General features: G+C 71.5%; 50 protein-coding genes (1 of these 50 cut by a window edge). 29 read left to right on the plus strand and 21 right to left on the minus strand.

Annotated features, from left to right (window positions below; genetic code table 11):
* Positions 1-554 (plus strand): helix-turn-helix transcriptional regulator (locus B9O00_RS03615; RefSeq protein WP_085121090.1); only part of this gene is annotated, 554 nt, incomplete at its 5' end.
* A gap of 81 nt (positions 555-635) precedes the next feature.
* Here B9O00_RS03615 and B9O00_RS03620 read toward each other — a convergent pair.
* Positions 636-1,439 (minus strand): enoyl-CoA hydratase, encoded by an 804-nt coding sequence (locus tag B9O00_RS03620; RefSeq protein WP_085121091.1) that lies wholly within the window; start codon positions 1,437-1,439, stop codon positions 636-638.
* Positions 1,440-1,450: 11 nt separating this feature from the next.
* Complete coding sequence (locus tag B9O00_RS03625; RefSeq protein WP_085121092.1) at positions 1,451-1,720, minus strand: hypothetical protein; 270 nt, start codon at positions 1,718-1,720, stop codon at positions 1,451-1,453.
* A gap of 347 nt (positions 1,721-2,067) precedes the next feature.
* Between B9O00_RS03625 and B9O00_RS03630 the strand changes: the two genes are divergently transcribed.
* Positions 2,068-3,372 (plus strand): Nramp family divalent metal transporter, encoded by a 1,305-nt coding sequence (locus B9O00_RS03630; protein WP_085121093.1) that lies wholly within the window; start codon positions 2,068-2,070, stop codon positions 3,370-3,372.
* A 15-nt stretch (positions 3,373-3,387) separates the two neighbouring features.
* Here the strand turns inward: B9O00_RS03630 and B9O00_RS03635 are convergent, their stop codons facing one another.
* From B9O00_RS03635 to B9O00_RS03645, 3 genes are read right to left on the minus strand one after another with little or no spacing between them, the layout of a single operon-like run.
* Positions 3,388-3,825: a universal stress protein gene (locus B9O00_RS03635; RefSeq protein WP_085121094.1), complete on the minus strand. Its 438-nt coding sequence runs from the start codon at positions 3,823-3,825 to the stop codon at positions 3,388-3,390.
* Between the two features lie 27 nt (positions 3,826-3,852).
* Positions 3,853-6,345, minus strand: a complete 2,493-nt coding sequence (locus B9O00_RS03640; protein ID WP_179243935.1) for a plasma-membrane proton-efflux P-type ATPase — start codon at positions 6,343-6,345, stop codon at positions 3,853-3,855.
* A gap of 13 nt (positions 6,346-6,358) precedes the next feature.
* On the minus strand, positions 6,359-6,643 hold the full coding sequence (locus tag B9O00_RS03645) for a hypothetical protein (protein ID WP_085121095.1): 285 nt from the start codon (positions 6,641-6,643) through the stop codon (positions 6,359-6,361).
* A gap of 181 nt (positions 6,644-6,824) precedes the next feature.
* Here B9O00_RS03645 and ppc point away from each other — a divergent pair, with 181 nt between their 5' ends.
* The 7 genes from ppc (at position 6,825) to efeO (B9O00_RS03685) (ending at position 17,841) form a co-directional block, all read left to right on the plus strand.
* Entirely contained in the window at positions 6,825-9,605 is a 2,781-nt protein-coding gene (gene ppc, locus B9O00_RS03650; protein ID WP_085121096.1) for a phosphoenolpyruvate carboxylase, read from the plus strand.
* A 186-nt stretch (positions 9,606-9,791) separates the two neighbouring features.
* Positions 9,792-11,726 (plus strand): hypothetical protein, encoded by a 1,935-nt coding sequence (locus B9O00_RS03660; protein ID WP_089229667.1) that lies wholly within the window; start codon positions 9,792-9,794, stop codon positions 11,724-11,726.
* The gene (locus B9O00_RS03665) at positions 11,723-13,339 is read left to right on the plus strand and encodes a PEP/pyruvate-binding domain-containing protein (RefSeq protein ID WP_085121099.1); all 1,617 of its coding nucleotides are present in this window, start codon (positions 11,723-11,725) and stop codon (positions 13,337-13,339) included. Before B9O00_RS03660 ends, B9O00_RS03665 begins: the two co-directional genes overlap by 4 nt.
* A gap of 226 nt (positions 13,340-13,565) precedes the next feature.
* Positions 13,566-14,420: an iron uptake transporter permease EfeU gene (efeU, locus tag B9O00_RS03670; RefSeq protein ID WP_085121100.1), complete on the plus strand. Its 855-nt coding sequence runs from the start codon at positions 13,566-13,568 to the stop codon at positions 14,418-14,420.
* A gap of 16 nt (positions 14,421-14,436) precedes the next feature.
* Positions 14,437-15,633, plus strand: a complete 1,197-nt coding sequence (efeO, locus tag B9O00_RS03675) for an iron uptake system protein EfeO (RefSeq protein WP_085121101.1) — start codon at positions 14,437-14,439, stop codon at positions 15,631-15,633.
* Positions 15,634-15,636: 3 nt separating this feature from the next.
* On the plus strand, positions 15,637-16,974 hold the full coding sequence (gene efeB / locus B9O00_RS03680) for an iron uptake transporter deferrochelatase/peroxidase subunit (protein WP_085121102.1): 1,338 nt from the start codon (positions 15,637-15,639) through the stop codon (positions 16,972-16,974).
* A 39-nt stretch (positions 16,975-17,013) separates the two neighbouring features.
* Positions 17,014-17,841, plus strand: coding sequence for an iron uptake system protein EfeO (gene efeO / locus B9O00_RS03685; protein ID WP_085121103.1), 828 nt, complete (start codon positions 17,014-17,016; stop codon positions 17,839-17,841).
* Here efeO (B9O00_RS03685) and B9O00_RS32960 read toward each other — a convergent pair.
* Positions 17,834-17,986 carry a hypothetical protein gene (locus B9O00_RS32960; RefSeq protein WP_159460082.1) on the minus strand — a complete coding sequence of 51 codons (153 nt, stop codon included), beginning with the start codon at positions 17,984-17,986 and terminating at the stop codon, positions 17,834-17,836. The two genes, efeO (B9O00_RS03685) and B9O00_RS32960, sit on opposite strands and share 8 nt — an antisense overlap.
* Here B9O00_RS32960 and B9O00_RS03690 point away from each other — a divergent pair.
* A complete protein-coding gene (locus B9O00_RS03690; RefSeq protein ID WP_085121104.1) occupies positions 17,985-18,506 on the plus strand; it encodes an isoprenylcysteine carboxylmethyltransferase family protein in 522 nt (173 codons plus the stop codon). The genes B9O00_RS32960 and B9O00_RS03690 overlap by 2 nt on opposite strands.
* Positions 18,507-18,519: 13 nt before the next feature.
* Here the strand turns inward: B9O00_RS03690 and B9O00_RS03695 are convergent, their stop codons facing one another.
* The 5 genes from B9O00_RS03695 to B9O00_RS03715 form a co-directional block, all read right to left on the minus strand.
* Complete coding sequence (locus B9O00_RS03695) at positions 18,520-19,629, minus strand: ABC transporter permease (RefSeq protein ID WP_085121105.1); 1,110 nt, start codon at positions 19,627-19,629, stop codon at positions 18,520-18,522.
* An 11-nt stretch (positions 19,630-19,640) separates the two neighbouring features.
* Positions 19,641-20,777, minus strand: a complete 1,137-nt coding sequence (locus B9O00_RS03700; RefSeq protein WP_089229668.1) for an ABC transporter permease — start codon at positions 20,775-20,777, stop codon at positions 19,641-19,643.
* Positions 20,774-22,597 (minus strand): ATP-binding cassette domain-containing protein, encoded by a 1,824-nt coding sequence (locus tag B9O00_RS03705; protein ID WP_235017037.1) that lies wholly within the window; start codon positions 22,595-22,597, stop codon positions 20,774-20,776. Before B9O00_RS03705 ends, B9O00_RS03700 begins: the two co-directional genes overlap by 4 nt.
* Positions 22,594-23,631 carry an HlyD family secretion protein gene (locus tag B9O00_RS03710; RefSeq protein WP_085121434.1) on the minus strand — a complete coding sequence of 346 codons (1,038 nt, stop codon included), beginning with the start codon at positions 23,629-23,631 and terminating at the stop codon, positions 22,594-22,596. Before B9O00_RS03710 ends, B9O00_RS03705 begins: the two co-directional genes overlap by 4 nt.
* A gap of 149 nt (positions 23,632-23,780) precedes the next feature.
* On the minus strand, positions 23,781-24,419 hold the full coding sequence (locus B9O00_RS03715; RefSeq protein WP_085121106.1) for a class I SAM-dependent methyltransferase: 639 nt from the start codon (positions 24,417-24,419) through the stop codon (positions 23,781-23,783).
* Positions 24,420-24,627: 208 nt separating this feature from the next.
* Between B9O00_RS03715 and B9O00_RS03720 the strand changes: the two genes are divergently transcribed.
* On the plus strand, positions 24,628-25,110 hold the full coding sequence (locus B9O00_RS03720) for a PAS domain-containing protein (protein ID WP_085121107.1): 483 nt from the start codon (positions 24,628-24,630) through the stop codon (positions 25,108-25,110).
* A gap of 17 nt (positions 25,111-25,127) precedes the next feature.
* On the opposite strand, the gene B9O00_RS03725 is transcribed toward B9O00_RS03720, so the two are convergent.
* Together B9O00_RS03725 and B9O00_RS03730 are read right to left on the minus strand one after the other, a co-directional pair.
* A complete protein-coding gene (locus B9O00_RS03725; protein ID WP_085121108.1) occupies positions 25,128-25,811 on the minus strand; it encodes an XRE family transcriptional regulator in 684 nt (227 codons plus the stop codon).
* Between the two features lie 76 nt (positions 25,812-25,887).
* Positions 25,888-26,574 (minus strand): hypothetical protein, encoded by a 687-nt coding sequence (locus B9O00_RS03730; protein ID WP_143596135.1) that lies wholly within the window; start codon positions 26,572-26,574, stop codon positions 25,888-25,890.
* Between the two features lie 246 nt (positions 26,575-26,820).
* On the opposite strand from B9O00_RS03730, the gene B9O00_RS03735 reads away from it, so the two are divergent.
* The 11 genes from B9O00_RS03735 (at position 26,821) to B9O00_RS03780 (ending at position 37,410) form a co-directional block, all read left to right on the plus strand.
* Positions 26,821-27,645 (plus strand): flagellin, encoded by an 825-nt coding sequence (locus B9O00_RS03735; protein WP_159460083.1) that lies wholly within the window; start codon positions 26,821-26,823, stop codon positions 27,643-27,645.
* Between the two features lie 61 nt (positions 27,646-27,706).
* Positions 27,707-29,377 (plus strand): flagellar filament capping protein FliD, encoded by a 1,671-nt coding sequence (gene fliD, locus B9O00_RS03740; protein ID WP_085121111.1) that lies wholly within the window; start codon positions 27,707-27,709, stop codon positions 29,375-29,377.
* A complete protein-coding gene (locus tag B9O00_RS32965) occupies positions 29,374-29,868 on the plus strand; it encodes a hypothetical protein (protein ID WP_159460084.1) in 495 nt (164 codons plus the stop codon). The genes fliD and B9O00_RS32965 overlap by 4 nt, the downstream gene beginning before the upstream one ends.
* Positions 29,869-29,879: 11 nt before the next feature.
* The gene (locus B9O00_RS32970) at positions 29,880-30,521 is read left to right on the plus strand and encodes a sigma-70 family RNA polymerase sigma factor (protein WP_159460085.1); all 642 of its coding nucleotides are present in this window, start codon (positions 29,880-29,882) and stop codon (positions 30,519-30,521) included.
* Between the two features lie 195 nt (positions 30,522-30,716).
* A complete protein-coding gene (locus B9O00_RS03750) occupies positions 30,717-31,211 on the plus strand; it encodes a hypothetical protein (RefSeq protein ID WP_085121113.1) in 495 nt (164 codons plus the stop codon).
* Positions 31,212-31,292: 81 nt separating this feature from the next.
* Positions 31,293-31,826: a periplasmic heavy metal sensor gene (locus B9O00_RS03755; protein ID WP_085121114.1), complete on the plus strand. Its 534-nt coding sequence runs from the start codon at positions 31,293-31,295 to the stop codon at positions 31,824-31,826.
* Between the two features lie 146 nt (positions 31,827-31,972).
* On the plus strand, positions 31,973-32,686 hold the full coding sequence (locus tag B9O00_RS03760) for a flagellar hook assembly protein FlgD (protein WP_085121115.1): 714 nt from the start codon (positions 31,973-31,975) through the stop codon (positions 32,684-32,686).
* 53 nt (positions 32,687-32,739) lie between these two features.
* Positions 32,740-34,008 carry a flagellar hook protein FlgE gene (flgE, locus tag B9O00_RS03765; protein ID WP_085121116.1) on the plus strand — a complete coding sequence of 423 codons (1,269 nt, stop codon included), beginning with the start codon at positions 32,740-32,742 and terminating at the stop codon, positions 34,006-34,008.
* A gap of 34 nt (positions 34,009-34,042) precedes the next feature.
* A complete protein-coding gene (locus tag B9O00_RS03770; RefSeq protein WP_085121117.1) occupies positions 34,043-34,495 on the plus strand; it encodes a hypothetical protein in 453 nt (150 codons plus the stop codon).
* Between the two features lie 10 nt (positions 34,496-34,505).
* Positions 34,506-36,230: a flagellar hook-associated protein FlgK gene (gene flgK, locus B9O00_RS03775; RefSeq protein ID WP_085121118.1), complete on the plus strand. Its 1,725-nt coding sequence runs from the start codon at positions 34,506-34,508 to the stop codon at positions 36,228-36,230.
* A gap of 274 nt (positions 36,231-36,504) precedes the next feature.
* On the plus strand, positions 36,505-37,410 hold the full coding sequence (locus B9O00_RS03780; protein ID WP_159460086.1) for a flagellin family protein: 906 nt from the start codon (positions 36,505-36,507) through the stop codon (positions 37,408-37,410).
* 18 nt (positions 37,411-37,428) lie between these two features.
* Here B9O00_RS03780 and B9O00_RS03785 read toward each other — a convergent pair whose 3' ends face one another.
* Positions 37,429-38,988 carry an alkaline phosphatase family protein gene (locus B9O00_RS03785; protein ID WP_085121120.1) on the minus strand — a complete coding sequence of 520 codons (1,560 nt, stop codon included), beginning with the start codon at positions 38,986-38,988 and terminating at the stop codon, positions 37,429-37,431.
* Positions 38,989-39,189: 201 nt separating this feature from the next.
* Between B9O00_RS03785 and B9O00_RS03790 the strand changes: the two genes are divergently transcribed.
* From B9O00_RS03790 to B9O00_RS03810, 5 genes are all read left to right on the plus strand, one after another.
* Positions 39,190-40,329 (plus strand): extracellular solute-binding protein, encoded by a 1,140-nt coding sequence (locus tag B9O00_RS03790; protein ID WP_085121121.1) that lies wholly within the window; start codon positions 39,190-39,192, stop codon positions 40,327-40,329.
* A gap of 101 nt (positions 40,330-40,430) precedes the next feature.
* The gene (locus B9O00_RS03795; RefSeq protein ID WP_085121122.1) at positions 40,431-41,513 is read left to right on the plus strand and encodes an ABC transporter ATP-binding protein; all 1,083 of its coding nucleotides are present in this window, start codon (positions 40,431-40,433) and stop codon (positions 41,511-41,513) included.
* Between the two features lie 21 nt (positions 41,514-41,534).
* Entirely contained in the window at positions 41,535-42,572 is a 1,038-nt protein-coding gene (locus B9O00_RS03800) for an ABC transporter permease (protein WP_085121123.1), read from the plus strand.
* 18 nt (positions 42,573-42,590) lie between these two features.
* Positions 42,591-43,448 carry an ABC transporter permease gene (locus B9O00_RS03805; RefSeq protein ID WP_085121124.1) on the plus strand — a complete coding sequence of 286 codons (858 nt, stop codon included), beginning with the start codon at positions 42,591-42,593 and terminating at the stop codon, positions 43,446-43,448.
* 21 nt (positions 43,449-43,469) lie between these two features.
* Positions 43,470-44,207 carry a hypothetical protein gene (locus tag B9O00_RS03810; protein WP_085121125.1) on the plus strand — a complete coding sequence of 246 codons (738 nt, stop codon included), beginning with the start codon at positions 43,470-43,472 and terminating at the stop codon, positions 44,205-44,207.
* Here B9O00_RS03810 and B9O00_RS03815 read toward each other — a convergent pair.
* Positions 44,178-45,008 carry a tetratricopeptide repeat protein gene (locus B9O00_RS03815; RefSeq protein ID WP_159460087.1) on the minus strand — a complete coding sequence of 277 codons (831 nt, stop codon included), beginning with the start codon at positions 45,006-45,008 and terminating at the stop codon, positions 44,178-44,180. The genes B9O00_RS03810 and B9O00_RS03815 overlap by 30 nt on opposite strands.
* A gap of 349 nt (positions 45,009-45,357) precedes the next feature.
* Between B9O00_RS03815 and B9O00_RS03820 the strand changes: the two genes are divergently transcribed.
* Both B9O00_RS03820 and B9O00_RS03825 read left to right on the plus strand, forming a co-directional pair.
* Positions 45,358-46,998, plus strand: coding sequence for a hybrid sensor histidine kinase/response regulator (locus tag B9O00_RS03820; protein WP_159460088.1), 1,641 nt, complete (start codon positions 45,358-45,360; stop codon positions 46,996-46,998).
* A 136-nt stretch (positions 46,999-47,134) separates the two neighbouring features.
* On the plus strand, positions 47,135-47,635 hold the full coding sequence (locus tag B9O00_RS03825; protein WP_159460089.1) for an Hsp20/alpha crystallin family protein: 501 nt from the start codon (positions 47,135-47,137) through the stop codon (positions 47,633-47,635).
* A 97-nt stretch (positions 47,636-47,732) separates the two neighbouring features.
* On the opposite strand, the gene B9O00_RS32975 is transcribed toward B9O00_RS03825, so the two are convergent.
* From B9O00_RS32975 to B9O00_RS03850, 6 genes are all read right to left on the minus strand, one after another.
* Positions 47,733-48,380 (minus strand): hypothetical protein, encoded by a 648-nt coding sequence (locus B9O00_RS32975; protein ID WP_159460090.1) that lies wholly within the window; start codon positions 48,378-48,380, stop codon positions 47,733-47,735.
* Between the two features lie 263 nt (positions 48,381-48,643).
* Positions 48,644-51,076 (minus strand): glycogen/starch/alpha-glucan phosphorylase, encoded by a 2,433-nt coding sequence (locus B9O00_RS03835; protein ID WP_085121129.1) that lies wholly within the window; start codon positions 51,074-51,076, stop codon positions 48,644-48,646.
* 392 nt (positions 51,077-51,468) lie between these two features.
* Positions 51,469-53,265: an acyl-CoA dehydrogenase gene (locus B9O00_RS03840; RefSeq protein WP_085121130.1), complete on the minus strand. Its 1,797-nt coding sequence runs from the start codon at positions 53,263-53,265 to the stop codon at positions 51,469-51,471.
* A gap of 118 nt (positions 53,266-53,383) precedes the next feature.
* Positions 53,384-55,231, minus strand: coding sequence for an AIPR family protein (locus B9O00_RS03845; protein ID WP_085121131.1), 1,848 nt, complete (start codon positions 55,229-55,231; stop codon positions 53,384-53,386).
* Entirely contained in the window at positions 55,206-55,481 is a 276-nt protein-coding gene (locus B9O00_RS32320; protein ID WP_143596136.1) for a hypothetical protein, read from the minus strand. Before B9O00_RS32320 ends, B9O00_RS03845 begins: the two co-directional genes overlap by 26 nt.
* Positions 55,451-56,308 carry the 3' portion of a PD-(D/E)XK motif protein gene (locus B9O00_RS03850; RefSeq protein WP_085121132.1) on the minus strand. Its footprint extends 99 nt past the window's final position, so the window shows 858 of its 957 coding nt (coding positions 100-957); the start codon falls outside the window, past its right edge; its stop codon occupies positions 55,451-55,453. Before B9O00_RS03850 ends, B9O00_RS32320 begins: the two co-directional genes overlap by 31 nt.

Genomic DNA, 56,308 nt, shown 5'->3' on the forward strand with positions numbered 1-56,308 from the left:
CGAACTGGGCGGCGAGCAGCGGCGGCGGCTTCTTCGAGCGCTCCTGCGGCGAGATCTCGCCGCGCATCCGGGCGCTCGCCATGGACCTCTCGGCGGCAATGGTCCACGCGCCGCTCGCCAAGACCGAGCACGAGCGGCTGCTCGGCGAGCTGATGATCGCCGTCATCGAGCGCTTCTCGCCCTGGCGCAGCGTCAGCCTGCGCGAGGCGGCGCTGGCCGGCGGCGTCGACTGGCGGGTGCGCCGCGCCATCCGGCTGATGCAGAAGGACCCCTGCGCCGCCCCCGACGTCGGGCGCCTCGCCGCCGAGGCCGGCCTGTCGCGCGCCCATTTCTTCCGGCTGTTCGGCCAGTCGACCGGGGTCACGCCCCACGTCTTCCTTAACGTGCTGCGCCTGGAGCGCGCGGTCGCCTCGATCGTCGCGACCGACGAGCCGATCGGCGGGATGAGCGAACGCCTCGGCTTCTCAGTCCCGGCCCACTTCACCCGCTTCTTCCGCGACCACGCCGGCGTCAGCCCTGCCGCCTTCCGCTCGGTCGCAAGGCTCGGCTTCTAGGGGCCTGGAGGCCGGGGCGGGAGGAACGGGTCCGGCTCTGGGCTCCGCCTCCGTCACCACGGCGGCGACGACGCAAGGCCGTCACGACACCGACGTCTTCAGTGCCGCCCGCGCCGCGAGATGCCGCGCCATCGCCGCGCGCGGCTCGTCGGTCTCGAAGGCCTCGGCGAAGGCCTCGACGCCGGCCTCTATCGCGGCCGAGACCGGCAGGTCCTCCCAGTCGCGGATCAGCCGCTTCTGGATGCGGATCGCGCCCGGCGGCGAGGCCGTCAGGCTGTCCAGCAGGCGCTCGACCTCCGCGTCCAGCGCCGTGTCGGGGACGACTCGGTCGAGCAGGCCCCAGTCGGCTGCCCTGGCCGCGTCGAGGGTCTCGCCGAACAGCAGCAGTTCGCGGGTGCGGCCCCAGCCGATCAGCAGCGGTAGCAGGGCCGCCTCGATCACCGAGGGGATGCCGAGGCGGACCTCCGGCATGCCGAGCACGCAGGACTCGCCCGCGACCCTGAGGTCGCAGGCCGCGGCGATCTCCAGGCCTCCGCCGAAGGCGTAGCCGCGCAGCCGGGCAATCACCGGGACCGGCAGCTGGCGGATCGCACGGCAGCAGTCCTGCAGCGCGCCGATGAACGAGCGGGCGGCCTGCGGGTCGCAGATCGCCGCCATCTCACGGATGTCGGCGCCGGCGATGAAGGCCTTCTCGCCGGCCCCGGTCAGCACCACGGCCCTGAGCTCCGGGTCGGCGCCGAGCGCGTCGAAGGCCGCCGCGAAGCGGTGCATCGCGGCCGAGTCGAGGCTGTTCAGCCGGGCCGGGTTGTCGACGGTGACGGTTGCGACCCGGCCGCCCTCGCGCTCGCGCAGTGCCGTCACGATCCGGGTGGTGTCGCCCGCCATCGGCGCCGGCCTCACGGCGCCCGGGTGCGCGCCGCCAGCATGGCGTCGGCGTCCTCGTAGGCCTGCTCGGCGACCTTCTGGGAGCTCGCCGTGAAGCCCTGGGCCCGCAGCCCGGACAGCGCCTGGCCGGCGAACCAGTCGCGCAGGGTCATGTCCTGCACCATCGGGGCCGGCGCCTCGGCGCGCGTCGGCCTCGCCGGCTCCATCGCCAGGGCGACCGCCAGGAAGGCGGCGCCGGTGCCGAGCAGCAGCACGCTCGCGGCGGTCTTGATCTTTGCCATGTCGCTCGTTCCTCCGGATCTCGATCTGTCGCGCCCGCGCCGACCTGCGGCGCCAGACTCCTCCGATCATATAGGTGCGCCCGAGTCCCGGGCGCCGCGGCTCAGCGTCCCCCGGCGGAGGGTCCCGGCGGGTCCATAGAGGCAGGCGATCGATCGGATAGGAATAATCGCTTTCCCAGGGGTCCGCGGATCCTTCACAATTGCAAATTAGACGCAATATAAACTAGACGAGGCGCCGGACCCCGTCCCGCCGACGCGCTTCCGCCCCGACCGCCCCCGAGGCGACCGGGCTGGCGGCCGGGCCGGCGGCGGGGCAGGGGACGGCGCCGCAGACCGGGTGATCCGCCATGAGCAGCATCACGTCTCCGCCGAGCCTTTCCGACCGCACCGTCGTCTCGATCCGCGACGTCCTGGGCGGGCGCCGCCGCGGCCTGCGCTCGGCCCTGCTGTTCGCCGGCCCCGCGGTGATCGCCTCGATCGCCTACATGGACCCCGGCAACTTCGCGACCAACATCCAGGCCGGCGCCGGCTTCGGCTACGCCCTGCTCTGGGTCGTGCTGGCCGCCAACCTGGTCGCCATGCTGTTCCAGGCGCTTTCCGCCAAGCTCGGCATCGTCACCGGCCGCAACCTGGCGGAGCTCAGCCGCGAGCGGCTGCCGCGCGGCCTGGTCTGGCCGATGTGGGCGGCCAGCGAGCTGGCGGCCATGGCGACCGACCTCGCCGAGTTCCTGGGCGGCGCCCTGGCGCTGTCGCTGCTGCTCGACCTGCCGCTGCTCGCGGGCATGGTCGTGACCGGGATCGCGACCTACGGCCTGCTGCTGTTCGAGAAGCAGGGCTTCCGGCCGATGGAGCTGGTCATCGGCGGCCTGGTCGCGCTGATCGGCCTCTGCTACCTGGCCGAGCTGCTGATCGCGCCGGTCGACTGGGCCGGTGTCGCCGGCGGCCTGGCGGTGCCCTCGATCCCCGACGGCGGGGCCCTGACCATCGCCGTCGGCATCATCGGCGCGACCGTCATGCCGCACGCCCTCTACCTGCACTCCGGCCTGACCCAGGGCCGCGTCGCGGCCCGCGACGAGGGCGAGCGCGCCCAGCTGCTGCGCTTCTCCAACCGCGAGGTCGTGGCCGCGCTCTCGGTCGCCGGCCTGGTCAACCTCGCCATGGTGATCATGGCCGCCGCCGCCTTCCACGCCGGCCACAGCGAGGTCGCCGAGATCGAGACGGCCTACCACACCCTGACGCCGCTGCTCGGCGCCGGCGCCGCCGCGGTCTTCCTGATCTCGCTGCTCGCCTCGGGGCTGTCGAGCTCGACCGTCGGCACCCTGGCCGGGCAGATGATCATGCAGGGCTTCGTCGGCTTCCGCATCCCGGTCTGGCTGCGCCGCCTGGTCACCATGCTGCCGGCCTTCGCCGTGGTGGCGCTCGGCGTCGACGCGACCCGCGCCCTGGTGCTCAGCCAGGTCGTGCTGTCCTTCGCCCTGCCGGTGCCGATGGTCGCCCTGGTCGTCTTCACCCGCAGCCGCGCTGTGATGGGCCGCTACGCCAACGGCCCGCTGACCCATGCCGCCGCGGTCGCGGGCGCTGCCGCCGTGCTGGCGCTCAACCTCGTGCTGCTGCTGCAGGTCTTCGGGCTGCTGCCGGGCCTGGCGGCGTGACGCTGCGGGTTCGTCTCACGGCACCACGATGACGACGCGCCCGGCCAGGCTGACCAGCTTCTGCGAGACGCTGCCGAGCAGGGCGCCGGCGACCTGGCCGGCGCCGCGCTTGCCGACGACGATCGCCTCGGCCTGCCTGGCGTCGGCGAGCTCGAGGATCGTCCGGGCGACGTCGCCGCGCGCCGACTCGAGATGCACCGAGGGCGCGCCCAGCTTCAGGGCGCGCTCGCGGGCGTCCCTGAGGGCGTTGGCCGACTCCGTCTCGAGCAGCTCCTCGAGCCAGGCGTGCTGGGCCCGGGTGAACTGCCGGAAGACGTCGCCGGGCAGGCCGAGGCCGCCAATGACGTTGACGACCAGCAGGTCGCTGCCCGCCTCCTTGGCCAGGGTCGCCGCGTAGTCGACGGCGCGCTCCGCGCCCTCGGAGCCGTCGGTCGCCACCAGGATGCAGCCCATGCGCGTCTCGCTCCCTCTTCTGTGCGGTCAGGCTGCGCCGGGGTGGATCCGCCGGTGCACCCGTTCCAGGTGGCGCCGGTGCAGCTCGATGCCGTGGCGCATGGCCCGGTAGGTCCAGACCTTGGCCAGGTTGTTGGCCAGCAGCCAGGCCAGCGCGTAGCCCCAGACCATCAGGGCGTAGCTCCAGCCGATCGGCTCGACGAACCAGCCGTAGACGGCGGCCAGGGTGCCCAGCACCTGGGTCGTCTCGGTGGCGACCAGCAGGCGCCAGCTCGGCCAGGGCCGCTGCCAGAACCAGCCCTCGTTGCGGGTCAGGTAGATGGTCATGTGGCCGGCGACCAGCAGCTTCAGGAACATCAGCGTCTGGATCGTCGGGCGCGACAGGCCGAAGTGGCGCTCGGCGACCCAGAACAGCAGGAAGGAGGCGACGACGCCCATGACGCCCAGCACGCTGCTCATGGTCAGCACGCGCTGCATGTCCCAGCGCACCGGCCGCTCGGCGACCCGGACGTTGTCGTAGGCGATCATCAGGATCGGGAAGTCGTTGAGGATCGCCAGCAGGACGATCATCACCGCGGTCACGGGATAGAAGTCGAAGACCAGGATCGACAGGGTCATGAACAGCAGGACGCGGATCGTCTCGGCGATGCGGAAGGTCGCGTAGCCGGTCATCCGCTCGAAGATCCGGCGCGCCTCCTCGACGGCGCTGGCGATCACCGAGAGGCCCGGCGCCGTCAGCACCAGGTCGGCGGCGGCGCGTGCCGCGTCGGTTGCGCCGCTGACCGCGATGCCGACGTCGGCCTGCTTGAGCGCCGGCGCGTCGTTCACCCCGTCGCCGGTCATGCCGACGATGTGGCCGGCGCGCTGCAGCGCCTGGACGATCTTGAACTTGTGCTCGGGAAAGACCTCGGCGAAGCCGTCGGCCGCCTCGATCCGGGCGGCGTCGCCGTCGCCGGAGCCGTCGCTCGGGAAGATATCCTGCGCCGAGACGATGCGGGTGCCGAGTCCGAGCTTGCCGGCGATCTCGCGGGCGATCGCGCCGTGGTCGCCGGTGACCATGCGCACGTCGAGGCCCATGCCGCGGGCCGTCGCGATGGTCTCGGCCGAGTCCTCTCGCGGCGGGTCGAACAGCGGCAGCAGGCCGAGGAAGCGCCAGGCGCCGCCCTCGCCCCCCGGCCCCTCGGCACGGGCCACGCCGAGCGTGCGGAAGCCGCGGGCGGCGAGCCCGTCGGTCGCCGCGCGCACCTGCGCCTCGACCACGACGCCCGGCTTGGCGAGCTCGAGGATCACCTGCGGCGCGCCCTTGGCGATCCGGAAGGTCCCGCCGTCGGCCCGCAGCTCGGCCTCCGCGCGCTTGCGCACCGGGTCGAAGGGATCGAGGTGGAGCAGCTCGACGCCGGCCAGCGCGGCCTCGTCGCCGAGCCCGGCCAGGATCGCCGCGTCGATCGCGTCGGGCGCCTCGCGCTCGCAGGTCAGCGCGGCGGCCAGCAGCAGCTCGTCGCGGTCCTTGGCCGCGACCAGCACCGGGTCGCCCAGGGTCAGCGCGTTCTGGGTCAGGGTGCCGGTCTTGTCCGAGCAGAGGATGTCCATGCCGGCCATCTCCTCGATCGAGACGAGCCGGGAGACGATCGCCTTCATGCCGGCGAGCCTGGCGGCGCCGACCGCCATGGTCACCGACAGAACGGCGGGCAGCGCGACCGGGATCGCCGCGACCGTCAGGATCAGGGCGAACAGCAGGGTCTGGACCAGCGGCGCGTGACGGAACAGCGCGACGACCAGGATCAGCGCGACCAGGCCGAGGGTCATCAGGATCAGGAAGTTGCCGATGCGCAGCACGGCCTTCTGGAAGTGCGAGCGCTGCTCGGCGGTCTCGACCAGCCGCGCGGTCTTGCCGAAGAAGGTGTTCATGCCGGTCGCCGTGACCAGGGCGCGCATCTCGCCCTGGCGCACGATCGAGCCGGAATAGGCGACGTCGCCCGGCGCCTTGTCGACCGGCAGCGACTCGCCGGTCAGCGCCGACTGGTCGACGCTGAGGTAGTCGCCCTCGCGCAGCTCCAGGTCGGCCGGCACGATGTTGCCGAGCTTGACGACGACGGCGTCGCCCGGCACCAGCAGGCGGGCCGGCAGGTCCTGCCACCTGCCGTCGCGCAGCACGCGCGCGCTCGGCGCCAGCCGCTGCTTCAGCGCCTGGATGGCGTTGTCGGCCTTGTGCTCCTCCCAGAAGCCGACGCCGGCATTGAGCAGCAGCATCACGACGATGATCGCGAAGTCCTCCCAGCGCTGCACCGCGCCCGAGAGGATCGCCGCGATCTCGATCATCCAGGGGATCGGCCCCCAGAAGTAGCCGAGCAGCTTGCGCAGCGGGCTGACCCGCTCTTCGTGGATCGTGTTCTCGCCGTGCTGCTCCAGCAGGCGGCGCGCCTGCTCGGTGGTCAGGCCCGTCAGCGGACCCCTCGGAGCCGGCCCGCCGGCGCCGCCGCTCGTCCCCTCGCCGGTCCGCTTCGTCGCCGGGCTCGACACGGCGGCGGCCTTCCTAGCGCGGCCGCTCGATCAGCCGCTCGACCTCGCGCTCGAGGTAGTCGAAGTCCTGCTCGACCTCGGTCTTGAAGCCTTCCCAGGAGCCCTCCGGCTCGGCCTCCAGCCGTGCCAGCTTCTCGCGGGTCTCGGCGAGGCGGGATTCGACGAGGGCGAGGTCGCCGGCGGCCGCCACCTTGTCGCGCGGCGAGCCTTCGGCGAGGCGCTTGCGGTCGGCGCTCATCCGGCTCTCGAGCGTCTCGAGGCGGTGCTGCAACGATTCGAGGTAGGCGGCTCTGGACATGGCGCGCGACCCTCCTGCGTTCGACGTGAGTGAAGCAACAGGCTGCCGGAACGGCCCGGACGGCGAATTGATCGGAGTCAAGCGGAGCTGCGGGCAGCGGCCAGATCGGGGGTGCGCCGGACCGACGCTTGGCCGACAATGGCCGCCGCACTGCAGCAGGCCCGGGGACGCGAGCGACCGCATGGAATCCGAGAACCAGAGCGACGGTCCGGAGAAGGACGCGCCGCTGCGCTACGACGTCCGCCTGCTCGGCCGCATCCTCGGCGAGACGATCCGCGCCCAGGAGGGCGAGGCGGTCTTCGAGACGGTCGAGCGCATCCGCCGCACCTCGGTCAGCTTCCACCGGGAATCGCGCGAGGCGGCGCGGCGCGAGCTGCAGGCGATCCTGAGCGGCCTGCCGACCGACGAGGCGATCGCCGTGGTGCGCGCCTACGGCTACTTCTCGCACCTCGCCAACATCGCCGAGGACCAGCACCACATCCGCCGGACCCGGGCCCACGCCATGACCGGCGCGGCGCCGCGCGAGGGCACCATGACGCGCGCCCTGGAGCGGGCCAGCCGGGCCGGCGTTCCGGCCGCGCGCCTGCAGGCCTTCTTCGACAGCGCGCTCTGCAGCCCGGTGCTGACCGCGCACCCGACCGAGGTCCGGCGCAAGAGCTCGATCGACCGCGAGAACGAGATCGCGCGGCTGCTCGACGAGCGCGACCGCATGCAGCTGACTCCCGAGGAGCTGACCCTCAACCGCAAGGCGCTGCGCCGGGCCGTGCTGATCCTCTGGCAGACCTCGATCCTGCGCGGCACGCGGCTGCGCGTGCTCGACGAGGTCGCCAACGGCCTCGCCCATTTCGACCGCACCTTCCTGACCCAGCTGCCGCGCTTCTATGCCGAGCTGGAGGACCAGCTCGGCGCGACCGACCCGGCCTGGCAGGGCGTCACGGTGCCGTCCTTCCTGCGCATCGGCAGCTGGATCGGCGGCGACCGCGACGGCAACCCCTTCGTCACCGCCGAGGTGCTGCGCGAGGCCCTGCGCCTGCAGAGCGGCCTGGCGCTCGGCTTCTACCTCGACGAGCTGCACCGGCTCGGCGGCGAGCTGTCGCTCGACGACCGTCTGGCCGAGGTTTCGGACGCGCTGCTCGCCCTGGCCGAGCGCTCGCCCGACCGTTCGCCGCACCGGGCGCACGAGCCCTACCGCCGGGCCGTCACCGGCCTCTACGCGCGCCTGGCCGCCACGGCGCGCGAGCTCGACCGCCTGGAGGCGCCGCGCCATGCCGTCGGCGAGGCGCCGCCCTATGCCGAGGCCGCCGAGCTGGTCGCTGACCTCGACGTCGTCTACGGCTCGCTGGCCGCCAACGGCCTCGAGAGCGTGGCGCGCGGCCGGCTGCGCCGCCTGCGCCGCGCCGTCGACGCCTTCGGCTTCCACCTGGCGCCGCTCGACCTGCGCCAGAACTCCGACGTCCACGAGCGGGTCGTCGCCGAGCTGCTGGCCGCGGCCGGCGCCGAGGACGACTACCTCGGCCTCGACGAGGTCGGGCGCGTCGCCCGGCTGTCGGCCGAGCTGGAGACGCCGCGGCCGCTCGCCTCGCCGCATCTCGCCTATTCCGAGCTGGCCAGCGGCGAGCTGGCGACCCTGGGGGTCGCCGCCGACATCCGCCGGCGCTACGGCCGCGACGCTGTGCGCCACACCATCATCTCCAAGACCGACGACGTCTCCGACATCCTGGAGGCGGCGGCCCTGCTCAAGGAGGTCGGCCTGCTGCAGCCGCGCGAGGCGCGGCTGGAGGTCGACATCGTGCCGCTGTTCGAGACGATCGCCGACCTGCGCCGCTGCGGCGAGGTCATGGAGCGGCTCTTCGCCCTGCCGGGCTACCGCCGGCTGCTGCGCTCGCGCGGCGACGTCCAGGAGGTCATGCTCGGCTATTCCGACAGCAACAAGGACGGCGGCTACCTGACCTCGATCTGGGAGCTCTACAAGGCGCAGATCACGCTGATCGAGGTGTTCCGCCGCCACGGCGTCGGCCTGCGGCTGTTCCACGGCCGCGGCGGCTCGGTCGGGCGCGGCGGCGGGCCCAGCTACCAGGCGATCCTGGCCCAGCCGGCCGGCGCCATCCAGGGCTCGATCCGGGTCACCGAGCAGGGCGAGGTGATCGCCGCCAAGTACTCGAACGGCGAGGTCGGCCGGCGCAACCTGGAGACCCTGGCCGCCGCGACCCTGGAGGCGACCCTGCTCGGCCCGGACGAGACGGGAGGGCCGGCGGCGCCCGATCCGGCCTGGCTGGCGGTCATGGAGACGCTCTCGGCCTCGGCCTTCGCCGCCTACCGCGGCCTGGTCTACGAGACCGAGGGCTTCGAGACCTATTTCCGCGAGTCGACGGTGATCGGCGAGATCGCCAGCCTGAACATCGGCAGCCGGCCCTCCTCGCGCACGAAGTCGAGCCGCATCGAGGACCTGCGCGCGATCCCCTGGGTGTTCAGCTGGTCCCAGTGCCGCCTGATGCTGCCCGGCTGGTTCGGCTTCGGCTCGGCGGTCGAGGCCTGGACGGCGGCGCACCCCGAGGACGGCCTCGCCACCCTGCGGGCCCTGTACCGGGACTGGCCCTTCTTCCGCAGCGCGCTCTCCAACATGGACATGGTGCTGGCCAAGAGCGACATCGCCATCGCCTCGCGCTACGCCGAGCTGGTCGGCGACCCGGCCCTGCGCGAGACGATCTTCGGCCGGCTCGAGGGCGAGTGGCGCAGGTCCGTCGAGGCGGTGCTGGCGATCATGGAGCAGGAGCAGTTGCTCGAGGGCAACCCGCTGCTGGCGCGCTCGATCCGCAACCGCTTCCCCTACATCGACCCGCTCAACCACGTGCAGGTCGAGCTGCTGAAGCGGCACCGCGCCGGAGACGCGGACGAGCGGGTCGTCGACGGCATCCGGCTCTCGATCAACGGCATCGCCGCGGGCCTGCGCAACAGCGGTTAAGGCCCGTCGTCGGCCCGAGGCACCGGGTTTCATCGAAATTTCATCGTTCCGCGGTCGGGTGACGGCCCGGAAAACTGCGAATCTCGGCCCGACGTGACGGTTCGGTGACTGATCCAGCGCAAGCCCGGCCGTCATGCGGCCGCCCTAGTCTGGCGGCCTGTCGAGGGCGAGGGACGGAGGGCGAGCGTGACGGTGAAGCCCGGAATCGTCGAGCGGCTGGGCGAGACCGCGGTGCTGCTGCCGGCGCTGATCGGCGAGGCCCTGGCCGCCAACGACCGGATCAAGCTCAGGCTCAGCCTGCTGCAGGAGGCGGCGCTGCGCGCCCGCGCGCCTCACGGCGACACGGTCGCGGCTGCCGTGCCGGATGCTGGCGGCCTCGGCGATCCTGAGCTCGACAGCCTGGTCGCCGGTGCCCGCCTGGTCGGGCCGGGACGGCTGTTCCTGCCCGGGATCGGCCTGCTGGTCGCCGGCCTCGAGGCCGACCTCGCCGCCATGCTGGCGCCGCTCGAGGCGGCCGATGCCGAGGCCGCCCGGCCTTTCGCCGAGCGCGCCGAGATGCTGCGCCGGGGCCTGCCGGCGGCCGAGGGCGAGCAGCTGGAGACCGCCGAGATCGACGCCCTCTGCGCGGCCCGCCGCGGCGGTCGCGACAGCCTGCACCTGCTGGTCATGGACCTGCACAAGGCGCTGAACCGCCTCGCCGCCGAGACCGCGGTCGAGGAGCTGGACGGCGCCCGGGTCCATGCCCTGGAGGAGCGCGACCGGCAGGCGGTCCGCGCCTTCATGTGCGGCCTCAACCGCACGGCGCCGCTCGCCTTCGGCCATCCCGGCCTCGGCACCACGGCGGTGCGCGCCGGCGGGCGCCTGACGATCCAGAACGACATCGGCACGACCGACGCCCACGTGCTGGTCGTGCACCTCGATCCGGGCGCCGTCTCGGTCACCTACACCGACGTGCACCGGCCGCGCGCCAAGTTCTTCCTCTCGCTCTTCGAGGACCAGGCCGTGAGCTGGAGCCCGCTCGCCGAGCAGAGCGGCACCGGCTTCAGCGAGGAGGTCTTCTACCTGGTGACCGGGCGCTGCGCTTCGGACGAGCCCTCGGTGCTGGATCGCTTCCTGGAGTTCCTCGGCTCGCGGATCGTCTTCCTGATCGACTGGAACAAGGCCCGCAAGGCGCTGCAGACCTTCGTCGGCAAGAACGTGGCGATCGAGCTCTTGACCTGGTCGGCGCGCCAGGACTTCGGCCACCGCGCCTTCCTGGCGCTCGGCGGCGCCGACCTGATCTTCGAGGCGGTGCACCGCACGGCGGCGGGGCGCATCCCCTACGGCGTGCGGCTCGACGAGGCGCTGGGCGCCGCCGAGTGCCAAGAGTTCCTGCAGCAGGTCCTGCGCGACACCAGCCAGGGCCTCGCCGCGGGGCGGACGACGCGGCTGATCCGCGACGAGATCCAGGCGGATCTGGCGCGCCGCTTCGAGACCGCCGAGAGCTCGGTCTTCACCGTGCTGGTCCGCCACCTCGGCCTGTCGCGCCTGCTGGCCGGCGCCATCGCCGACCTGCTGGCGACGCCGCAGCTGGCCGATGCCGCCCGGCGCCGCGCCTTCGCCGCCCGCGCCAAGCGGATCGAGGAGAAGGCCGACCTGATGACCCTGGCGGCGCGCGAGGTCTCGGCCCGGCTGCGCGAGGCCGCCGCGCTGCGGCCCGTGATCGACGAGATCGAGAACACCGCCGACGCGCTGGAGGACTGCGCCTTCCTGCTGAGCCTCGCGCCGGAGCCCGAGGCGGCGGCGCTGGGCGCAGGGCCGCTGCTGCGCCTCGCCGAGATCGCCGCCGACAGCGTCGGCCAGCTGGTGCGCGCCGTCGAGGCGGCCTCGCGCCTGCCCGATGGCCAGCGCGCCGACGCCGTCGCCGCGCTGCAGTCGATCGACGCCGTGATCCTGGCCGAGCGCAGCGCCGACGCCGCCGAGCGCGACGCCTACGCCGCCTTCATGGCAGTGCCGGCCGGCGACGCCCGGGCCCTGGTGCTCGGCCTGGAGATCGCCCGCGCCCTGGAGACGGCGACCGACCACCTGTCGCACGCCGCCCTGGCGCTGCGCGACCGCGTCCTGGGAGAGCTCTCGGCATGACCTTCGATCCTCTGTTCATCGCGATGGCCGGCGACGAGGCCGAGGTGACGCCCGAGGCCGGCGGCTCCAAGGCGGCGCAGCTCTGGCGCATGGGCCGCCTCGGCCTGCCGGTGCCGCCCGCCTTCGTGCTGCCGACGGCGCTCTGCGCCGCCGTCAACAGCGGCGAGGCCGGGGCCCTGGCGGCGCTCGACCGGGGCCTCGCCGCCGGCATCGCGCGGCTGGAGGCGGCGACCGGCCGCAGCTTCGGCGACGCGCGGGCGCCGCTGCTGGTCTCGGTGCGCTCCGGCGCCGCCCAGTCGATGCCGGGCATGCTCTCGACCGTGCTCGACGTCGGACTCAACGCCGCGTCCCTGCGCGGCCTGATCCGCCTGACCGGCAACCCGCGGCTCGCCTGGGACAGCTGGCGCCGCTTCGTCCAGCTCTACGCCGAGGTCGTCGAGGGCCTGCCGGCGGCGCCCTTCGAGGCGCGGCTCGCCGAGCTGATCCGCGCCGAGGACGTGGCTGCGGAGAGCGAGCTCGACGGCGAGGCCCTGGAGCGCCTGACCCACGAGTTCCTGGCCCTCGCCGCCCGCCAGCTCGGCCGGCCGCTGCCGTCCGATCCCAGGTCGCAGCTCGCCGCCGCGGCGCGTGCCGTCTACCGCTCCTGGGACGGCCGCCGGGCGCAGGACTACCGCCGGCTCAACGGCCTCGACGGCCTGGCGGGCACGGCCGTGACGGTGCAGGCCATGGTCTTCGGCAACGCCGGCGGGACCTCGGGCGCCGGTGTCGCCTTCTCGCGCGATCCCGCGACCGGCGAGCGGCGGCTCTATCTCGACTTCCTGTTCGACGCCCAGGGCGAGGACGTCGTCGCCGGCCGGCGGCCGCCGGGCAACGGCGAGCGGCTGGCCGCCCGGCTGCCGGCCGTCGCCGCCGCGCTGGCGGCCGGGGCCGAGCGCCTGGAGCGCGAGCTCGGCGACCTGCAGGACATCGAGTTCACGGTCGAGGAGGGGCGCCTCTTCTTCCTGCAGACGCGCGCCGCCAAGCGGACGCCGCGGGCCACGCTCAGGGTGCTGGTCGACTTCGTGCGCGAGGGCCTGCTCGATCCCGCGACGGCGCTGGAGCGTGCCGCGGCGATCGACCTGGACCAGGTCCGCCTGACCCGCTTCGCCGAGCCGGCGCCGGCCGTCGCGACCGCCGTCGTCGCGGCCCCCGGCGTCGCCAGCGGCCGGGCCGCCTTCGACTCGCTGCGCGCCCAGGCCTTCGCCGAGGCCGGCGAGCCGGCGATCCTGGTGCGCCACGACACCTCGACCGACGACGTCGCCGGCTTCGCGGCGGCCGACGGCATCCTGACCGCGGTCGGCGGGCGCACCGCCCACGCCGCGGTGGTCGCGCGCCAGCTCGGCAAGGTCTGCCTCGTCGGCTGTGCCGCGCTCAGGCTCGACCCCGGCGGCCGCAGCGCCACGCTCGGCGAGCGGACGATCGCCGAAGGCGACTGGCTGTCGCTCGACGGCGCCGACGGCTCGGTCACGCTGGGCCGCCGCGCGATCGTCGCCGAGGCGCCCGAGGCCGAGCTCGCGGAGCTCGAGCGCTGGCGCCGGGCGACGGCCGAGCCGGTGGCGCTGCAGGGGGACTGACCGCCGCCGGAGCGGCTGCGACGAAATGCCGTCGCGGCCCTCGAAGGCCTGCCGGCGGGCACCGCCCAGGCCAGCATTCGTGCGGTTTCGGGACGGCCGGGAGGCGTCGGCCGCCGGCCCGGACGTCCCGGTGATCCCCAGCCGGTCGCTGTCGAGCAATTGACAATCATTCGCATTCTCAGCTTGTCTCGGGGCGATTTCGCACTGGGCCATCGGGGACCTACCCATGCTCGCTCCCTTCCTGATCATGCTGCGCGAGGGCATCGAGGCGGCGCTGATCACCGGCATCATCGCCGGCTACCTGCGCCAGACCGGCCGCGGCGCCTGGATGCCGGTCGTCTGGATCGGCATCTTCCTGGCGCTCGCCGCCTCGCTGTTCGTCGGCGCCGGCCTGCAGCTGGCGAGCGGCGAGTTCCCGCAGAAGGCCCAGGAGCTGTTCGAGGCGGCGGTCGGCGCCTTCGCCGCCGTCGTGCTGGTCTCGATGGTCTTCTGGATGCGGCGGGCCGCGCGCTCGATCAAGCGCGAGCTGCACGACTCGATCGACGCGGCGCTGGCGACGTCGACGGGACAGGGCTCGAGAGCCCAGGGCTGGGCGCTGATCGGCATGGTCTTCTTCGCGGTCGCCCGCGAGGGGCTGGAGTCGGTCTTCTTCCTGCTCGCGGTGTTCCAGCAGAGCAGCGGGCCGGCGGCGCCGCTCGGCGCGCTGGCCGGCATCGTCGTCGCGGCCGGCGTCGGCTGGGCGATCTACGCCGGCGGCGTGCGCCTCAACCTGCGCCAGTTCTTCCGCTGGACCGGCGCCTTCATCCTGGTCGTCGCGGCGGGCCTGCTGTCCAGCGCGGTGCGCAGCCTGCACGAGGCGGGCCTGTGGAACGCGCTGCAGGAGCGCGCCTTCGACCTCAGCGGCGTGCTGCCGGTCTCCAGCCCGCTGGGCAGCGTGCTGTCCGGCATCCTCGGCTACGACGACGCGCCCTCGATCGGCGCCGCCGCGGTCTATGCCGCCTTCCTGGCGATCACCCTGGCGCTGTTCCTGCGGCCGCTGTCCGAGCGGCGCGCGACGGCGCCCGCGCCGGCCGGCGAGTAGGGCGGGGAGCGACGAGATGAGCGAGGAAGCAAAGGCTCCCGGCGGCCGGACGCCGCTGCGCCTGGCGGTGCTCGGCTCGGCCCTGCTGGCTGTGGCCGGGGCCGGCGCCTTCTACGACGCGACCCTGCAGCGCGGCACCCGCGCCGGCAGCGGCGCGGACGGTGCCTACCGGGTCGCGATCACGGCCTCGGCCTGCGAGCCGAACGTGCTGAGCGTGCCGGCCGGCCGCCGTGCCTTCGCCATCGACAACCGCTCCGACCGGCCGGTCGAGTGGGAGATCCTGCAGGGCGTCATGGTCGTCGAGGAGCGCGAGAACATCGTGCCCGGCCTCAGCCAGACCGTGACCGCGCGCCTGGCGCCCGGCGACTACGAGATGACCTGCGGCCTGCTGTCGAACCCGCGCGGCCGGCTGCACGTCACCGCGACCGAGGCCTCGGCGGCAGCTGCCGTCGCCCCGACGCTCAAGGCCTTCATCGGCCCGCTGTCCGAGTACAAGGTCTTCCTGGGCCTGCAGGGCGCCGAGCTGCTGCGCCGGGCGCGGCAGCTCGCGGCGGCGATCGAGGCGGGCGACCTGGCCAAGGCCCGGACGCTCTACCAGCCGGCCCGGCTGCCCTACGAGCGGATCGCGGCCTCGGCCGCGCGCTTCGCCGACCTGCAGGACGCGATCGACCCGGCCGCGGCCTACCTGGCCCGGCGCGAACAGGACCCCGCCTTCACCGGTTTCCATCGCCTGGAGTACGGCCTGTTCGGCGACGGCGCGGCGGAGGGCGCCGCGCCGCTGGTGCCGGTCGCCGAGCGCCTGGTCGCCGACCTCTCGACGCTGAACGAGCGGCTGCGCGCGCTGACGCTGACCCCGGCCGACCTCGCCGACGACGCGGCGCGGCTGGCCGGGCAGCTCGCCTCGGCACGCATCCCGGCCGGCGAGGACCGCTATGCCGGCGGCGATCTCGCCGACCTGGAGGCCGGCCTCGCAGGCATCGGCAAGATCGTCGGGCTGCTGGAACCGCTGGTGCGCACCACCGCGCCCGCCGTCGCCGACGAGCTGAAGAGCCGCGAGGCCGTGGCCGAGGCCGCGGTGCGCCGGCTCCACGGCCCGGACGGCTTTCCGTCCTACGACAAGGTCGGAGCCGACGACCGCCGGGCGCTGGCTGCCGCCTTCCAGGCGCTGGCCGAAAGCCTGAAGAAACTCAATCCTGCCATGGGACTCGCCTGACCGATGCCGCGCGACGACAGCTCGACCTCCAAGCCCTTCCTTGCGACCGACCGCCGCCGGCTGCTGCTCGGCCTCGGCGCCGCGGCCGGCGGCACGCTCGCCGGCAGCCTCTGCCCGGCGCAGGCGGCCCGCGCCGGCACGACGAGCGAGGCCGAGCACGTCGCCGACGCGCCGCTCGGCACGGCGAGGCTGCAGCAGCGCCAGCCGTTCCACGGGCCGCACCAGGCCGGCATCGTGACGCCGCGCCCGGCCGCCGGCCTGGTCGCCGCCTTCGACGTCGTGGTGCAGAGCCCGGCCGACCTGGAGCGCCTGTTCCGCGCGCTGACCGTGCGCATCGCCTTCCTGACCCAGGGGGGGCGGACGCCGCAGCTCGATCCCAAGCTGCCGCCGGCCGATTCCGGCATCCTCGGGCCGGAGATCGAGCCCGACAACCTGACCATTACGGTCGGGCTCGGCGCCGCGCTGTTCGAGAACCGGCCCTGGCTCCGGCCGTTCAAGCCGAAGCATCTGCAGCGCATGGCCGGCTTTCCCAACGACGCGCTCGATCCCGAGCTCTGCCACGGCGACCTGTCGATCCAGTTCTGCGCGAACACGCCGGACAGCAACATCCACGCCCTGCGCGACCTGCTGAAGAACCTCTCCGACCAGCTGGTGCTGCGCTGGCTGCAGGACGGCTCGGTGCCGGTCGTCGCGCCGGCCGCAGACGGCGAGAAGCAGAGCGCGCGCAACCTGCTGGGCTTCCGCGACGGCACGGCCAATCCGGACTCCGGGGACCCGGCGACGATGGCGCGGGTCGTCTGGGTCGGCGAGGCGAACGACGAGCCGGCCTGGGCGCGCGGCGGCAGCTATCAGGTCGTGCGCATCATCCGCATGCTGGTCGAGAGCTGGGACCGCACGCCGCTCGGCGAGCAGCAGCGCATCTTCGGCCGCAAGAAGGTGAGCGGCGCGCCGCTCGACGGCAGGACGGAGGCCGACGTGCCGGACTACGCGGCCGATCCCGACGGCAGGGTGACGCCGCTCGACAGCCACATCCGCCGCGCCAACCCGCGCACGCCCGAGGCCCGGGAACACCTGATCCTTCGCCGGCCCTTCAACTATGCCAACGGGGTCACGAAGTCCCGCCAGCTCGAGCAGGGCCTGCTGTTCGTCTGCTACCAGGCCGACCTGGAGAAGGGCTTCCTGACCGTCCAGGGCCGGCTCGACGGCGAGCCGCTGGAGGAGTACGTCAAGCCGATCGGCGGCGGCTACTTCTACGCGCTGCCCGGCGTGCCCCGGCCCGGCGACTACCTCGGGCGGCCGCTGGTCGAGGCGCTGGCCGCCCGTCCATCGACACCTTCCTGAACACCCCCCTCACGCCCACGCTACGAGAGGACTTCATCCATGAAGCTGAACCGCCTGCTTGCCGGCAGCGCGCTGGCGCTCGCCGTCGGCCTGCCCGGCCTCGCCGCCGCCAAGGTCGAGCCGTCGCTGGAGCTCGTCCAGCCGCTCGCCGACTACAAGATCTACATCTCCGAGAAGCTGCAGAAGCTGGTCGACGACACGACCGCCTTCACCGCCGCCATCGAGGCCGGCGAACTCGACAAGGCCAAGGCGCTCTACGCCCCGACCCGCGCCAGCTACGAGGCGGTCGAGCCGGTCGCCGAGCTGTTCGGCGACCTCGACGCCGCGATCGACGCCCGCGCCGACGACTTCGAGAAGCGCGAGAAGGACCCGAACTTCACCGGCTTCCACCGCCTGGAGTACGGCCTGTGGGAGAAGGACAGCACCAAGGGCCTGGCTCCGGTCGCCGACAAGCTGCTGGCCGACGTCACGGAGCTGCAGGGCCGGGTCGTCGACCTGCCGCTGCCGCCGGAGAAGGTCGTCGGCGGCGCCGCGGACCTGATGAACGAGGTCGCGGCCTCCAAGATCTCCGGCGAGGAGGACCGCTACAGCCACAGCGACCTCTGGGACTTCCAGGCCAACGTCGACGGCGCCGAGAAGATCTTCGAGCTGGTCGAGCCGCTGGTCGCCAAGGACGATCCGGCCTTCGTCCAGCGCGTCTCGGCCAACTTCAAGACGGTCGACGACACCCTGGCGAAGTACCGGGCCGGCCAGGGCTTCGAGCTCTACGACAAGCTGAGCGAGAGCGACCGGACGGTCCTGTCGGCCGCCGTCAACACCCTCGCCGAAGACCTCGCGACCCTGCGCGGCAAGCTCGGCCTCAACTGAGCGGGGCGGGCAGGCGCTGCGGGCGGCTGGTCGTGCCGAGCCGGACGCGCATCGAGTAGGCGAGCGCCCGGCCGTGCGCCGTGCTATCCAGCAGCGCACGGCCGAGCGCCGCCGCCCGTCCCGACACCTCGACTGTGCCGCCCATGACCCTCTTCCCGGACCTCTTCATCGCCGCCGCCGTGGCCTTCCGCGTCGCCACCCTGGCGGTCTCGATCCGCCACGAGCGGGCGCTGAAGCGGGCCGGGGCCGAGGAGCACGGGGCCGGGACCTCGGCGCTGCTGGCCGCGGCCCACGTCGCCTTCTATCTGGCGGCGATCGCCGAGGGGCTGTGGCGGGCCGCGCCCTTCGACGCGGTCTCGCTCGCCGGGCTGCTGCTCTACGGCTTCGGCGCCGTCCTGCTGCTGGTCGTGATCCGGCTGCTCGGGCGCTTCTGGACGGTCAAGCTGATCGTCGCGCCCGACCATCGCCTGGTCGAGCATCCGCTGTTCCGCCGGGTGCGGCACCCGAACTACTTCCTCAACATCCTGCCCGAGCTGGCCGGCTTCGCCCTGGCGCTGCACGCCTGGGCGACCCTCGCGGTCGGGCTGCCGCTCTACCTGGTGCCGCTGGTCCTGCGCATCCGCCAGGAGGAGCGGGTCATGCAGGCGCGCTTCGAGGGCTACTGAGCGGCGGCCGGGCCTACTGCAGCCGGTGGCGGAACAGCCAGGCGGCCCCGCTGAGGCTCACCGCCGCGATCACGGCCATCGGCCAGAGGCGCTCGAGCACGAGGCCGGCGGACAGGCCCTCCAGGAAGGTGCCGCGCACGATGATCAGGAAGTAGCGCATGGGATTGACCAGGGTGAGGTCCTGGATGAGCGGCGGCATGTTGGCGATCGGCGTCGCGAAGCCCGAGAGGATGACGGCCGGCACGACGAAGAGGAAGGCGCCGAGGATCGCCTGCTGCTGGGTCCGGCAGACCGACGAGATCATCAGGCCGATGCCGATCACGGCCAGGATGTAGAGGAAGAGCCCGGCATAGAGCAGGGGCAGGTCGCCGCGCAGCGGCACGCCGAACCAGAACACGCCGACGGCGATGATCACCGTGCCTTCGGCCAGGCCGATGACCAGGGCGGGCACGGCCTTTCCGATCAGGATCTCGAAGGGGCGGAAGGGCGTCACCAGAAGCTGCTCGAAGGTGCCGACCTCGCGCTCGCGGGCGACGGTCAGGGCGGTCACCACCATGGTCACCACCAGCGTCAGCAGGGCGACGATGCCGGGCACGATGAACCAGCGGCTCTCGAGGTTCGGGTTGAACCAGGAGCGCACGACCAGATGGGCCGGCGGCGCGATCTCGCCGTGCGCCTTCAGCCAGTCGCTGTTGAAGTCGGCGACGATGCGGCTCGCGTAGCCCAGGATGATCAGGGCGGTGTTTGATTCCCGGCCGTCGACGATCAGCTGGACGCGGGCCGGCCGGCGGGCCAGGAGGTCGCGGCTGAAGGTCTGGCCGACATGGATGACCAGGATGGCCCGCTTCGGGTCGATGACCTGCCGGATCTCGGCCTCCCGGGTCAGGCGGGCGACGATCTCGAAGGAGGGCGAGCCCTCGAAGCGGGCGATCAGGTCGCGCGCGGCAAGGCCGCCGTCCTCGTCGTAGATCGCGGTCGCGACGTGATTGACGTCGAAGGTCGCGGCGTAGCCGAAGATCAGCAGCTGGATCAGCGGCGGGCCGATGATCACGGCGCGGCTCCGCCTGTCCTTCCAGACGGCGAGGAACTCCTTGGCGATCAGCGCGACCAGGCGTGCCCACATGGCGGCCGGCCCTACTCCAGCGACTTGCGCGTCTTGCGCCAGGTGAGGGCCAGGAAGACGGCGGCCATCACGGCGAGCGCGGCGGCGTTGGCGAGGACGATCGGCCAGACGGTCCCCGCGAGGAACAGCGTCTGCAGCGAGGATACGAAGTAGCGGGCCGGGATCAGGTGCGTCAGCAGCTGCACGGCCCTCGGCATGCTGGCGATGTCGAAGATGAAGCCGGACAGGATGAAGGCCGGCAGGAAGGCGACGATGATCGCGACCTGGCCGGCGACGAACTGGCTCCTGGCCAGGGTCGAGATGAACAGGCCGAGGCCCAGGGCGGCCAGCATGAACAGGGCGGAGACCAGGAAGAGGACGGCGGCGGAGCCCCGGAACGGCACGCCGAAGACCCAGATGGCCATGGCGGTCGAGAGCGCCATGCCGCCCATGCCGAGCAGGAAATAGGGGATCAGCTTGCCGAGCAGGATCTCGCCGATCCGCACCGGCGTCACCATGAGCGCCTCCATGGTGCCGCGCTCCCACTCGCGGGCGACGACCAGGGCCGTGAGCAGGGTGCCGATCAGGGTCATGATGATGGCGATCAGGCCGGGCACCAGGAAGTTGCGGCTGCGCACCTCGGCGTTGAACCAGACCCGCTGCTCGATGGTCACCGGCGGCGCCAGCGCCCGGCCCTGGTCCATTGCGTACTGCGCCAGCCACTTCTGCCAGGCGCCCTCCAGGTAGCCGGAGATGATGCGCGCCGTGTTCGCGTCGGTGCCGTTCACGAGCACCTGGATCGGCGCGCCGGCGGGCGACCACAGGCGGCGGGCGAAGTCGCCCTTCAGCACCACGATGGCGTCGACCTCGCCGGCCAGGAGGGCCTGCTCGGCGGCGCGCCGGTCGCGCACCACGGCGGGGGCGAAGTAGCGGGAGCCGACCAGCGAGGCGGCGAAGCTGCCGGTTTCGCTGCCCGGATTCTCGATGACCAGCGCGATCGGCACGTTCCGGGCGTCCAGGGAGACGCCGTAGCCGAACAGCAGCAGCAGGATCGCCGGCAGGACGAAGGCGATCGAGATGCTGCTCGGGTCGCGCAGGATCTGCAGCGACTCCTTGCGGACCAGGCCGCGCAGGCGCATCGCGGGGCCGGCGATCGAAGGCCCGGTCATCGCGGATGCTCCGAGTCGTAGCGGCCGATCAGGTCGACGAAGGCGTCCTCCAGCGTCGGCTCGGGCAGCTGCGGCGTGGCGTGCGCGGCCTTCAGCTCTTCCGGCGTGCCGGCGGCGACGAGCTTGCCCCGGTAGATGATGCCGATGCGGTCGCAGTACTCGGCCTCTTCCATGAAGTGGGTCGTCACCAGCACGCTGACGCCGGCCTCCGCCATGGCGTCGATCCGCGTCCAAAACTCCCGGCGGACCAGGGGGTCGACGCCCGAGGTCGGCTCGTCGAGGAACAGGACGCCGGGGTCGTGCATGATGGCGCAGGCGAGGGCCAGCCGTTGCTTGAAGCCGAGCGGCAGCGTCTCGCTGACCGCGTCCCGGTAGGCGAAGAGGCCGAACTCCTCGAGCGCGGCTTCGATCCTCTCCTGCCGCGCCTTGCCGGTCAGGCCGTAGGCGCTGGCGAAGAAGCGCAGGTTCTGCAGCACGCTCATGTTGCCGTAGAGCGAGAACTTCTGCGCCATGTAGCCGATGTGGCCGCGCGCGACGGCGGCCGCCCGCCGGAGGTCGATGCCCAGCACCAGGGCGCGGCCGTCGCTCGGCGGCAGCAGGCCGCAGAGCATCTTGAAGGTCGTGGACTTGCCGGCGCCGTTCGGCCCCAGCAGGCCGAAGATCTCGCCCCGCGCGACCTGGAAGTCGATGCCGTCGACGGCGGTGAAGGATCCGAAGCGGCGGATCAGGCCTTCGACGCGGATGACCGCCTCGGGGCGACCCGCCGCCGTCTTGGTGCGGGCCGGGGCCGCGCCGCGTGACGACGGCCCGCCGCGGGCGGGGCGCCCGGCCGAGGTCGCCGGCTGCTCCTTCATGAGGGCGACGAAGGCGTCCTCGAACAGGGGATCGACGCCCGTCACCCTGGCGCGGCCCGCCTGCAGCGTCCGGCAGTGGCTCTCCAGGTAGCCGGGCTCCGCCTGCTTCGACAGCAGCACCCGCAGGTCGCGGCCCTTGACCACGGCGTCGACCACCTGCGGCAGGGCGCGGACCTCGTCGAGCAGGGTGCGCCGCTCCGCTTCCTCCCCGCGCACGGCGAAGGTCCGTCCCTCGAGGCGCGCGCTGAAGCGGCTCGGCGGGCCCGCGGCCAGCAGCCGCCCCTCGTTCAGCAGCAGCACCTCGTGGCAGCGCTCGGCCTCGTCCAGGTAGGCGGTCGCCCAGAGCACGCTGATGCCCTCGCCGACCAGCCTGCGCACGATCTCCCAGAGCTCGCGCCGCGATACCGGGTCGACGCCGACGCTGGGCTCGTCGAGCAGCAGCAGCCGGGGCGGCCGGACCAGGGTGCAGGCCAGGCCGAGCTTCTGCTTCATGCCGCCCGACAGGCGCCCGGCCAGCCGCGTCCGGAAGGGCCCGAGGCCGGTGAAGGCCATCAGGCGCTCGAAGCGCTCCCGACGCTCGGCGCCGGCCAGGCCCTGCAGGTCGGCGTAGAGCTCCAGGTTCTCGGCGACGCTGAGGTCCTCGTAGAGGCCGAAGCGCTGGGGCATGTAGCCGACGCTCGCCTGGACCGCCCGGGTCTCGGCGGCGGCATCCAGGCCGAGCACGCGGATCGAGCCGGAATCGGGCGCGAGCAGCCCGGTGACGAGCCGCATCAGCGTCGTCTTGCCGGCGCCGTCGGGGCCGACCAGGCCGGTGATGCGGGCGGCGCCGATCTCCGCGGACAGCCCGTCCAGGGCCTCGACCGTCCGCGATCCCGCGGCGAAGCGCTTGTGGACGTCCCGCAGCGCGACGACCGGCGCGGCCGCGGCCGGGGCTTCCAGGGCGGCGGCCTCCGGACGCCCGGTCACTGCGCGGCCGAAGGGTCCGTCGGGCCGGCGCCCGGTCCGGTCGCCAGCCGAACGGTGACGGGCATGCCCTGGCGCAGGCCCTCGTCCGGGTTCTCGACGTAGACCCGCAGCCGATAGACCAGGCTGGTGCGGACCTCGGGGGTCTCGACGGTCTTGGGGGTGAACTCGGCCACCGGCGAGATGAAGCCGACCCAGCCCTGGTAGGGCTTGCCCGGCGCCGTGTCGCTGGTGACCAGCGCCTTCGTGCCGGGGTGGATCCGGCCGAGGTCGGGCTCGGAGACGTAGGTGCGGACCCAGACCGGGTCGGCGAGCGCGATCGTGTAGACCGGCGCCTGGGCCAGCACGACGGCGCCGGGCTCGACCGCCCGGGTCGTGACCACGCCGGCTTCCTTGGCGAAGAGGTTGGTGTGGTCGAGTCGCCGCCGGGCGAGGGTCAGCTCGGCCTCGGTCGCCTGGACCTGCGCCCGGGCCTCGGTGATGTATTCCTCGCGGGGGCCCTGGATCGCCAGCGACAGCCGCTGATTGGCGGCGTTCAGCTGGGCCTCCAGGCTGGTGACCCGGGTCCGGTCCTCGTCGAGCTTCTGCTGGGTGGCGAAGCTGCTCGTCGCCAGCTTCTCGGTCCGCTGGAGGTTCGCGCGGGCATCCTGCAGCTCGGCCTCGATGGCCTGGACGTTCGCCCGGGCCTCCTTGATGTCCTCGGGGCGGCTGCCGGCCAGGAGCCGGTCCAGGACGGCCCGTTCCGCGCTGAGCCGGGCCTTCGCGGCCTCGAATTCGGCGTCGTAGATGTCGGTCTCGAGCGTCGCCAGCAGCTGCCCGCGCTGGACCCGGTCGCCCTCCTCGACGAGCATCCTGTCGACCCGCCCGGCGACGTTGAAGGCCAGGTCGGCCTCGCGGATGTCGATGTTGCCGTAGAGCACGAGGGCGCCGTTCGCGGCTTCCTCGTCCAGCCATCTCGGATAGGACAGGATGCCGGCGCCCGCCAGGGCCGCGATCACCGCCGCCAGAACGATCAGCCGCTTGCGCCGTCCGGCCATCGCGTTCGCCTTCCGCTCCCCGGATCCCGCCACCCCGAGCGGCAGGCCGCGGCCCACCGGTCCGGACCCTCAGCTCGGGACCCCGGATCCTGCCAGCCTTTCGCTCCCCCGGAATTGATCGAGCGCAGGGGCGTCTGTGCGCGCCCGCCTCACTTGCGCGCGGTCAGGCCGATCACGGCGGACTTGCCGCTGTGGGCGTCGCCCTCGTGGAGCTCGCGCTCCTCCTCGACGATGGCCACGTCCTTCATGTCGCCGAAGGCCGCCTCGAGCAGCGCGCGGGTGTAGAGGTTCTCCAGGGTCTTCGGGCCGCCGGTGCCGTACTCCAGCTGCTTCGGCGTGTAGCCCTGCAGGATCAGCAGGCCGCCGGGCTTGAGCGTCCGCCTGATGCCGGCCCACTTGGCGGCGCGCTGCTCCGGGCCGCTGAACTGGGTGAAGATGTCGGCGACCAGATCGAAGGCCTCCGGCGGATAGTCCCAGGCGTGGACGTCGGCCTCGACGATCTCGAGCGCGACCCCCGCCTCGCGGGCCAGGGCGGCCGCCTTCTTCTGGGCTGTCGGGGCGAAGTCGAGCGAGACGACCTCGAGGCCCTGCCTGGCCAGCCAGACGCCGTTGCGCGCCTCGCCGTCGGCGACCGCCAGGGCGCGGCCGCGCTTCGGCAGCAGGTCGCGGCAGGAGGCGAGGAAGGCGTTCGGCTCGCGGCCGAACAGGTAGTCGGGACTGCCGTAGCGCTCTTCCCAGCGTGCCTTCTCCGCTCCGCCGCCGCCCCTCCCGTCGCCGCCGTCCGTCATGCCCTGTCTCCTGCGCTGTCGAGCTGCCGGTCGCACTATGGCCCGGGGCCCGGCCGAAGGAGAAGACCCGTCGGCCGGGCTGCGGCATCGGCGCGCCGCCGGAAGGGGGAATCGGTTCGCATGCCGGAGGTTGTATCGGGACGGTGCATTTGATCCACTGCCGGGCGTGGCGCTAGACTTGCCGCCCTTGCTGCAACCACGATGATCGATGACCGAGTTCGAGCTGCCGCCCGAGGCTATCGACGACATGCGTTGGGCGCTGGCCTACTGGCGTGCCCAGAAGGACGGGCATGCGCTGCCCGAGAAGCGCCTGTTCGACGTCACCGACTTTCCGCCGCGCCTGCTGCCGATGCTGTTCCTGCTGGAGCGCATCGAGGCGGACGAGGACTACGTCGTGCGCCTGGCCGGCACCGCCTACCGGGAGATCTACGGCCGCGAGATCACCGGCCTGCCGGTCAACAACCTGCTGCCGCACTCCGACGCCGGCGGCAACCTCAGGGTCGACCTCGACCGCGCGCTGACCACCGGCAAGCCGATCTTCGTCGACAGCCTGCTGACCTGGCCGCCGACCGGCACCCGCGTGCCCTATCAGCGCCTGCTGCTGCCGTACAGCGGCGAGCCGGACGGCCCGGTGCGCTTCTTCCTGGGCGTCGCCCGCATCACCGATCCCAAGGTCGCGCTGAGGACCTAGGGACCGGCCCTCCCGCCCTAGCCGCCGTAGTAGACGCCGACGACCAGGTGCAGGCCGACGACCAGGCCGCGCTCCAGCTCGAACTCGCCGGGCGGGTTGAGCTGGCGCAGGCGCACCCGGGCCTCGTCGAGCGCGACCAGCTCCTTGACGTAGGCGGCATGCTGGCTTTCGTCGGAGGCGCGGATCACCAGCACGTCCTGGCCGCGCTTGACCGGGCGCTGCGGATGGACCAGCAGCAGGTCGCCCTGGCGGTAGCGCGGCTCCATCGAGTCGTTGACCACGTACATGGCGAAGGCGCTCGGCACGCCGGCCAGCGGCGCCGGCCGCTCGATCCACTCGATCGGCTCGTAGCTGACCATCATGCCCTCGGGGCCGCCCTGGGCGCTGGCGTAGACCGGCAGGTCGCGCGCGCCGAAGCTGGCCGCCGCGGCCGCCGTCGCGTTTGGCAGCGGCGGCGCCGCTGCGGCGAGCGCCGCGGCCGCCGCGCGGGCGCCGGCCGCCGGCTCCAGCCGGCCGTCGAGCAGGGCCTCCGGGTCGGCGCCCATCTCGCGCGCCAGGCGGACAAGATATCTAGGCGTCCTGGTCTCGCCCGATTCGAGCTGCTGGATCGCCTGCTGCGACACGCCGACCAGCTTCGCCAGCTGCGGCTGAGACAGGCGGCGCTCCTGGCGCCAGAGGCGGACGATCGCGGCGAGGGACATGTCCGGACACTAACAAGAACGCATTAACAAGAAAATACTATCAAGCGGCAACAAGTCTAGTTGTTCGTGCCGCTGCTCAGTTCGAGCTGGAATCGCTGCTGCCGAACAGCACGGTGTTGAAGCGCGAGACGACCAGCACGACGCCGACGATGCCGGCGACGTAGATGCCGTAGCGCTGGACGAAGTTCTCGCCGGGCTCGGCGCGGTTCGCGGCCTCGACGTTGGCGAGGTCGGCGGCGTCGAGGAAGTCGACGATGCGCGCCGCCTGCTCGCGGTAGGCCGGGGTGGCGACGTCCTGGTCGGTGGTCTTGCCCTCGCTGAGGTTGCGGAAGGCGGAGGCGGCGGCCAGCGGGTGGACCTGGTCGATCCAGCCGATGCGCGCCAGGAAGAAGCGGGCGCGGTCGGCGGTATCCTGGTCGCCCTGGCGCTCGGCGGTCTCGGCCAGCCCCTGCCAGGCCGACTTGAGCACCGGCCATTCCCGGATCGCGAACTCGAAGCGGCCGCGCGCCTCGGTCAGGTCGCCGCGCTGCAGGGCCTCGCCGCCGACCCGTACCTGCGCCTCCGCGTCCGGGTAGTCGTAGCCCTGGGCGAGCTGCTCGGCCGGCGTTTCCTTGCCGTCGGCCTTGGCCGCGGCCGGCTGGGCCGCCTGCGGGGCAGGGGCCGTCGAGCTCGCCTGGGGACCGCCCGCGCTGGTGCAGGCCGTCAGCGGCATCAGCACGGACAGGGCCAGGGCCAGGGCTCTGGATGGCGCGGAGAGGGCCAAGCAACTGCTCCCAAGGATATGTCTACCGCTTATCCCGTGGGGCGGGCGGCAGGGTCAAGTCGGCGAAGCCCTCGTTCGGCGGGCCGCGGCCTGCGCCGCCCGAAAAAAAATGCCGCCGGCCGCGCCAGGTTTCGCCGGGCCGCCCGTGAGGACCAGGGAGCGCCTTTCGGGACGGCGCTCGCAAGCAGGGGCCGGCAGGTAGGCCGCCCCTCCGTCGACCCGACGATCCATGAAGGAGCGCACGCCATGACTTCGATCCTGACCAACATGGCCGCCACCCTGGCGGTCAACAACCTGAACAGCGCCTCGAGCCAGGCTTCCTCGGTGCTCGAGGCGATGTCGAGCGGCAAGAAGATCAACAGCGCGTCGGACGACGCCTCGGGTCTGGCCGTCTATACCACGATGAGCACCGACGAGGCGGCCTGGAACCAGGCCGCGGACAACGCCGACGTCGCCCAGGCGATCCTGGAGACCGCCGACGGCGGCCTGTCCGAGACGACCGACGTGCTGAACCGCATGTACGAGATCGCCTCCCAGGCCTCCTCGGGCTCGGTCACCGACACCCAGAGGGCCTATCTCGACGACGAGTTCTCGCAGCTGGTGACCCAGCTCGATTCCATCGTCGGCTCGACCAGCTACTCCGGGCAGTCGCTGCTCGACGGGTCCTACAACTCGAGCTTCCTGGTCTCGGCCAACGCGTCCGACGCCAACTCGACGATCGACGTGACGATCGGCCAGGCCTACGACTCGACGGGTCTCGCCCTCGGCTCCTCGACCGTCGCGACCTCGACCGACGCCTCGACCGCCCTGACCGCGATCTCGGCGGCCATCGACACGGTCTCGGCGGGGCGCGCCAACGTCGGCGCGATGATGTCGCGCTTCGACTACGCCAGCGGCGTCATCTCGACCTCGACCGAGAACCTGCAGTCGGCGATGAGCGTCTACATGGACGCCGACGTGGCCGACCTGAGCGCCCAGCAGACCCAGCTCGGCGTCAAGATGGACTCGGCGATCCAGGCCCTCTCGGTGGCCAACACCAACATCGAGAAGATCAGCCGCCTGCTGCGCTAGGCGATCCGGGCGCCGGCCGGCGTCTCGGCGCCGGCCGGCGGTTCGCGGGGAACGAGCGGCCATGACCAGCGTCAACACGAGCGCCACCTACAGCTGGCTCAACTCGACCGGCATCACCGGCCTGACAGACATCGACACGGCTCAGCTGGTCGAGGCGGCCTACGAGGCCAAGCTGGCGCCCGCCGACCAGCTGCAGGTCAAGGCCGACGCCAACGACGTGAAGAGCACCGCCTACGGCGACCTGTCGGACGTCGTCGAGACGCTGGCCGATACCGTCGAGGCGCTGACCTCGAGCTCGGCACTCGCCTCGCTGCGCGACGACGTCTGGGCCCAGAGCAGCGCCTACCTGAGCACCAGCGACAGCAGCGTGACCGCCAGCTCCGTGCTCTCCGCCACGGCCGAGAACGGCACCGCGAGCGGCAGCTGGACCCTGCAGGTCGAGCAGCTGGCGACCGCCCAGAAGATCGCCAGCGACAGCGTCGCCGACAGTACGGCCGCGCTCGGCCTGGACGGCAGCTTCAGCCTGGCGCTCGGCGACGGCACGGCGGCCACGGTCACGGTGACCAGCGACATGTCGCTGGACGACCTGGTCGACGCGGTCAACGCGGCCGGCGCCGGCGTCACCGCCTCGGTGCTCCAGGTCTCCTCGGACAGCGCCATGCTGGTGCTGACCGCCGACGACACCGGCCAGGAGATCAGTCTGGCCGACGTCAGCGGCGACGCGCTGAGCCAGCTCGGCGTGCTCGACGACAGCGGCGCCGTCGCCAACGAGCTGCGCGCCGCCCAGCAGGCGGTCTTCACGGTCGACGGCGTCGAGATCACGCGCAGCAGCAACACCGTCGACGACGTGCTCGACGGCATCACGCTCTATCTCACGGCCGCCGAGCCCGACGTCGACGTCGAGCTCAAGGTCGCGCCCGACTACAGCGGCATCGAGCAGGCGATCGAGGATTTCGTCGACGCCTACAACAGCTATCGCGATTTCTACGACACCCAGCAGGCCTACACCGCCGGCGTCGGCGCGGACGACGACGCGGTGCTGTTCGGCGATTCGCTGCTGAACCGCCTGAACAGCACGATCGCCGGGACCTTGACCGGCAGCTTCGGCGACGAGACGCTCGACAGCCTGGCCGACATCGGCATCACGCTCGACGAGAACAACCAGCTGACCATCGACAGCGACACGCTGGAATCGGCGATCTACGACGATCTCGACTCCGTCGAGGCGATCTTCTCCGAGCGCAGCACCACCGGCTCCGACGACCTGCTGGTCTCCGACGGCGGCGGCTTCTCCGGCAGCTTCACGCTGGACGTCACGGTCGGCGCCGACGGCACCATCACGGGCGCCTCGGTCGACGGCGACAGCTCGCTGTTCGAGATCGACGGCAAGAAGCTGGTCGGCGCCGCAGGCACCGCCTACGAGGGCGTGACCCTGATCTACGGCGGCAGCGCCAGCGACAGCATCGCGGTCGAGATCAGCCAGGGGCTGGCCTCGGTCCTGAACGACCAGCTTGACGGCTACACCGGATCGAGCGGCTCGATCCAGAAGGCCATCCAGTCGCTGGACAGCCAGACCGCGGACTACAACGACAAGATCGACGACCTCACCGCGTCGGCACAGGACTACGCCCAGAAGCTCTATGATCGCTATGCCAAGCTGGAAGCGCAGCTCGAGCTGCTGCAGCAGACCCGCGACCAGCTTGCCGCGCTGTGGGGGACCAACGACTCATGACCGTTCCTGGAACCTCGATCCGATCGGGCAAGGCCGGCCGCCGCGTGCGGCGGCCCGGCACGGAGGCGCCTGCGCCGCTGCCGGCCGGTCCGGAGCGCAGGGCGGCGGCCCTGGCCTGCTATCGCCGGGCGTCGCGCCCGGCGTCGCCGATCGCCCTCATGGCCGCCGCGGTCGAGCAGGCCGGCTTCCACCTGCGTGCCGCCGGACGGGCGCGCCGCGAGGGCCTCTACCTGCGGGAGCAGGACGAGCGCACGGCCGCCAAGTGGGCGCTGCTGACCCTGCGCAGCGCGGTCAGCCCGCAGGGCGCGCCCGGCCTGTCGCGCGAGCTCTTCGGCTTCTACACGGCGCTGCTCGAGGGCCTGCAGGGGACGCCGCGGCAGGAGCGCGCGCGCTACTACGAGGCCGCGACCGAGCGCCTGGCCACGCTGGCCGCCCAGTGGCGGCAGGTCGCGCCGGCTGGCGGCCCCGGCCCCGCGACGGGCAGGACCTGACCGGGACGCGGATGAGCACAGTTGCCACCCTCGCCATGCAGGAAGCCGCCCGGTTCGAGCCTCGGGACCGCGGGGCGCGCGCCGTCGCCGCGGGCCCGCCCGTGACCGACGACGCCGGACTGATGGCCCGGGTCGTCGAGGGCGACCGCGAGGCCTACCGCCTGCTGGTCGAGCGCCACTACCGCGGCATCTTCGGCCTTGCCCGGCGCATGGGCCTGCAGGCCGCCGAGGCCGAGGACACGGCGCAGGACGTCTTCGTGCGGCTCTGGGACAAGCGCGAGAGCTGGCAGCCGGACGGCGCCGCCGGCATCAAGACCTGGCTCTACCGGGTCGCGGTCAACCGCGTCATCGACCTCAAGCGCAAGCCGCAGGCACTCGACCTGGAGCAGGCGCCGGAGCCCGTCGACGAGCGCCAGGGCGCCTTCGACGGCATCAGCCAGGCCCAGGAGCTGAGCCAGCTGCGCGAGGCGATCGCCCGGCTGACCGAGCAGCAGCAGCTGGCGATCTCGCTGTTCTATCACCAGGAGCTCAGCAACGCCGAGGCGGCCAGCATCATGGGGGTCAGCGTCGCCTCGGTCGAATCGCTGCTGAAGCGGGCGCGCCGCTGCCTGCGGGAGATCATGGCCGAGCAGCGCGCCGGCGAGCGCTGTTGACCCCGGACCGCGGCATTTGAGCCAAAGACCCGAAATTGTCCGGCATTGCACGCCGACCTATGATGAGAGCTTATCGGAATGGTAAACAGTGATGGTAAAGAGTGGCGGAAGACCAGCCTGGGCGGAGACTGCCGGCGACCTGCAGCCTCTGATCCGCTCCGGTGACCGACCCGTCCCGTCCCGTGAGAGCGTTCCGTGACCCGCGAAGAGTTCGAAGACTGCCTGGACAGCTACGGCGCCGACTTGGCGAGCTGGCCGGTCGACGCCCGGAGGGCGGGACTGCGGCTCGTCGAGGAGGATCCGGCGGCGGCCCGTTCGCTGGCCGATGCCAGGCGTCTCGAGGCCCTGCTCTGCGAGACGCCGGAGCCCCTGGACGAAGCCGGGGCGATCGCGGCGATCCTGGCGGCCGGGCCCGGGCGCACGGCGCCGAGCCCGGTGCCGAGCCCGGTGCCGAGCCCGGCGCCGTCGGGCGTCGGCTGGCGCGCGCTGGCCGGCACGGTGCGCTCGACGCTGCAGCGCGCCCTGCTGGTGCGGCCGATGGGTCTGGCCGCCGTCTGCCTGGCGCTCGGCATCATCGTCACGCTGTCGCTGCCCGACGCGCTGCCGCCGCTGCTCGGCCGGGACCGCGCCGTCGAGCAGCCCGGCCTGGCGCCGGCCGTGGAGTTCTCCGCCTACGTCCTGCTGCACTGACGCAGGGTCGGCGCCGCGACCGGCCGAGGGGCGGCGCGACCGTTCCGAGACCCCACCGCCTCTCCCGAGTGAGCTAGCCGGATGATCTCAGACCGAGCCGTCGCCTCCTGGACGATCCGCATCGCCCTCACCCTGTCCCTGGCGCTGAACCTGTTCATCGCCGGCTGGCTGATGGGCGACTGGTTGCGTCCGGGGCCGCCGATGCCGCTGCCGCCGGAGGCCGGCGGGCCGCGCCCGGACATGGAAAGCGCGCTGATCCACTGGATCGCGCCGAAGCTGTCGAGCGAGGGGCGCGACCGCCTGCTGGCGAACTGGCAGAAGGTCGAGGAGAGCTCCACGATCAGCAACGAGGCGGAGATCGACAGCCGGCGACGGGCGTTGCGCGACATGCTGCGCCAGGAGGCTTTCGACGCCGGGGCCTTCGACAGGCAGATGGAGGCGCTGCACAAGGCGATGTCGAGCCGGATCGAGCGGCTGGTCTCGGCGATCACCATGACGGTGCCCGAGCTGTCCGCCGCGGATCGCAAGGTGCTCGCCGACCTGCCGCCGCTCAGCCGGATCCCGCCGCCCGGTCCCTGGCGCGACCGCCCCGACGAGCGCTTCCCGCCCCGCTGACCGCCCGCCGGCCCGCCCGCCGGCACCTCGGCGACGTCGGAAAAAAAATCGTCCGGTCCCGCGCCAGGTTTCGTCGTCCCGCCCGTGATTGTTGATAGCAGCCGGTCCTTCGGCCCGCTGCAGACCGACAGTGAGCGGAGACGGCCATGTCCTCTTTCCTCAGCGCGCTGACCGCCGGCTCGACGGCGGCGACGAGCTCGACGAGCAGCAGCTCGAGCACGAGCAGCAGCAGCGACGACACGACCAGCACGAGCGACGCCTTCGACAACTACATCAGCGTCCTGCTCGCCCAGCTGCAGTCGCAGGATCCGACCGACCCGACCGACACCGGCGAGCTGACCCAGGCGGTCGCCGCCGCCGAGCAGGTCCAGCTGCAGTCGGAGGCCAACAGCCTGCTGACCTCGCTGGTCGACGGCGTGACCTCGCTGCAGGACTCGCTGACGGCCTCGGCGGACAAGAGCTCCTATCTGGGCAGCGAGGTCGTCGCGGAGGGCTCGACGGCGCCTCTCCAGGACGGCCAGGCCGAGTGGTACTACACGCTCGGCGACGACGCCTCTTCGGTCGCGCTGACGGTCACCGACTCCGACGGCAACGTCGTCTACGAGACCACCGGCGACACCGCGGCCGGCAGCCACTCCTTCGTCTGGAACGGCTCCGGCAGCGACGGCGAGAGCTACGACAACGGCGAGTACGACCTGACCGTCACGGCGCTCGACGCCAGCGGCTCGGCGGTCGACAGCAACGTGCTGATGACCGGCCGGGTCAACGCCATCGACTACTCCGGCGACGGCGCGACGCTCTACGCCGGCAACGTCGCCATCGACCCCGACAGCGTCCAGGGCCTGCTCGAAGCGGCCTGACCGACTGCCAGACCGGCGGCGCTGCCGCCGGCAATCCAGGAAGGATTGGAACCATGAGCCTCAGCGGCGCCCTCAACTCGGCGATCACCGGCCTCTACGCGCAGAGCACGGCGCTCGCCTCGGTGTCCGGCAACCTCGCGAACGCCGACACGACCGGCTACAAGGCGACCGGCACCAGTTTCGCCTCCCTGGTCACCGGCAGCGGCTCGACGACCCGCAGCACCGGTAACGGCGTCACGACCTCGCTGGTCAACTACGTCTCCAACCAGGGCACGATCGAGGGTTCCGAGACCGCGACGAATCTCGCGATCAGCGGCAGCGGCTTCTTCGTCGTCACCGACGGGCCGGGCAGCGACGCGACCTACTACACCCGCGCCGGCGACTTCTCGAGCGACGCCGACGGCTACCTGGTCAACAGCTCCGGCTACTACCTGCTCGGCTATCCGCTCGACAGCGGCGACAGCGTCTCGGTGCCGACCAGCGTCGGCGCGCTGGAGCCGATCGACATCGACTCGATCAACGGCACCGCCGAGGCGACGACCAGCCTGGACCTGCAGGTCAACCTGCCGGCCGACGCCGCGACCGGCGACAGCGTCGACATGTCGACCGAGGTCCACGACTCGCTCGGCGTCAGCCACTCGGTGACGGTCACCTACACCAAGACCGCCGACAACAGCTGGACCATGAGCTTCGACGATCCGACGCTGACCAACGACAGCAGCGTGACTTCCGGCACCGCCGGCGGCTCGATCGACCTGGTGTTCAACAGCGACGGCACGCTGGCCTCGACCAACCCGGATCCGGCCGAGCTGACCCTGACCGGCCTCACGACCGGCGCCTCCGACAGCACGATCAGCCTCGGCCTCGGCACCGCGGGCGACAGCGACGGCCTGACCCAGTACGCCAGCGGCAACGACGATCCGGACCTGACGATCTACAACATCGACACCGACGGCGCCGCCTATGCCGGCCTGTCGAGCATCGAGATCGACGAGCAGGGCGTCGTGACCGCCGTGTTCAGCAACGGCGCCTCGCGCGCCATCGCGGTGATCCCGCTCGCGACCTTCCAGAACCCCAACGGCCTGACCGCGCTGTCCGACACGGTCTTCGCGGCCAGCCCCGAGTCCGGCGGCTACGTGCTCAACGTCGCGGGAGAGGGCGGCGCCGGCTCGGTCGAGGACTCCTCGCTCGAGGCCTCGACGGTCGACACGACCGACGAGTTCGCCCGCATGATCAAGGCACAGCAGGCCTATTCGGCCTCCTCGCAGGTCGTGAGCACGGTGAAGGACATGTACGACACCCTGCTCTCGGCGATGCGCTGAGCCGCCGCGCGATCCGGATCGAGGAGCCCCGCCCATGATCCCGAACCCCGTCCGCAGCGCCACGCCGGAGGCCGTGCCGGCCCCGTCCGAGGGCCGCTGGGTCACCCCCGTCGAGGCGCACGACGCCCTCTCGGCCCTCGAGCGGCTCGACGCGCTGCTCGACATCGAGCTCAAGGTCCTGAAGAGCGGCCAGATCGAGCTGCTCGACGACCTGACGCGCGAGAAGAAGAGCCTGATGGCGCCGCTGACGCCGCCGCCCTCGCCGGACCCGGCGGTCGGTACGCTGCAGCTCAAGATGCTGGTCGCCGAGCACCGGCTGCTGATGCAGGTCCGCGACAAGCTGCGCCGCAACACCCGCATGCTGGAGGCCCGGCGCCTGGCCGCGCTGCAGCGCTTCCGGATCGGCGCCGAGGCCCTGTCCCGCGAGAGCCGCGCCCGCCAGAAGGCCGGCGGCGCTGCGATCCGCCTGATCGACGGCGAGGCCTGAGGCCGGGGCCATGACCTCGCTCGGCTCGGCCACCTCCGCCGCCTTCAGCGCCCTCCAGGCCGCCAGCTACGGCATGAAGGTGACCTCGGCGAACGTGGCGAACGCCTCGGTCGAGGGCTACACGGCGAAGACGGCGGCCCTGAGCACGCAGGTCACCGACGGCCTGGCGACCGGGGTTACCGCCACCACCGGCGGCGCCGGGGTCGACGCGGCGCTGGTCCGCTCGATCGCCAGCGCCAGCGCCGCCGCAGGCGCCAGCGCGGTCGCCTCGACGGCGCTCGACGGCCTCGTCGACCTGCTGGGCAGCGCGAGCGACAGCAACGACCTGGCGAGCCTGATCTCCGATCTCGGCACGGCCGCCTCGGACCTGCAGCTCTATCCCGAGAGCCAGTCCAGCAAGGCCAGCTTCCTCTCGGCGGCCGACGCCCTGGCGGAGCGGCTGAACGCCCTGTCCGACGGCGTCCAGCAGGCGCGCGCCGACGCCGACCAGGGCATCGAGGACGGCGTCGACCAGGCGAACGCGCTGCTCGAGAAGATCGACGGCTACAACCGGCAGATCGCCGAGAAGACCGCGCAGGGCGAGTCGACCGACGATCTCGAGGACCTGCGGCGCAGCGCCCTGGTCGAGCTGTCCGGGGTGATGGACGTCACCTACTTCACCAACTCGAGCAACGAGCTGCAGATCTACACCGGCTCGGGTACCGCGCTCCTGACCTCGACGGTCCACGAGCTGAGCTACAGCGCCGCCGGCTCCGTGACCTCGGCGACCAGCTTCGGCGGCATCACCGTGGACGGCAAGGACATCACCGGCGAGATCGACGGCGGCTCGATCGGCGGCAACATCGCGCTGCGCGACGAGACGCTGCCCGAGGTGCAGGCGGAGCTCGACAGCCTGGCGCAGGCGCTGGGCGACACGCTCAACGCCGTGACCAATGCCGGCAGCGCCTATCCGGCGCCGAGCAGCCTGACCTCGAGCGGCACGCTCGGCGCGAGCGACGCGCTGAGCGGCAGCGGCACGGTGCGCATCCTGCTGACCGACTCGGACGGCACCGTCGACCAGGTCCTCGATCTCGACCTCTCGGGCCTCTCGACGGTCCAGGACCTGATCGACAGCGTCGACGCGGTCGAGGGGCTCAGCGCCTCGATCGTCGACGGTAAGCTGGTCCTCAGCGCCGACGACGCCAGCCAGGGCGTCGCGCTGGTCGCCCTGGACGGCACGCTCGGCGGCGACGGCGACAGCCTGTCGGGCTATTTCGGCTTCAACGACCTCTTCACCGGCAGCGACGCGCAGTCGATTGCCGTCAACGCCGACTGGCTCGACGACCCCAGCCTGCTGCCGACCGGAACCGGCAGCGATTCGGCGAGCCTGGCGGCCGGCGACAGCGCGCTCAGCTCGGGCGACACGACGACGGTCGACGCCGTGCTGGCGCAGCTCGACGCCTCGCTCGACTTCGCCGCGGCCGGCGCGCTCGGCGGCGTCAGCGAGAGCCTGTCCGACTATGCCGCCGACATCGTCAGCCAGGTCGCGCTCGCCGCCAGCAACGCCGACGACCGGGTGACGCTCGACAGCACGCTGCTCGACAGCCAGCAGGAGAGCTTCTCGAACAGCTACGGCGTCAGCCTGGACGAGGAGGCCCTGGCGATGAGCGCCTACCAGGACGCCTATTCGGCGGCCTCGACCCTGATCAGCACCTTGCAGGAGATGTTCCAGGCCCTCCTCAACGCCGTCGACTAGAGCGCGATCGCCCCGCATCGAGCCGATGCGGGGCGTGAATCGCGCTCCGGAACAACGACCTGGGTCACGGCCGCTGCGGATCCGTGATCCGAAGCGGCCGGTGTCCGGGCGCTGCCCCAACAGCGTCCCGGCGTCGGCTCCGACCCCGCCCGGCCGTCCCTCGACCCCTACCCCCGTATGGCGATCGGGTCGGCCGGGCGGGCGAGGGGCAACGGGGGGCGACGGGGGCGACGGCCGCCGGCGGGGGCAGCGAACGACCGATGGAAGCAGGACCATGCGCATATCGACCCTGACGATCCAGACCACGCTGAGACAGCAGATGAGCAGCCTCCAGGCCGACTCGGCGGCGAAGTCGGAAGAGCTGTCGAGCGGCAGCAAGGCGAGCAGCTACAAGGCCATCGCCGGCAGCGCCCGCGAGGTCAGCCAGCTGACCGCCGACCTGGTCGTCTCGGCGCAGTACTCCCAGGCCGGCGAGAGCACGCTGTCGCGGGTCGACGCGATGTACGACGCGGTCGGGCAGATGGTGACGCTGGCCTCCGACCTGCGCTCCAGCCTGTCGAGCGTGCTCGGCCAGGACGGCATCGCGGCGAGCGGCATCGACGACGAGGCCCGGACCGCGCTGGACAGCGCGGCCCAGCTGCTCAACAGCCAGTTCGAGGGCCGCTACCTGTTCGGCGGCAGCGTCACCGACCGGGCGCCCGTCGACCTCGACGGCTACGCCGCCCAGAGCGCGCCCTCGGGCACCGACCTTTCCTACTACGGCGGCGATTCGACCAGGGCCAGCTACCAGGCGAGCGACAGCCTGAGCGTCGAGTACGGTGCGACCGGTGACGAGGCCGGCTTCGAGCAGCTGATACGCGCCTGCAGCCTGGTCGCCAACGCCAGCCTCGATCCGGTCGACGACACGGCGCTGGGCGAGGCCTACGATCTGCTCGGCGAGGCCATCGACGGCCTGAGCACGATCCAGAGCGGCCTGTCGAGCAGCAGCGACGCGATCGACCGGGCGATCGACCTGGAGATGGACCGGCAGCTCAACCTGGAGGGCCGGCTGAGCGACCTGACCGATGCCGACACGGCCGCGGTCTACACCCAGCTGCAGACCCTCTCCAGCCAGCTGGATGCGACCTACTCGGCGACCAAGACGCTGCTGAGCCTCAACCTCTTCGACAGCCTGAAGTAGCGGCCCGAGGCAGCGGCCTCAGGGGCCGACCACGCCCCGCGCCGTCACCAGCAGGTCGGCGAGCTCGCGCGGCGCCTGGGCGAGCCGCCAGGACAGCAGCGCCTGCGTCTCCTCGAGCAGGCGCGCCTGGTGGGCCGGCGCGGCGGCCAGGTTCTCGAACTCGCCGGGATCGCTCTCCAGGTCGAAGAGCAGCGGCGGCAGGATGCCGGCGGGCCCGGCGAAGTGGACCGACTTCCAGCGCGGTCCGCGGCGCACGGCCAGGCAGCAGGCCTCCGGCGGCAGGCCGAGGGCGCGCTCGGCGCTGCGTGTCACCGGATCGCGGAAGTCGAACTCGAAGTGCGCCGCGTCGCGCCAGCCGGACGGCGTCTCGCCGTGCAGCCAGGGCCGCAGCGAGGCGCCGTCGCAGGCCGGCGGCACGGCGCCGCCCAGCCAGTCGATCACCGTCGGCATGACGTCGACCGCCTCGCTGAAGGCTTCGACGACCCGGCCGCGGGCCCGATCGGCCTCGGGCCGCGGGTCGCGCACGATCAGCGGGATGCGGAAGGCCGGGTCGAAGAAGCCGCGCTTGCCGAACATCCAGTGGTCGCCGAGCATCTCGCCATGGTCGACGGTGAACACGATCAGCGTGTCGTCCCAGCGGCCGCTCGCCTTCAGCGCCTCGACGATGCGCCCGACCTGGGCGTCGACCTCGGCGATCAGGCCGTAGTAGGTCGCGCGCACGCGCCGGACCTCGGCCGCGTTGAGCTCCGCCACCGGCACCGCGTAGTCCGGGCTGTAGGCCAGGACCTGGCGCTCGCCGTGGTACCAGCCGAGGAAGGGGTGCAGCGCCGCCTCGGCCGCCGGGTCGGCGAGCCGGCTCGGCGGCGGGCAGTCGGCCGGGGCGAAGAGCGCATGATAGGGCGCCGGCGCGAGCAGCGGCGGGTGCGGATGCAGGAAGGTCAGCAGGCTCAGCCAGCGGCCGTCCTCGACCGACAGCCAGTCGAGGAAGGCGTCGGTGCCGAAGGCCGAGAGGCTGTCCTTCGCATCGAACGGCGAGGCCGCCAGCGGATGGCGCCGGCCCTCGGGGTCGCGGCCGGCCGGGAAGGGCCCGTAGGGCGCGTCGGGCAGGGCGTAGCCGCGGCGCTTGAGGGCCGCGCGCCAGGGCTTGAAGGCCTCGGTCATGCGCAGGCCGACCTCGAAGCCCGGCAGCACGCCCTCGTAGCTCGTCAGGTCCGGGTCGGCCGGCGCCCGGAAGCGCGGGTCGGGCGAGGCGTCGGTGTAGCCGAACAGGAAGGGCGTCAGGCCCTGGCGCCGCGCCGCCCAGGCCAGGTTGTCGAAGCGCTGGTCGAGCGGCGTGCCGTTGGCGACCGAGCGGTGGTTCATCAGGTAGAGGCCGGTCAGCAGCGAGGCGCGCGCCGGGCCGCAGGGGCTGGCCTGGGTGAAGTGGCTGGCGAACAGCGTGCCTTCGGCCGCCAGCGCGTCCAGGTGCGGCGTCCGGACCGTCGGGTGACCGAGCGCCGACAGGCAGTCCCAGCGCCATTGGTCGGCGACGATCAGGAGCACGTTGCCCGGCCTGTCGGAACCCGCTCGCTCGGCCATCTCTCTTCCTCCGCTGCGCCTCGGCGGCGGCGACGCTAACCGAGCCGCGCGCGCCGCGGAAGCGCTCGCTGCGGCCTCGCCGCGGCAGCGCGCCGCCTTCATCGAAAGGTCATGGAACTCCGGCCGATCTGTAACGGCCCGGGCGTAATGAACGCCCCGCCAACCAGCGCTCTTTCGCGCATCGGGGAAGGGGAGAAGACCATGCCCGGCAAGTCCGCCGCCGTTTCCGCCATCAGTCGCCGCGCCGTCCTGAAGGGGGCCGCCGCCACGCTGGCCGCGCCGCTCGTGCTGCGCGCCCACGACGCGCTGTCGTCGTCCGGCACCGTCGACGTGTTCGCCTGGGGCGACTACATCCAGGACAACATCGTCAAGGCCTTCGAGAAGCAGAGCGGCATCAAGGTCAACCTCTCGACCTACGGCTCCAACGACGAGGCCGAGAACAAGCTGCGCGCGGCCGGCGGCGGCGGCTTCGACGTGATCTTCCCCTCGGTCGACACCGGCCCGAACTACTACAAGGACGGCCTGCTGGCGCAGATCGACGAGTCGAAGATCAAGACCGGCAACATCATCCCCTCGATCCTGCGCGACTCGCTGAGCCTCGGCGCCAGCTACCGCGGCAAGCGCTACCTGCTGCCCTTCGACTGGGGCACCGAGGCGATCACCTTCGATTCGAAGAAGTGGCCGCTGAGCGACGCCGAGGTCTCCTACGGCACGCTCTGGCAGTCCGAGGCCAAGGGCGCCGCCGCGTTCCGCCAGAAGTCGGTGATCATGGGCGTCGGCCTCTACCTCGACTCGATCGGCGAGGTGAAGTCGAACCGCATGCTCGACGTCTACAAGAGCGAGGAGGACGCCCGCCGCGTCTTCGAGGCCTGCGTGCGCTACATCCTCGACCGCAAGGCGAACATCGCCGCCTTCTGGAACAACGCGACCGAGGCGACCGCGGCGTTCACCGACGCCGGCGCCACGATCGGCCAGACCTGGGACACGACCGGCCTGCTGCTCAACCGCCAGGACGCCAAGTGGAAGTACCGCATGCCCAAGGAAGGCGGCATCACCTGGATGGACACGGTCGGCATGCCGGCCGGCGCCACGAACAAGGAACAGGCCTACGCCTTCATCAACTTCCTGTTCACGCCGGAGACCGGCGGCATGTTCGCGGCCAACACCGGCTACAACTCGGCCGCCAAGGGTGCCGCCGATCACGCCGGCGAGGAGTACAAGCGCCAGTTCGACGAGGTCTACACCGAGGCGGCCCTGGGCAACCTCTGGTGGTGGCAGCCGGCGACGCCCTTCTACAACAAGCTGCGCAACGAGTACGTCGAGAAGATCACCAACTCCTGATCTTCCCGAAAGGTGACGGTGGCGGCCCGGGAGCCTTTCCCGGGCCGCCTGTCGCCGTTCGACGTCCGGCCGACCGGACGCGCCGCTGGCAGGGGGATCCGATGCACGGCAAGAACGTGGAGCTCGACAAGGTCGTGATGCGCTTCGGCGGCTTCACGGCAGTCCAGCAGACCTCGCTGGAGATCCGCGCCGGCGAGTTCTTCTCGATCCTCGGCCCCTCGGGCTGCGGCAAGACCACGATCCTCCGGATGGTCTCCGGCTTCATCGAGCCGAGCGAGGGCCGGGTCAGGATCGGCGGCGACGACATGGGCGGGCGCGGGCCCGCGCGCCGGCCGACCGCTCTGATCTTCCAGAACCTCGCTCTGTTCCCGCTGATGAGCAACTGGGAGAACGTCGCCTTCGGCCTGGAGGCGCGCGGCCTCGACAAGAGGACGCGGCGCGAGCGGGCCTACGAGCTGCTCGCCCTGGTCGGCCTGGAGGGCAAGGAGGCGCAGCGGCCGGGCGCGCTCAGCGGCGGCCAGCGCCAGCGCGTCGCGATCGCCCGGGCGCTCGCGGTCGAGCCGGCGGTGCTGCTGCTCGACGAACCGCTCTCGGCCCTCGACCTCAAGCTGCGTCAGTACATGCGCGCCGAGCTCAAGGCGATCCAGCGCAAGACCGGCGTCACCTTCATCTTCATCACCCACGACCAGGGCGAGGCCCTGACCATGTCCGACCGGATCGCGGTGATGCGCGCCGGGGTGGTCGAGCAGGTCGGCACGACCGACGAGATCTACGACCGGCCGGCGACCCCCTTCGTCGCGACCTTCGTCGGCGAGAACAACGTGCTGAGCGGCACGGTCGCCGAGGCCGACGCCGCCTACGCGCGCATCGAGACGCCGCTCGGGCCGGTGCGCGCGCGCAACCAGGACGCCCTGGCGGCCGGCCAGCGGGCCATGGTCTTCGTGCGGCCCGAGCGGGCCAGCCTGGTCAACGGCCACGACCTCGACAACCGCCTGACCGGGCGCTTCGAGCGGCGCGACCTCGAGGGCTCCTACGTCAACCTGTTCTTCACGGTCGGCGACCAGCCCTTCATCGTCCATGAGCCCAACCTCGACCGCCAGGCGGCCCTGGAGGGTGAGGTGCGGCTCGGCTTCCAGGCCGACGACGCGGTCGCGATGCGCGCCGGCGCGCTCGACGACGCCTGAGCCGGAAGGGGCGAGTCCGCGATGCGCGACCTGGTCCGCAGCTACGGCAAGACGCTGACGACGATCTTCGTCGCCCTGGTCTGCTTCTGGGTGCTGATCATGATCGTCCTGCCGCAGGCCTTCATGATCGAGCAGTCGCTCTGGACCATGCAGCGCGACAGCGCCCTCGGGGTCAAGATCGACCGGGCCTACGCCGATCTCGCGACCATGAACTACGATCTCGGCAACGCCAGGGACGAGTCGGCGAAGACCGCGCTGCAGGCGAAGATCGACGCGCTCCAGGCCGGCATCTCCGACATGGAGCAGCGCGAGACCAAGCCGCACAAGATCTACGGCCTGCAGAACTACACGGCCATGTCAGGCCTGCACTTCCGCATCTTCGTCAAGTCGATCGTCTACGCCCTGGCGGTCACGGTGCTGGCCCTGCTGGTCTGCTATCCGCTGGCCTTCACCATCGCCAAGCTGGCGACGCCGCAGCGCGCCGCCCTGCTGCTGCTCGGCCTGGTCATCCCCTATGCGATCAACGAGCTGCTGCGCGTCTACGCCTGGCTGATGATCCTGGACTACCAGGGGGTGATCAACAGCGCGCTCGAGGCACTGGGCCTGGTCAGCTTCCAGGACAAGACCTGGGTGCCCTTCCTCGAGTACTCCGGCTCGGTCTTCGTGGCGCTGATCTACGCCTACGTCCTCTTCATGGTCTTCCCGATCTACAACACGGTCGAGACCCTGGACAAGAACCAGCTGGAGGCGGCCGAGGACCTGGGCGGCTCGATCTGGCGCACCCACTGGCGGGTCGTCATCCCGCACGCCAAGCCGGGCATCGCGGTCGGCTGCATCATGACCTTCATGCTCTCGGTCGGCTCCTACTCGGTGCCGCAGATCATGACCCGCGGCAAGTCCGGCGACTGGTTCAGCCAGCTGATCTACCGGCAGTTCTTCGAGACCCAGAGCTGGAACCTGGGCGCGGCCTACGCCTTCTCGCTGGTCCTGGTCTGCCTGGTCTTCATCCTGCTGATGATGAAGCTCTTCGGCGTCGGCATCCGCGACATCGCGAAGTAGGGCAGGGAGGGGAGCGGCATGAGCACGCAGGCGGCGGGCGGCATCGCGGTGGCACCGGGCGCGGCGGCGCAGTCGCGCGGCATCGACTGGTCGAACGTCGTGCTCAACGCCTACATCCTGCTGTTCTTCGTCTATCTCTTCGCGCCGCTGCTGGTGATGTCGCTGGCTGCCTTCAACGCCTACGACTATCCCTCGGTGACCCAGTGGCGCGGCTGGACCCTGAAGTGGTTCGACGCCCTGGCCGGCGACCAGCGGATGATCCAGGGCCTGCTCAACTCGCTGGTCGTGGCGCTCGGCGTGATCGGCATCTCGCTGCCGCTCGGCCTGTCCGGCGCCTTCGTCCTGACCCGCCTGCAGAGCCGGGCCAACACGCTGCTCTATGCCGTGCTGGTCTCGCCGCTGCTGATGCCGGGCATCATCCTCGGCATCTCGACGCTGATCTTCTGGAAGCGCTTCGACGTGCCCGGCGGCCTGTTCCTGACCGTGCTCGCCCAGGCCAGCTTCATCGCCTCCTACTCGATGCTGCTGTTCATGGCGCGCCTGCAGCGCCAGGACCGCGACCTGGAGGAGGCGGCGCAGGACCTCGGCGCCTCGAGCCTGCTCCTGTTCCGCCGCATCACCCTGCCGTTCCTGGCGCCGACCATCGCGACGGCGGCGGTCATCGCCTTCCTGCAGTCGATCGAGAACTACAACACCACGGTCTTCGCGATCGGCGGCGACTGGACCCTGGTCACCGAGATCGGCTCGCGCTTCCGCTTCGGCCTGTCGCCCGAGATCAACGTCATCGGCGTCATCTTCGTCGCCATCACCATCGTCGCGGCGACGCTCTACGTGCTGTTCCGCAAGCGCGAGCTGATGGCCGCGCGCGCCAGATAGCCGAATGGCCGGCTCCACGGCATGAAGCTGACCTTTCGCTGCCTGCCCGAGTTCGAGCCCTTCCTGCCGCGCCCGCTGCCGGCCCGCCAGGGGCTGCCCGACTGGCTGCGCCGGGCGCCGGCGACGGCGCCGAGCGCGCTGGTCGACGCCGCGGCGATCCGCACCGCCAAGCACTGCCCGCCGCTGATCGACGCCATGGGGCTCGGCCTGCTGCTGCCGCTGGCCTGCGATCTCAGGGTCGGGCCGGAGGGCTTCGCCTGGGACTGGCCGCTGCCGATGCCGGCCCGGGGCAACGCGACGCGGGCCCCGATCGGCTTCCACGAGCCGGCCCAGGCCGCCGGCACGCCGCTCGCGCCGGACGACGGCCGCTTCCTGGTCAAGTTCATGAACTTCTGGGCGATCGAGGCGCCGCCCGGCGTCTCGCTGCTGTTCGGGCACCCGGCGAACCGGCCGGACCTGCCGTTCCGCACGCTCTCGGGCCTGGTCGACTGCGACCGCTTCGCCGCCGGCATGGTGCACTTCCCGGCGCTCTGGACGGACCCGGCCTTCGAGGGCGTCCTGCCCGCCGGCACGCCGGTCGCCCAGTGCGTCCCGGTCGTCCGCGAGGTGCTGGAGCTGGCCTTCGAGCCGCTCGACGGCGCGGCCCTGGAGGCGCAGCTCGAGCTGCAGCAGGCGCTGGCCGCCGAGCCGGGGGCCTATCGCAAGCGCTTCCGGGCGGCGCGCGGCGGCTCAGGCCTCGCCGAGGAGCAGGAGGCGTAGCGCCGCCGGCGAGGCCGCCAGGCGGCCGCGCGCGCCGGCGGCCATGCGCTTGGCGACCGCCGCCAGCGCGCCCGGCTCGGCGGCGGCCGCGCGCCGGTAATCGGCCAGGGCCTCGTCCCAGCGGCCGAGCTCCTGCAGGCAGCTCGCCCGCTCCAGCGCTGCCGCCGCGCTCTCCGGCAGTGCGTCGAGGTGCCGCAGCGCCGCCTCGCTGCGGCCGAGGGCGCGGGCGGCGAGCGCCGCGTTGAAGTGCAGCTCGGCGGAGTCCGGCTCGCCGGTCAGCAGCGCCTCGGTCATCGCCAGGGCCTCGCGCCAGCGGCCGAGGTCGAGCAGCGCCGCAGCCAGGCCCTTGCGCGCGCCGCGGTGCCGCGGCTCGAGCGCCAGGGCCCGCTCGAAAGCCTCGGTCGCCCGGGCGTCGCGTCCGAGCCGGCGCAGCACCGCGCCGAGGTTGAAGAAGCCGGCGGCGCTCGGCGGCGGCCGGTCGCAGGCCCGTTCCAGGCTGGCCAGGGCGCCTTCCAGGTCGCCGGCCGCGGCCCGCGCGGCCCCGAGATTGGTCAGCAGCGCGGCATCCGGCGCGCCGCTGGCGCACTCGGCCAGCCGTCCGGCGTGCTCCAGGCGCTCGACGGCCAGCGTCGCATCGCCGCGGCCGAGCGCCGCGAGGCCGGCCAGCTGCAGCGCCTCGGCGTCCTCCGGGCGGCGGCGCAGGTGGCGCTCCAGCTGGACCTCGGCCTGGCCCGGGGCGCCGTCCCGCAGCAGCGCGGCGGCCTGTCGCAGGATGCTGGATCTGGGCGGACTCTGGGCCATGTCGAGGGCTCTGTCCCCGGTGGAGCGGCGGCGGCGGCATCGATGCCGCTGTCTTGCCATTCTTGCAACCCAACATCCAGGCGCTTGCGACCATTGGACGGCTTGGCTCTCCCGTGCCAGGCCCCCATATGTCGTGTGCGGACAAGCGTAGCGGATTGTCCGTCCCGGACTGCCGTGCAGCGCCGGGCCGTACCGCTGCAACTCAACCCTTCCTCACGCTCCGGTGCCACCGGCACCGGAGCGCTTTTTTACCTGCCATTGACCTGCCCGCGCTGGAATCCGGCCGGGCGAGAGTGCAGGCTTCGGCAATCTCGCCAGTCTGGTGCAGTTCGCAGGTATGCCGCTCGAAATGGAAGTTCGCAGCACCGAGGGTCTGGACGCGCCGGACATCGGAGCCCCCGGCGCGGACGCGGCGTCGGCCGCGCTCGACGCGCTGCACGAGGGCGTGCTCGTCTGCGACATGCTCGGGCGGGTGACCTACCTGAATCCAGCCTTGCGCGACCTCCTCGGTGCCGCCCGGGGCGAGCAGGCGATCGGCCGGCACTGGGGACCGCTGTTCACCGAGGACTCGCGGCGCCGGATCGAGCGCGACGGCCTGCCGAGCATCCTGCACGGCGGCCACTGGCAGGGGCGTGTCGAGCTGCGCGGCGCCGAGGGCGCCGCGCGGGCCTGCGTGCTCTCGCTCTCGGCGGCCAGGCGAGGCGGCCTGGTCGGCCTGCTGCGGCCGGCGGAGGCCGGGACCGGCGGCGGCCCCGACACGCTGTCGCGGAGCGAGGCGCGCAGCGAGCGGATGGAGGCGCTGCGCCGGCTCGCCGGCGACATGGCGCATGATCTCAACAACGTGCTGACCTCGATCGTCGGCTATGCCCGCTTCCTCACGGAGGATCTGCCCAAGGATGGCCAGCCGCACGGCTTCGCCGAGCAGATCGTCGTCGCCACCCAGCGTGCCAAGCAGATGGTCGACGAGGCGCTGGCCTTCGCCCGGCCGGGGCGGGGCGAGCGCAAGGCCGTGCCGGTCGCTGCGACGGTCGAGCGCAGCGTCGCGCAGCTGCGCGCAGACCTGCCCGCCGGCACGACCCTGCGGCTCAACGCCGGGCCCGGCGAGCTCGCCGTCGAGGCCGAGCCGGCCGCCTTCGCCGCCGTGGTCGGGCATGTCCTGAAGAACGCGGCCGAGGCGCTCGAGGGCAGGCCCGGCACCATCGAGGTCGGCTGGCGGGTGACCGGCGACCTGCGCCAGCTGCCGGGCCTCGGCAAGCCGGGCGAGCCGGTCAAGGTGACGATCGAGCCGGCGGAGGGGGGCCGTCTGCAGGCCTCCGCCGGTGCGCCCGACCCGAACCGCCGCTTCGTCGAGCTGGTCGTGCACGACAGCGGCGCCGGAATCGCGCCGGCGGTCATGGAGCACGTCTTCGAGCCCTTCTTCACGACGCGCCAGCCCTCGAAGGGTCGGGGGCTCGGCCTTGCGGCGGTCTACGGCCAGATCATCGGGCATGGCGGCGCGATCCTGCTCGACAGCGCTCCGGGAGGGGGGACGACGGTCAAGCTCTTCTGGCCCTCGGCGCCGGTCGTCGACGCCAAGGCGACGGCCCGGCCGGGCCGCCGGCAGCTGCCGCGCGGCCAGGGCCAGCGCATCCTGGTCGCCGAGGACGACCGGGTGCTGCGCGAGGCGCTCGGCGAGATGCTCCAGCGGCTCGGCTACCGGCCGACCCTGGTCAACGACGGCGAGGTCGCCCGTCGCGTCCTGGCCGAGGGCAGCGCGGTCGAGGCGGTGCTGACCGACCGGCGCATGCCCAACCTGTCCGGCACCGACCTGATCGACTGGATGCGCGCGGAGGGCATGCGCCAGCCGGTGCTGCTCTGCACCGGCTACGGCGAGGACCTGAACCCGGCGCAGCTGACCCGCGCCAGCGGCGTTGCCGTGCTGTCCAAGCCGGTCGACGCGGCGACCCTGGCGACCAGCCTGGACCAGCTGCTGTCCGGCCCGCCCGACTGACGGCGCCTCCGGCGCACGACCTCTCCGAAACTCGACGGGTCTCCGGGTCTTGATCTGGCGCAATGCCGTCCGGGTCGCTGTGGCTACCGTTGCGGACACGGCAATGGTCGTTTCCTGCAGCCATTGGAGGCAAGCAATGAGCGATACCAGCAAGACCGGCGGCAAGACCCCGGCGACGAGCGGCGGGATCAATCCGATGACCGCCTGGCGCAGCCAGATGGACCGCGCCTTCGAGGACTTCTTCCGCGGCTGGGGCCTGCCCGGCTTCGCCCAGCCCCTGGAGATGGCCTCGGCGAGCCGCGCCATGATCGCGCCGCGCATCGACGTGCGCGAGAGCGACGGCACGGTCGAGATTTCGGCCGAGCTGCCCGGCATGGCCGATAAGGACGTCAAGGTGACGGTGCACGAGGGCGTGCTGACCATCGAGGGCGAGAAGAAGGAGGAGAGCGAGAGCAGGGAGGCCGACGTCTGGCTGTCCGAGCGGCACTACGGTTCGTTCCGCCGCTCCTTCTCGCTGCCCGACACGCTCGACGCCGAGAAGGTCGCCGCCAGGTTCGACAAGGGCGTGCTCAAGGTCACCCTGCCGAAGAAGGCCGGCGGCGCGAAGCCCCAGCCGCGCTCGATTCCGATCGGCTGAGCCGCGGAGGCCTGCGCGCCGTCGGACCGCCGGCGGTCCGAGGCTGAGTGCGAAGAAGGGAGGACGCTCCCGCCGGAACGTCCTCCCTGTCTGTCTGTCAGGTGTTGCTGCCGGCGTCGTCGCTGCCGCCGCTGTCGCCGCGGCTGCCGTCGCTGCCGCCGCTGTCGCTGTCGCCGCCGCCGCTGCTGTCGCCGCTGCCGCCGCTGTCGCCGCTGCCGCCGCTGTCGCTGTCGCCGCTGCCGCCGCTGTCGCTGTCGCCGCTGCCGCCACTGTCGCTGTCGCCGCTGGCGCCGCCGTCGCCGTCGCTGCCGCCGCTGTCGCCGCTGCCATCGCTTCCGCCGCTGTCGCCGCCGTCGCTGCCGCCGCTGTCGCTGCCGCCACTGCCATCGCTTCCGCCGCTGTCGCTGCCGCCGCTGCCATCGCTGCCGCCGCTGTCGCTGCCGCCGCTGCCGTCGCTGCCGTCACCGCCGCCGCTGCCGCCGTCGCCGCCATCGCCGCCGCCGTCACCGCCGTCACCACCGTCGCCGTCGGCCAGGGCGGCCTTGCCGGACAGCAGCGGCCCCTGAAGGCCGAAGCCCAGCGGCGTCGCCGCCAGGCCGATGGCGAGCAGGCCGATGCCGCTCATGACGACCAGCCGGCGCGGCAGGGCGCGGCGTGCGCTCCCGCTCGCCGGGGGGCGCGGCTGCTGCCGGTCTTCGAGACTGGCCGCTTCCGTCGCGGCCCGGGGGTCCTGTCCGCAGGTCATCGCTTCTCTCCCATCTGTGCCGCCGAGGATCGGCAGACTTCATGATCGGCAGTCTCGACGATCAATCTGACAACAACCTTACCTGAATTATGGATTAATTCGGGCGCCCGGCGGATTTTCGTGGAGCGGCGGGAGCCCGGCTGGAGAAGATCGTGACCTGAAGGAATCGCGTCGCGATCCTACAGGTCACGTGAATCTGCTCCATCTCCATGACTCTGGGCCGGATTCACGTGATCGATCGGAACCCGAGCGGTTCCGATCGATCACGATCCGGTCTGGAGGGCCGGCTCTACCTGCCACATCTCGCGGGCGTAGCCGCGGATCGTCCGGTCGGAGGAGAACCAGCCGCCCTTGGCGGTGTTCAGCGCGGCGCGGCGGGTCCAGGCGTCGGCCGTGCGGAAGTCCCGGTCGATGCGGCGCTGGGTCTCGAAGTAGGCCGCGAAGTCGGCGGTCACCAGGTAGCGGTCGTCCCGGCGCAGCTTCTCGACCAGGCGATCGTAGCGGCGCGGGTCGTCGGGCGAGAAGAAGCCGCTCTCGATCTGCGCCACGACCTCGGCCAGCGGCGGCGTCGCGGCGATCGCCGCCGCGCCGTCGTGGAACGGCAGGTGCCGGGCGGCGCCCTCGGCGTCGAGGCCGAAGACGTAGATGTTCTCCGGGCCGACCCGCTCGCCGATCTCGACGTTGGCGCCGTCCAGCGTGCCGACGGTCAGTGCGCCGTTCAGCATCAGCTTCATGTTGCCGGTGCCCGAGGCCTCCATGCCGGCGGTCGAGACCTGCTCGGAAAGATCGGCGGCCGGGATCATCACCTCGGCCATCGAGACGTTGTAGTTCTCCGGGAAGACCACCTGGAGCCGGCCCCGCAGGGCGGGATCGCCGTTGATCGAGGCGGCGACGTCGTTGATCAGCTTGATGATCAGCTTGGCGTCGGCATAGCCGGGCGCCGCCTTGCCGCCGAAGATCTTGACCCGCGGCGTCCAGTCGGCCCCGGGGTCGCGGCGCAGGGCGTTGGCCAGGGCCGCGGTCTCCAGGATGTTGAGCAGCTGGCGCTTGTACTCGTGGATGCGCTTGATCTGCACGTCGAACAGCGCGCCGGGGTCGACGGTGACGCCGCAGCGCGCCGACAGGTAGCCGGCCAGCCGCTCCTTGTTGGCCTGCTTGGCGGCGGCGAAGGCGGCGCGGAAGCCGGCGTCCTCGACCAGCGGCACCAGTTCCTCCAGGCGCTCCAGGTCGTCGACCCAGGCCTCGCCGATCGCCTCGGTCAGCAGGCGGCGCAGCGGCGGGTTGCAGCCGTGCAGCCAGCGCCGCGGGGTGACGCCGTTGGTCTGGTTGACGATGCGCCCGGGATGCGCCGCCTCGAGCTCCCGGAAGACCGTGCGCCTCATCAGCGCGGTATGCAGGGCGGAGACGCCGTTGACCCGCCGGGCCATGACGAAGGCGAGGTCGCCCATGCGGACCTCGCCCCCGAGATCCCCGGACGGCGCCACGATCCGCAGCTCCTCGGCGGCCCGGCGGCCGGCGGCGGCGAGGGCCGCACGGTGCTTGGCGTCGATCCGCTCGACGATCTCCAGGTGGCGCGGCAGGACCCGCCCCAGCAGCTCCGCGGGCCAGCGCTCCAGCGCTTCCGGCAGCAGGGTGTGGTTGGTGTAGGACAGGCAGCCGCGCGCGGTCTGCCAGGCCTCGTGGAAGGCAAGGCGATGCTCGTCGACCAGCAGGCGCACCAGCTCCGGCCCGGCGATCGCCGGATGGGTGTCGTTGAGCTGGATCGCGACCTTGTCCGGCAGGGAGGCGAGGTCGCCGTGCTCGGCGAGGTGCCGGCGCAGGATGTCGCGGATCGAGGCGGCGGTGAAGAAGTACTCCTGCTTCAGGCGCAGCTCGCGCCCCTGCGGCGTCGAGTCGTCGGGATAGAGCACCCGGCTGATCGTCTCGGCCAGCACCTCCGGCGCCGCCGCGCCGACGAAGTCGCCGCGGTTGAAGGCCGCCAGGTCGAAGGCCCGCAGCGGCCTCGCCGACCAGAGCCTGAGGGTGTTGGCCCAGCGGCCGCGCCAGCCGGGCACCGGCGTGTCGAAGGCGGCGGCCAGCACCGTCTCGTCCGGGGCCCAGGCCGCTCGGTCGCCGACCCGCCCGGCGATGCGGCCGCCGAAGCCGATCGGCAGGGAGGCGTCCGGCCTCTCGAACTCCCAGGCGTAGCCCTCGTTCAGCCAGGTCTCCGGCTCCTCGACCTGCCAGCCGCCGCGGAAGCGCTGGCGGAACAGGCCGTGGGCGTAGCGGATGCCGTAGCCGTAGGCCGGGATCGCCAGGCTGGCCAGGGAGTCGAGGAAGCAGATCGCCAGGCGCCCGAGGCCGCCGTTGCCGAGCGCCGCGTCCGGCTCGTCGAGCACGACGGTCTCGTAGTCGGCGCCGAGCCCGGCCAGGGCGGCGCGCGCCGCCTCCTCCAGGCCCAGGTTGGCGACGGCGTTCTGCAGCAGGCGGCCGACCAGGAACTCCATCGAGAGGTAGTAGACGCGCTTGTGGCCGGTCTCCTGGGTGCGCTGCTCGGCGGCCAGCCAGGGCACGACGACCGCGTCGCGCACGGCGCGCGACAGCGCGAGGCGCCAGTCGCGCGTCGAGGCCGTCGCCGGCGCCTTGCCGAGCGAGAAGGTCAGGTGCTGCTCGATGCGCTGGGCGAGGCCCAGCGCCGTCGGAAGTCGTTCGGTCATCGGTCCGTTCTGCGACCGGGCGGCGGGCGCCCGGCCGATCCCGCGGTTTCTAGGCGACCGTGGTGAAACAAGGCTTAAGCCCCGTCGCCGCGCCGACGCAAATCCGTCATGGAGGAGTCATGGGTGGAAGGTGGGGATAAGCGGGTGGCCCTGGGTTTCCCAGGCACGTCCTTTCGCTTCGTCCTGAGCCTGTCGAAGGGCGGAGCGAAAGCGGCACGGACGGCGCGGGAACGGCTTCACCCTTCGACAGGCTCAGGATGAAGCCGTCTTGTGCCGGGCTGGAGCAACCTCGAGATGGCTCAAACGGTCGCTTCGTCCCGAGCGCTTCATCCTGAGCGCGCCGGCTTTGCCGGCGCAGTCGAAGGGCGAGGGGCGTGAGGGCGCGCGCCGCGCTACAGCCACGCCTCGTCGAGGGCGAGCGTGCTGTCGGCGGCCCGCATCGCCGTCGCGGCGTTGGCGCCGACCTGGGGCAGCACCGCGTCGGCGTAGAAGCGGGCCGTGGCGATCTTGGCCTTCAGAAAGCCGACGCCGCCGTCGCCCTCGGCGAGGCGCCGCGCCGCCGCCTCGGCGCCGCGGCCGAGCAGCCAGCCGCCGGCCAGCGTGCCGAGAGCGCGCAGGTAGGCGCTGGCGCCGGTCGCCGCCTCCACCGGGTTCCGGGCCCAGCTCTCGAGCAGCCAGTCGGTCGCGGCCTCGAAGGCCGCGAGGCCCTCGCCGACCGCCTCGCGGATCGCCGGCAGGTCGTCTCCGGCATCCGAGCCGTTCCTCAGGAAGCCGCGGACCTCCTCGGCGAAGGCGCGGGCCGGCGCGCCCTCGAGCCGCGCGATCTTGCGGCCGACCAGGTCGAGCGCCTGGATGCCGTTGGTGCCCTCGTAGATCGGGTTGATGCGGGCGTCGCGGTAGTGCTGGCCGGCCCCGGTCTCCTCGATGAAGCCCATGCCGCCGTGGACCTGGACGCCCATAGAGGCGATCTCGACGCCGAGGTCGGTGCACCAGCTCTTGACCACCGGGGTCAGCAGCTCGACCACGTCGGTGCGGTGGTGCTCGCGCTCGCCCGGGTCGGGATGCGCCTTGGCGAGGTCGAGCGAGGCCACCGTGTAGTAGGCCAGCGCCCGCGCCGCCTCGGTCTGGGACTTCATCAGCAGCAGCGTGCGGCGCACGTCGGGGTGCCCGATGATGGCGACCGGCGCCGGGTCCCTGGAGCCCAGCGCGCGGCCCTGGACGCGCTGGCGGGCATAGTCGCGGGCCTGCTGGTAGGCGCGCTCGGCAATGGCGACGCCCTGCACGCCGACGGCGAGGCGGGCGTTGTTCATCATGGTGAACATGTACTCCATGCCCCGGTTCTCCTGGCCGACCAGGAAGCCGGTGGCGCCGCCGTCGTCGCCGTAGGCCATGACGCAGGTCGGCGAGGCCTTGATGCCGATCTTGTGCTCGATCGAGGCGCAGCGCAGGTCGTTGCGCCGGCCCGGCCGCCCTTCCGCGTCGGGCAGGAACTTCGGCACGATGAAGAGGGAGATGCCCTTGGTGCCGGCCGGCGCGTCGGGGGTGCGCGCCAGCACCATGTGCACGATGTTCTCCGCGAGGTCGTGCTCGCCGTAGGTGATGAAGATCTTCTGGCCGGTGATCCGGTAGGTCCCGTCCCCCGCCGGGACCGCCCGGGTCTTCAGCGCGCCGACGTCGGAGCCGGCCTGCGGCTCGGTCAGGTTCATCGTGCCCGTCCACTCGCCGGAGACGAGGCGCGACAGGTAGAGCGACTTCTGCCCGGCCGAGCCGTGGGCCTGCAGCAGCTCGACCGCGCCCATGGTCAGCAGCGGGCAGAGCGCGAAGGCCATGTTGGCCGAGTTCCACATCTCCGAGACCGCGATGGCCAGCGCCCAGGGCAGCCCCTGGCCGCCCCAGTCCGGCTCGAAGGGCAGGGCGTTCCAGCCGCCCTCGACGTAGTGGCGGTAGGCCCGCTGGAAGCCCTCGGGCGTGCGCACCACGCCGTTCTCGAAGACCGAGCCGGTCCTGTCGCCCGGATGGTTGAGCGGCGCGATCTCCTCGGCGGCCAGCCGGCCGGCCTGCTCCAGCACCGCCTCGACCAGCTCCGGCGTCGCCTCGGCATAGGGCTCCAGCGCCGCGACCCGGCCGAGCCCGGCGACCTCGGAGAGGACGAAGCGCATCTCGTCGATCGGGGCGCGGTAGTCGGTCATGGCGTTCCTCTGGCGGTTTCTTCGGGAGCTGCTATCGAGCCAAAGATGTAGCCGAGGCTGGCCGACTGTCCAATCGGCTAGTCAGGGGATGACAATGTGAAGGGGACAGCGTCGAGCATCAGGAGGAAGCGTCCTGAAACGAGGGCACATCGACACCGGCGTTCTCGGCTCGATTGAGGAGACCGACTAGACGCTTCGCCTGGATCTCGTTTGGGATCCGCCCTCCATCCCCACAGGCTGCGCGCAATGCTCCTTCGTCCTGCGGTGTGATGAGTCGCCGGCGGCGCATTTCTTCCCGCAGCGTCTGCCATTCGCTTTGCGGGATCGACATCACTGCCTCGATTGTCCGGAGGTCATCGTCGATCTGCCCAGCGACCCGCCGATCCTTCTTCTCGCTTTTCTCGACGTCTGGCGGAACGACCCAGAGGTCGAAGCCCTTCACTATGGGTACATCACGCTTCAGAGCTGCCTCCCGGCATGCCTGCTGCTTGGCCCATTCCGTGATGTTCTGCCCCTCTCTCGGAGGAGTCCGGAGAACTTGCATCATCACCTTGCCGATCGCGCCGATCTGTTCACGGAAAATCATGTCAACGCCCTGCGCTCCCCAGATGCGCTTGTAGTCCAAGCGGCCGCCGCCGGTTACTTCGGCGGCGAGTCGAGCAAGCCGCGCACAGGTGTACGCGACCACCTGAGCACGGTAGCCACCCTCGTACCACTCCGCTCCGGACACGACCTTTTCCGTGGCCCGAAACACGACCATTCTGGCGACTGCCTCCCTGAACCAGTCATCCGTGAACTCCGCACGTTTGCTTTCCTGCTGCCAATCATCGGTTATGAGCTTCGCGAAGAACGTGAATGCTTTCTCGGCGCCTCGGCACGCAGTATCCGGTTCCAGGGCGAAACAGGTCTCGACTTTAGCGAGATCAGTCTTCGTGATGACTTGGAATTTCGGGCTCATCCTCAGGAACTGGGCTTTCTGCGTGGCCGACATGCCTGCCTGGTCGTTCAGGAACTGGCCTCGCGCGCGCTCGTAGTACCAGTGGGTCTGAACTTGTGAACCATCTATCGCCGGCGCCAGTATCCGACGGGATATCCCTTCGACTCGTCTATGGAACGCGTGGTTGGCGAAAAAATCGCTTGCTCTAACAGCGTTTTGGCTATTGGCGTAGCGCGAAATTCTTGGAATCAGCTCCTCTCCAACTTCAGGAGCGACCACGGAGAGTTTGACGGGAACAAAGACTTTTCCTTCGGGAAGCTTTCGGTCCCTCAGTGCCGCCGCCAGGGATGCCGTGGTCTGAGCCCCGTTCACAATCTGCAGGTCGGTAGCGCTCGTGATAAGCACGCCCCCCGCGCCATCCTCCTCGATCTCTACGGCAGAAGCCGTCGCAGAGATTCCATTGTTGAACGCGAAGAACCTAGCAGGTTCCTCCGCGAGTGTTTTCTGTATACCTTTGTTTACGTTTCCGCGACGACCCAGGAATGTGCGCACGTTTCCTTCAAGAAGTCTGCTACCATATCTCGTGTATATAGAGGCTAGGTCGTCTCCCGGAATGACTGCAAGGAAGGCTTCATAATCGCCGGCATCATTTGTCGCTCGGAGAGCCCTCAGGCCACCCCCGGGAAGCCCGGAAAGATCGACGACCAGATCATCTCTGACGTGAACGGCGTCATGGATCCGCTTCAGACGAGTCAGATCCCAGATCTGATAGGTTATCAGGATACCATCGTCGGTCCGTCCGTCCTCGATCGACCGGATGCGCTCGCTGAGAGGTCGATCCGAGAGAATGTGAAAGCGCAGCGCCGAGTGCTTCCGTCGCCTGATGGATTCCGCAATGAACCAAACCGGCCTGCTCTCTTCCACATTCGAACTAATCCACCCTCTTCGCGCCGCATCGTATAATGCTCGCAGTCGGTTGAAGCCCTGATCCCGTGCGTCGGTCCTAGTAAGAACGGGGGGCAGAGACAGCGGATGGAATGGCTACGAACAGGTTCAAGCTGTCATCGGTTTCATCGAACCCGAAGGCGTCAACGACAAGCCGCCGCTTGTATGGTCCGTCGAGTTGCTCAAGACAGATTTCTGCCTCGGGAATCTCCCCTGCTTCACGCAGTCTTTCCAGCAGCTCTAGAACGAACGCCTCGCGCCAGCCAAGTGCGAGAGCATCCGCGCGCGTGGCCACGGAATTGATCAAGTCTCCATGGAATTCGGCGAGGTCCATGTTTCAGTGTTCCAGTAAAGATCAGGAGCCGGGAGGCGAACTGTATAGGTTGCATCGACGATGCCGTCTGGAACCGTCGATTTTGTCAATCTCGGAAAATCTGCATCTATCGAGTGTCCTTCAACGGCAACGATGCGCGCGGCAAATGGCGGGACGTCTTTATCTGGCTTCCAGCCAGTAAGTCGAAGAAGACGATCGAAGCGATCCTGCGCCGATGGAGAGGCTGCCAGTTCTATACGCAGCAGACACGACAGGCCGCCAATTGTCAGGGCGCCATTCGCGTCCGCCGCCGTTCTTTCAAGTCTCACTGCTATGAGGGTCAAGGGGTCGCAGCCGCTTTCGAGCTGGCCGAGCCCATTGATCCTCGCAGAGTCAGCTGTCGGACCAATCGCCTTCACCTCCAATCTGCTTCCAGAAGGCAGCAGAAAATCGTGCGGCTGCCGCAACGGCCCTGTCCATGCAGCAACTGCTTGGTCCGGCCCGTGTTCGGGTAACACGATCCAACGAAATGCCACAAGTTCTCCTAGTAGTCCTCGGGCTTCTTCTGTCGAAAAATCAGCGGCGCCTCTCTCTAGAAGCCGACGCCATCTGTCAAGACGATCAAGGACCGCCGTCGCGCCATTTTCCTCCGGAACACCCTCCCGTGTCGCCTCGATGATATCACGACAGAGTTCTGTGAATACTGGGCGTAGTGCCGGAACCTCGAGCGTTAGCCGCAGAGACCAACGGCCATCCGAGCGACGCCCAACACTGATCGAAATCGATTTGGCCTGCGACCTTTCGGGCGGCCTCATACTAGTCAGGAGAAAGAGCCCAGGCCTATCCGG

The organism is Tistlia consotensis USBA 355 (genome assembly GCF_900177295.1).
Taxonomy (GTDB): domain Bacteria; phylum Pseudomonadota; class Alphaproteobacteria; order Kiloniellales; family DSM-21159; genus Tistlia; species Tistlia consotensis.

Coding starts and splice junctions, on each gene's coding strand:
- B9O00_RS03620 (WP_085121091.1), bottom strand. CDS start 1,439: ATGGCGGGCGACACCACCCGGATCGTGACGGCACTGCGCGAGCGCGAG.
- B9O00_RS03625 (WP_085121092.1), bottom strand. CDS start 1,720: ATGGCAAAGATCAAGACCGCCGCGAGCGTGCTGCTGCTCGGCACCGGC.
- B9O00_RS03630 (WP_085121093.1), top strand. CDS start 2,068: ATGAGCAGCATCACGTCTCCGCCGAGCCTTTCCGACCGCACCGTCGTC.
- B9O00_RS03635 (WP_085121094.1), bottom strand. CDS start 3,825: ATGGGCTGCATCCTGGTGGCGACCGACGGCTCCGAGGGCGCGGAGCGC.
- B9O00_RS03645 (WP_085121095.1), bottom strand. CDS start 6,643: ATGTCCAGAGCCGCCTACCTCGAATCGTTGCAGCACCGCCTCGAGACG.
- ppc (WP_085121096.1), top strand. CDS start 6,825: ATGGAATCCGAGAACCAGAGCGACGGTCCGGAGAAGGACGCGCCGCTG.
- B9O00_RS03665 (WP_085121099.1), top strand. CDS start 11,723: ATGACCTTCGATCCTCTGTTCATCGCGATGGCCGGCGACGAGGCCGAG.
- efeU (WP_085121100.1), top strand. CDS start 13,566: ATGCTCGCTCCCTTCCTGATCATGCTGCGCGAGGGCATCGAGGCGGCG.
- efeO (WP_085121101.1), top strand. CDS start 14,437: ATGAGCGAGGAAGCAAAGGCTCCCGGCGGCCGGACGCCGCTGCGCCTG.
- efeB (WP_085121102.1), top strand. CDS start 15,637: ATGCCGCGCGACGACAGCTCGACCTCCAAGCCCTTCCTTGCGACCGAC.
- efeO (WP_085121103.1), top strand. CDS start 17,014: ATGAAGCTGAACCGCCTGCTTGCCGGCAGCGCGCTGGCGCTCGCCGTC.
- B9O00_RS03690 (WP_085121104.1), top strand. CDS start 17,985: ATGACCCTCTTCCCGGACCTCTTCATCGCCGCCGCCGTGGCCTTCCGC.
- B9O00_RS32960 (WP_159460082.1), bottom strand. CDS start 17,986: ATGGGCGGCACAGTCGAGGTGTCGGGACGGGCGGCGGCGCTCGGCCGT.
- B9O00_RS03695 (WP_085121105.1), bottom strand. CDS start 19,629: ATGTGGGCACGCCTGGTCGCGCTGATCGCCAAGGAGTTCCTCGCCGTC.
- B9O00_RS03700 (WP_089229668.1), bottom strand. CDS start 20,777: ATGACCGGGCCTTCGATCGCCGGCCCCGCGATGCGCCTGCGCGGCCTG.
- B9O00_RS03710 (WP_085121434.1), bottom strand. CDS start 23,631: ATGGCCGGACGGCGCAAGCGGCTGATCGTTCTGGCGGCGGTGATCGCG.
- B9O00_RS03715 (WP_085121106.1), bottom strand. CDS start 24,419: ATGACGGACGGCGGCGACGGGAGGGGCGGCGGCGGAGCGGAGAAGGCA.
- B9O00_RS03720 (WP_085121107.1), top strand. CDS start 24,628: ATGACCGAGTTCGAGCTGCCGCCCGAGGCTATCGACGACATGCGTTGG.
- B9O00_RS03725 (WP_085121108.1), bottom strand. CDS start 25,811: ATGTCCCTCGCCGCGATCGTCCGCCTCTGGCGCCAGGAGCGCCGCCTG.
- B9O00_RS03735 (WP_159460083.1), top strand. CDS start 26,821: ATGACTTCGATCCTGACCAACATGGCCGCCACCCTGGCGGTCAACAAC.
- fliD (WP_085121111.1), top strand. CDS start 27,707: ATGACCAGCGTCAACACGAGCGCCACCTACAGCTGGCTCAACTCGACC.
- B9O00_RS32965 (WP_159460084.1), top strand. CDS start 29,374: ATGACCGTTCCTGGAACCTCGATCCGATCGGGCAAGGCCGGCCGCCGC.
- B9O00_RS32970 (WP_159460085.1), top strand. CDS start 29,880: ATGAGCACAGTTGCCACCCTCGCCATGCAGGAAGCCGCCCGGTTCGAG.
- B9O00_RS03755 (WP_085121114.1), top strand. CDS start 31,293: ATGATCTCAGACCGAGCCGTCGCCTCCTGGACGATCCGCATCGCCCTC.
- B9O00_RS03760 (WP_085121115.1), top strand. CDS start 31,973: ATGTCCTCTTTCCTCAGCGCGCTGACCGCCGGCTCGACGGCGGCGACG.
- flgE (WP_085121116.1), top strand. CDS start 32,740: ATGAGCCTCAGCGGCGCCCTCAACTCGGCGATCACCGGCCTCTACGCG.
- B9O00_RS03770 (WP_085121117.1), top strand. CDS start 34,043: ATGATCCCGAACCCCGTCCGCAGCGCCACGCCGGAGGCCGTGCCGGCC.
- flgK (WP_085121118.1), top strand. CDS start 34,506: ATGACCTCGCTCGGCTCGGCCACCTCCGCCGCCTTCAGCGCCCTCCAG.
- B9O00_RS03780 (WP_159460086.1), top strand. CDS start 36,505: ATGCGCATATCGACCCTGACGATCCAGACCACGCTGAGACAGCAGATG.
- B9O00_RS03785 (WP_085121120.1), bottom strand. CDS start 38,988: ATGGCCGAGCGAGCGGGTTCCGACAGGCCGGGCAACGTGCTCCTGATC.
- B9O00_RS03790 (WP_085121121.1), top strand. CDS start 39,190: ATGCCCGGCAAGTCCGCCGCCGTTTCCGCCATCAGTCGCCGCGCCGTC.
- B9O00_RS03795 (WP_085121122.1), top strand. CDS start 40,431: ATGCACGGCAAGAACGTGGAGCTCGACAAGGTCGTGATGCGCTTCGGC.
- B9O00_RS03800 (WP_085121123.1), top strand. CDS start 41,535: ATGCGCGACCTGGTCCGCAGCTACGGCAAGACGCTGACGACGATCTTC.
- B9O00_RS03805 (WP_085121124.1), top strand. CDS start 42,591: ATGAGCACGCAGGCGGCGGGCGGCATCGCGGTGGCACCGGGCGCGGCG.
- B9O00_RS03810 (WP_085121125.1), top strand. CDS start 43,470: ATGAAGCTGACCTTTCGCTGCCTGCCCGAGTTCGAGCCCTTCCTGCCG.
- B9O00_RS03815 (WP_159460087.1), bottom strand. CDS start 45,008: ATGGCCCAGAGTCCGCCCAGATCCAGCATCCTGCGACAGGCCGCCGCG.
- B9O00_RS03820 (WP_159460088.1), top strand. CDS start 45,358: ATGGAAGTTCGCAGCACCGAGGGTCTGGACGCGCCGGACATCGGAGCC.
- B9O00_RS03825 (WP_159460089.1), top strand. CDS start 47,135: ATGAGCGATACCAGCAAGACCGGCGGCAAGACCCCGGCGACGAGCGGC.
- B9O00_RS32975 (WP_159460090.1), bottom strand. CDS start 48,380: ATGACCTGCGGACAGGACCCCCGGGCCGCGACGGAAGCGGCCAGTCTC.
- B9O00_RS03835 (WP_085121129.1), bottom strand. CDS start 51,076: ATGACCGAACGACTTCCGACGGCGCTGGGCCTCGCCCAGCGCATCGAG.
- B9O00_RS03840 (WP_085121130.1), bottom strand. CDS start 53,265: ATGACCGACTACCGCGCCCCGATCGACGAGATGCGCTTCGTCCTCTCC.
- B9O00_RS32320 (WP_143596136.1), bottom strand. CDS start 55,481: ATGGACCTCGCCGAATTCCATGGAGACTTGATCAATTCCGTGGCCACG.